45 protein-coding genes (1 of these 45 running past the window's edge) are annotated in these 57,671 nt (G+C 59.5%); 26 read left to right on the top strand and 19 right to left on the bottom strand.

All coding sequences use genetic code 11. From position 1 onward, the window contains the following. Positions 1-596, bottom strand: the 5' portion of a protein-coding gene (locus tag JNN07_28355) for a sigma-70 family RNA polymerase sigma factor (GenBank protein MBL9171675.1). 154 nt of this gene lie to the left of the window's left edge; the window shows 596 of its 750 coding nt (coding positions 1-596); its start codon is at positions 594-596; its stop codon lies beyond the left edge, outside the window. A 123-nt stretch (positions 597-719) separates the two neighbouring features. On the opposite strand from JNN07_28355, the gene JNN07_28350 reads away from it, so the two are divergent. From JNN07_28350 to JNN07_28330, 5 genes are all read left to right on the top strand, one after another. Further along, complete coding sequence (locus JNN07_28350; GenBank protein ID MBL9171674.1) at positions 720-1,715, top strand: SPFH domain-containing protein; 996 nt, start codon at positions 720-722, stop codon at positions 1,713-1,715. Then, complete coding sequence (locus JNN07_28345) at positions 1,712-2,653, top strand: SPFH/Band 7/PHB domain protein (protein ID MBL9171673.1); 942 nt, start codon at positions 1,712-1,714, stop codon at positions 2,651-2,653. Before JNN07_28350 ends, JNN07_28345 begins: the two co-directional genes overlap by 4 nt. 297 nt (positions 2,654-2,950) lie before the next feature. Next, positions 2,951-3,688, top strand: a complete 738-nt coding sequence (locus tag JNN07_28340; GenBank protein ID MBL9171672.1) for a type 1 glutamine amidotransferase — start codon at positions 2,951-2,953, stop codon at positions 3,686-3,688. Then, the gene (locus tag JNN07_28335) at positions 3,685-4,839 is read left to right on the top strand and encodes an iron-containing alcohol dehydrogenase (protein MBL9171671.1); all 1,155 of its coding nucleotides are present in this window, start codon (positions 3,685-3,687) and stop codon (positions 4,837-4,839) included. Before JNN07_28340 ends, JNN07_28335 begins: the two co-directional genes overlap by 4 nt. Beyond that, entirely contained in the window at positions 4,836-6,284 is a 1,449-nt protein-coding gene (locus JNN07_28330; GenBank protein MBL9171670.1) for an amino acid permease, read from the top strand. Before JNN07_28335 ends, JNN07_28330 begins: the two co-directional genes overlap by 4 nt. Positions 6,285-6,638: 354 nt before the next feature. Here the strand turns inward: JNN07_28330 and JNN07_28325 are convergent, their stop codons facing one another. From JNN07_28325 to JNN07_28300, 6 genes are all read right to left on the bottom strand, one after another. Further along, positions 6,639-8,045: an aldehyde dehydrogenase family protein gene (locus JNN07_28325; protein MBL9171669.1), complete on the bottom strand. Its 1,407-nt coding sequence runs from the start codon at positions 8,043-8,045 to the stop codon at positions 6,639-6,641. Continuing rightward, the gene (locus JNN07_28320; GenBank protein MBL9171668.1) at positions 8,029-9,057 is read right to left on the bottom strand and encodes a histone deacetylase; all 1,029 of its coding nucleotides are present in this window, start codon (positions 9,055-9,057) and stop codon (positions 8,029-8,031) included. The genes JNN07_28325 and JNN07_28320 overlap by 17 nt, the downstream gene beginning before the upstream one ends. A gap of 94 nt (positions 9,058-9,151) precedes the next feature. After that, positions 9,152-9,628 (bottom strand): hypothetical protein, encoded by a 477-nt coding sequence (locus tag JNN07_28315; GenBank protein MBL9171667.1) that lies wholly within the window; start codon positions 9,626-9,628, stop codon positions 9,152-9,154. Between the two features lie 512 nt (positions 9,629-10,140). Then, positions 10,141-11,724, bottom strand: a complete 1,584-nt coding sequence (locus JNN07_28310; GenBank protein ID MBL9171666.1) for an AMP-binding protein — start codon at positions 11,722-11,724, stop codon at positions 10,141-10,143. After that, positions 11,681-12,718, bottom strand: coding sequence for a patatin-like phospholipase family protein (locus JNN07_28305; GenBank protein ID MBL9171665.1), 1,038 nt, complete (start codon positions 12,716-12,718; stop codon positions 11,681-11,683). The genes JNN07_28310 and JNN07_28305 overlap by 44 nt, the downstream gene beginning before the upstream one ends. Before the next feature lie 516 nt (positions 12,719-13,234). Next, positions 13,235-13,510: a hypothetical protein gene (locus JNN07_28300; GenBank protein ID MBL9171664.1), complete on the bottom strand. Its 276-nt coding sequence runs from the start codon at positions 13,508-13,510 to the stop codon at positions 13,235-13,237. A 27-nt stretch (positions 13,511-13,537) separates the two neighbouring features. Between JNN07_28300 and JNN07_28295 the strand changes: the two genes are divergently transcribed. From JNN07_28295 to JNN07_28260, 8 genes are all read left to right on the top strand, one after another. Beyond that, positions 13,538-20,893, top strand: coding sequence for a M36 family metallopeptidase (locus tag JNN07_28295; GenBank protein ID MBL9171663.1), 7,356 nt, complete (start codon positions 13,538-13,540; stop codon positions 20,891-20,893). A gap of 33 nt (positions 20,894-20,926) precedes the next feature. Further along, a complete protein-coding gene (gene bamD, locus JNN07_28290; protein MBL9171662.1) occupies positions 20,927-21,907 on the top strand; it encodes an outer membrane protein assembly factor BamD in 981 nt (326 codons plus the stop codon). Beyond that, positions 21,904-22,449, top strand: a complete 546-nt coding sequence (locus tag JNN07_28285) for a hypothetical protein (protein MBL9171661.1) — start codon at positions 21,904-21,906, stop codon at positions 22,447-22,449. The genes bamD and JNN07_28285 overlap by 4 nt, the downstream gene beginning before the upstream one ends. Positions 22,450-22,522: 73 nt before the next feature. After that, the gene (locus JNN07_28280) at positions 22,523-24,679 is read left to right on the top strand and encodes a vanadium-dependent haloperoxidase (protein MBL9171660.1); all 2,157 of its coding nucleotides are present in this window, start codon (positions 22,523-22,525) and stop codon (positions 24,677-24,679) included. Positions 24,680-24,888: 209 nt separating this feature from the next. After that, positions 24,889-26,340 (top strand): trypsin-like peptidase domain-containing protein, encoded by a 1,452-nt coding sequence (locus tag JNN07_28275; protein MBL9171659.1) that lies wholly within the window; start codon positions 24,889-24,891, stop codon positions 26,338-26,340. After that, positions 26,337-27,833, top strand: coding sequence for a hypothetical protein (locus JNN07_28270; GenBank protein MBL9171658.1), 1,497 nt, complete (start codon positions 26,337-26,339; stop codon positions 27,831-27,833). Before JNN07_28275 ends, JNN07_28270 begins: the two co-directional genes overlap by 4 nt. Positions 27,834-27,938: 105 nt before the next feature. Beyond that, complete coding sequence (locus tag JNN07_28265; protein MBL9171657.1) at positions 27,939-29,318, top strand: DUF11 domain-containing protein; 1,380 nt, start codon at positions 27,939-27,941, stop codon at positions 29,316-29,318. 5 nt (positions 29,319-29,323) lie between these two features. Beyond that, positions 29,324-30,388 carry a hypothetical protein gene (locus JNN07_28260; GenBank protein MBL9171656.1) on the top strand — a complete coding sequence of 355 codons (1,065 nt, stop codon included), beginning with the start codon at positions 29,324-29,326 and terminating at the stop codon, positions 30,386-30,388. A 30-nt stretch (positions 30,389-30,418) separates the two neighbouring features. Here JNN07_28260 and JNN07_28255 read toward each other — a convergent pair whose 3' ends face one another. After that, the gene (locus tag JNN07_28255; protein ID MBL9171655.1) at positions 30,419-31,183 is read right to left on the bottom strand and encodes a DUF3299 domain-containing protein; all 765 of its coding nucleotides are present in this window, start codon (positions 31,181-31,183) and stop codon (positions 30,419-30,421) included. 66 nt (positions 31,184-31,249) lie between these two features. Next, complete coding sequence (locus JNN07_28250; GenBank protein MBL9171654.1) at positions 31,250-32,728, bottom strand: AMP-binding protein; 1,479 nt, start codon at positions 32,726-32,728, stop codon at positions 31,250-31,252. 179 nt (positions 32,729-32,907) lie between these two features. Here JNN07_28250 and JNN07_28245 point away from each other — a divergent pair, with 179 nt between their 5' ends. Further along, positions 32,908-33,840 carry a PhnD/SsuA/transferrin family substrate-binding protein gene (locus tag JNN07_28245; GenBank protein MBL9171653.1) on the top strand — a complete coding sequence of 311 codons (933 nt, stop codon included), beginning with the start codon at positions 32,908-32,910 and terminating at the stop codon, positions 33,838-33,840. A 5-nt stretch (positions 33,841-33,845) separates the two neighbouring features. On the opposite strand, the gene JNN07_28240 is transcribed toward JNN07_28245, so the two are convergent. From JNN07_28240 to phoU, 6 genes are all read right to left on the bottom strand, one after another. Beyond that, positions 33,846-34,640, bottom strand: a complete 795-nt coding sequence (locus tag JNN07_28240; protein ID MBL9171652.1) for a phosphate ABC transporter ATP-binding protein — start codon at positions 34,638-34,640, stop codon at positions 33,846-33,848. A gap of 5 nt (positions 34,641-34,645) precedes the next feature. Next, the gene (locus tag JNN07_28235; protein ID MBL9171651.1) at positions 34,646-35,437 is read right to left on the bottom strand and encodes a phosphate ABC transporter ATP-binding protein; all 792 of its coding nucleotides are present in this window, start codon (positions 35,435-35,437) and stop codon (positions 34,646-34,648) included. After that, positions 35,431-36,345 (bottom strand): phosphate ABC transporter permease PstA, encoded by a 915-nt coding sequence (gene pstA / locus JNN07_28230; protein ID MBL9171650.1) that lies wholly within the window; start codon positions 36,343-36,345, stop codon positions 35,431-35,433. Before pstA ends, JNN07_28235 begins: the two co-directional genes overlap by 7 nt. 9 nt (positions 36,346-36,354) lie before the next feature. Then, the gene (gene pstC / locus JNN07_28225; protein ID MBL9171649.1) at positions 36,355-37,176 is read right to left on the bottom strand and encodes a phosphate ABC transporter permease subunit PstC; all 822 of its coding nucleotides are present in this window, start codon (positions 37,174-37,176) and stop codon (positions 36,355-36,357) included. 333 nt (positions 37,177-37,509) lie between these two features. Continuing rightward, positions 37,510-38,436 (bottom strand): phosphate ABC transporter substrate-binding protein, encoded by a 927-nt coding sequence (locus tag JNN07_28220; GenBank protein MBL9171648.1) that lies wholly within the window; start codon positions 38,434-38,436, stop codon positions 37,510-37,512. 22 nt (positions 38,437-38,458) lie between these two features. Next, complete coding sequence (gene phoU, locus JNN07_28215) at positions 38,459-39,559, bottom strand: phosphate signaling complex protein PhoU (GenBank protein ID MBL9171647.1); 1,101 nt, start codon at positions 39,557-39,559, stop codon at positions 38,459-38,461. Positions 39,560-39,918: 359 nt separating this feature from the next. Between phoU and JNN07_28210 the strand changes: the two genes are divergently transcribed. The 6 genes from JNN07_28210 to JNN07_28185 all read left to right on the top strand — a co-directional run bounded on the left by JNN07_28210 (position 39,919) and on the right by JNN07_28185 (position 45,569). Then, a complete protein-coding gene (locus JNN07_28210) occupies positions 39,919-40,554 on the top strand; it encodes a DUF47 family protein (GenBank protein ID MBL9171646.1) in 636 nt (211 codons plus the stop codon). Positions 40,555-40,579: 25 nt separating this feature from the next. After that, positions 40,580-41,206 carry a DUF47 family protein gene (locus JNN07_28205; GenBank protein ID MBL9171645.1) on the top strand — a complete coding sequence of 209 codons (627 nt, stop codon included), beginning with the start codon at positions 40,580-40,582 and terminating at the stop codon, positions 41,204-41,206. A gap of 10 nt (positions 41,207-41,216) precedes the next feature. Then, positions 41,217-42,554 (top strand): inorganic phosphate transporter, encoded by a 1,338-nt coding sequence (locus tag JNN07_28200; protein ID MBL9171644.1) that lies wholly within the window; start codon positions 41,217-41,219, stop codon positions 42,552-42,554. Positions 42,555-42,617: 63 nt separating this feature from the next. After that, a complete protein-coding gene (locus tag JNN07_28195; protein ID MBL9171643.1) occupies positions 42,618-43,097 on the top strand; it encodes a 2-C-methyl-D-erythritol 2,4-cyclodiphosphate synthase in 480 nt (159 codons plus the stop codon). A 29-nt stretch (positions 43,098-43,126) separates the two neighbouring features. Further along, complete coding sequence (locus JNN07_28190; GenBank protein MBL9171642.1) at positions 43,127-43,399, top strand: hypothetical protein; 273 nt, start codon at positions 43,127-43,129, stop codon at positions 43,397-43,399. A gap of 88 nt (positions 43,400-43,487) precedes the next feature. Further along, positions 43,488-45,569, top strand: a complete 2,082-nt coding sequence (locus JNN07_28185) for a DEAD/DEAH box helicase (GenBank protein MBL9171641.1) — start codon at positions 43,488-43,490, stop codon at positions 45,567-45,569. Here the strand turns inward: JNN07_28185 and JNN07_28180 are convergent. The 4 genes from JNN07_28180 to JNN07_28165 form a co-directional block, all read right to left on the bottom strand. Beyond that, complete coding sequence (locus tag JNN07_28180) at positions 45,566-46,555, bottom strand: Gfo/Idh/MocA family oxidoreductase (GenBank protein MBL9171640.1); 990 nt, start codon at positions 46,553-46,555, stop codon at positions 45,566-45,568. The two genes, JNN07_28185 and JNN07_28180, sit on opposite strands and share 4 nt — an antisense overlap. A gap of 86 nt (positions 46,556-46,641) precedes the next feature. Next, positions 46,642-47,097 carry a ribonuclease HI gene (rnhA, locus tag JNN07_28175; protein ID MBL9171639.1) on the bottom strand — a complete coding sequence of 152 codons (456 nt, stop codon included), beginning with the start codon at positions 47,095-47,097 and terminating at the stop codon, positions 46,642-46,644. A 63-nt stretch (positions 47,098-47,160) separates the two neighbouring features. Then, positions 47,161-47,592: a BLUF domain-containing protein gene (locus tag JNN07_28170; GenBank protein ID MBL9171638.1), complete on the bottom strand. Its 432-nt coding sequence runs from the start codon at positions 47,590-47,592 to the stop codon at positions 47,161-47,163. Positions 47,593-48,136: 544 nt separating this feature from the next. Next, entirely contained in the window at positions 48,137-49,432 is a 1,296-nt protein-coding gene (locus JNN07_28165) for a nucleotide sugar dehydrogenase (protein MBL9171637.1), read from the bottom strand. Between the two features lie 303 nt (positions 49,433-49,735). Here JNN07_28165 and JNN07_28160 point away from each other — a divergent pair, with 303 nt between their 5' ends. The 6 genes from JNN07_28160 (at position 49,736) to JNN07_28135 (ending at position 57,270) form a co-directional block, all read left to right on the top strand. After that, positions 49,736-51,691, top strand: a complete 1,956-nt coding sequence (locus tag JNN07_28160; GenBank protein ID MBL9171636.1) for a hypothetical protein — start codon at positions 49,736-49,738, stop codon at positions 51,689-51,691. Between the two features lie 3 nt (positions 51,692-51,694). After that, the gene (locus tag JNN07_28155; protein ID MBL9171635.1) at positions 51,695-52,696 is read left to right on the top strand and encodes a MoxR family ATPase; all 1,002 of its coding nucleotides are present in this window, start codon (positions 51,695-51,697) and stop codon (positions 52,694-52,696) included. Between the two features lie 22 nt (positions 52,697-52,718). Continuing rightward, complete coding sequence (locus tag JNN07_28150) at positions 52,719-53,615, top strand: DUF58 domain-containing protein (GenBank protein ID MBL9171634.1); 897 nt, start codon at positions 52,719-52,721, stop codon at positions 53,613-53,615. Further along, on the top strand, positions 53,612-55,465 hold the full coding sequence (locus JNN07_28145; GenBank protein MBL9171633.1) for a VWA domain-containing protein: 1,854 nt from the start codon (positions 53,612-53,614) through the stop codon (positions 55,463-55,465). The genes JNN07_28150 and JNN07_28145 overlap by 4 nt, the downstream gene beginning before the upstream one ends. A 75-nt stretch (positions 55,466-55,540) precedes the next feature. Next, complete coding sequence (locus tag JNN07_28140) at positions 55,541-55,939, top strand: Dabb family protein (GenBank protein ID MBL9171632.1); 399 nt, start codon at positions 55,541-55,543, stop codon at positions 55,937-55,939. Between the two features lie 2 nt (positions 55,940-55,941). Next, the gene (locus JNN07_28135) at positions 55,942-57,270 is read left to right on the top strand and encodes a nucleoside recognition protein (GenBank protein ID MBL9171631.1); all 1,329 of its coding nucleotides are present in this window, start codon (positions 55,942-55,944) and stop codon (positions 57,268-57,270) included. The last annotated feature ends 401 nt before the right edge of the window (positions 57,271-57,671 follow it).

Here is a 57,671-nt window from a genome sequence, read left to right as displayed (position 1 = left end):
CGCTTCGCAACGTCGGCATAGGAGACCGCCCCCTTCTCTTCGAGCAAAAAGCTTTTCAACTCATCAAACACTTCAGCTCGCCCCGCCCCGTCGAATTCCCCGCGCAGACGAGCAAGCACTTGCTGAAGTACGGCTTCAGCCCACTGCCGTTCGTAAAGATGCTCCGGAGTCTGATCCGATGGTGGATCATAGGCATCCATCCCTTCGGGGGCCAGATCCTCCAACGAGAAGACGGTCTGTCCTCCTCCACGCTTCAGCGCTCGTTCCCGATCCCACTCGTTGGCCAGAAAACGGGTGACGGCGGTGAGCAGAAAGGTGCGGAAACGTCCTTTGTCACGATCCGCCGATTCCAAGTAGTTTTTTTCGAGCAGCTTGGTAAAAAAACCTTGAGTGAGGTCTTCCGCCTCATGGGATCCGAACCCTCGCCTCCGCACAAAGACATAGATCGGATACCAATAGGTCCGGCAAAGCCTCTCCAACGCCTCACGAGATTGGTCAGACCAATGCTCGCGCGCGCGAATCACGACGCTCCAGTGCGTGGTGCGAAAATCTCTCCCCGGATCGGGGGCATGCGACTGTGCTTCATCCTGCGACATCGGCCACCAGGTGGATGCCTGAGGACGGGGGCCGAAGCGAGCCAGAATTGAGGGTGCCCCGGCATGCATTCTCCTTGGCATCGAATGGAAACCAGTCTAGCTACAGGCATGGACCTACCATTCATGCAAGTCGTTGTCGGCTGCTGTATCGGTTTCGTAGCGTGGTTTCTTGTTCAATATCTCGTCGCCGGACTCTACACCGTCAATCAGGGTGAGCGGGCGGTGAAGACGAGCTTCGGCCGGGCCCAGCGCATGGACTCGCTGACGACCCTTGATGACCCTATCGCGGAATCACTGACCGCTGACCAGAAATCCCGCTACTCCTACCCCCAGGTCCGCGTCATTATGCCCGGAGGGCCCTATTTCAAATGGCCCTGGGAACGCGTCTACAAGGTCTCCGTCGCCACCGAGACGGTCAACATGGCCTGGGACCCCGAAGATCCGTCGGCCAACTCGCAGGGCACCATCCTCGAAGCGGTGACCAAGGATCAACTGAACACCGGCCTCACCGGCCAGATCCGGTATCGGGTGTCGGAGAAGAACCTCTATGCCTACCTCTTCGGAGTGAAACGGCCGCTGGCCCACGTCATGGGCTATTTCGTGTCGGTGCTGCGCGAGCGCATCGCCAATTTCGAGGCCCCACCTCATCCCGCGCCAGGCGGAATGGGGACGGCGCAGGCTGAAGCCACGATCGTCACAGGTATCTCGATCAACGACATCCGGAAGAATTTGCGCGACCTCAACGAGCACATGGATAAGGAGTGTCAGTCCTCCGCCGCCCGCTATGGGATGGTACTCGACGCCTCGCTCATCACAGGGATCGATCCGCCGCCCGAAGTGGATTCCGCACTGGCGGCGATCAATACCGCCTATAACCACGTCTCTTCCGACATCAGCCTCGCCCAAGCCAGTGCGGATCAAAAAATCGTGCAATCCAAACGCGCCGTCGAGATCGAGACTCTCAAAGCTCAAGCCGAGGTAGAACCCCTGGTGTGCCTGGCCAAGCAGCTGACCTTCCTCAAGGACTCAGGACCGGGAGCGCTCGATGCCTATACCCGAAACGTCAAATTGGGCCTCTTCGAAAAGGCCGCTCATGTCATTCAGGAGGCAAAACGATGATCCCGCTTTTCGTCGCCGCAGCTGTCACCTTCATCGGCTGCTTCATTTTGATGCCCCTCCTGCTGGCAGCTGCCCGTTTGCTGGGACTTTACGCCATCGTTCCGGAGCGACATTGCTTCGTCTACGTGCTCTTCGGAAAAGTAGTTGCCACCCTGGATGAGCCAGGCCTGCACCTGCTGGTGGCCAAGCTCGGCTGGCGCGCCTTCGTGGTGAACTGGATGGGTACTCGTCATGTTCTCGACATGCGGCTGGATCAGGAGTACCGCCGCAGCCAAGCGGTGAACTCCGAGGAAGGAGCCCCCATCGGCATCGGCATCTGGTACGAAATGTTCATTAGCGATCCGGTGGCTTACCTCTTCAAAAATACCGATCCACGAGGATCCCTGGGAGCCAACGTAAGCAACTCGACCGTCCGCTGCCTGAGCAACATGCCGCTGAGCACCATGCTCGTGAATCGCCATACCATGAGCAACACGGTGCGCGCCGAGGTCTCTCCGAAATCACATGAATGGGGCTACAAGCTCGGGTCGGTCTATATTCGCAAAGTCCACTTCCGCGACTTGGGCATGATCCGTCAAATCGAGAGCAAGGTGGTCAACCGGTTGCGCCAGGTTACCTCAGCCATCAAGCAGGACGGCGCCAATCAGGTCAGCGTCATCACCAGCACCGCGGAGCGCCAGGCAGCCATCGAATTCGCCAAGGCGGCGGCCATCCGGCCTGAAATCGTGGGGCATGCCCTGCAAACCATCTCCCGCGATCCTGATGTCTCGAGGGCGCTGTTCGAAGTCTTGGAGACCCAGCGCATCCTAGCTGGATCGGGACGCGTGACGCTGATGCCGGAGAATAACGGAACCTTAGCGGCACTGGTCGCAGCCCAGCCGTCCGGTGCAGCCCCCTCCCGCCCCGCGCCTCCTCCCGTACCCACGGAAGGGGGATAGCCCGGAGGTGGGCGATTTCGCCCGGGTGGAGATTCCCGACTCCGTCGGGTCCTGAAAAGCGGTAGAGGGCTACCGCACTCCAAAACGCTCCGCGAGGCCGGTGGCGAATATGGAGTGCGGTAGCCCTCTACCGCTTTTCGGCAACCCCGGAGGGGGATCCCACCTATCTTCACCCACATCAAATCACACCCTCAATCACTCCGGTGTGGTTATTTCCGGACTTTTCAAACGGAGGAACCCTGCTACGCTCGCCGCACTCTGGACCTAGCCGCGGACGGCTTGGGGGCTCCAGGGACGATGTCGAGCACGCAGAAACACATTCTTTTGATCGATGCGGTTTTATGGACGGAACAGTATTCCGCCGCCGATCCTCTCCGAAACCCTTCCGCTTGGTTCCGACCGCACGTTGAGTTGTCACCAGGCGTCCAGATGACGACTCTGACGGCCGCCCCCGACAGTGATTCTGCAGATCTAGACCGAGTCTCCGGGGTGATCATCTCCGGATCGCCACGCGACGCCTGGAATGACGACCCGGTCAACGGGGCCCTGTGTCGGACCGTGGAACGCTGCCGATCGCAACGGGTGCCGCTGCTGGGTGTGTGTTACGGACACCAGATCCTGGGTCGCGCACTGGGCGGGGTTGTCGCCCGCCATCCCGCAGGCTGGGAACTAGGCAATGTGCGCATCGATCTGACGGCCTCCGGCCGAGCTTCGGCACTCTTTGCGGATCTGCCCTCCCGCCTCTCAGCGCTACAGAGTCATGCCGATGCCGTTCTAGAGTTACCCCCTGGATGCGAACTGCTCGCCAAGGGGAGCCACACCGAGGTCCAGTCCTTCAGCTACGACAATCGGCTCTTCGGAGTCCAGTTTCATCCCGAAACCAACCCGGAGATCCTCCGCTACCTTTGGAATCCACGCCGCGATAAATGGCGCGACAAAATCGGCTTCGATCTGGACGCTCGGCTGGAATCCTTACAACCTGAACCGATGGCCGCAAAGGTCATTGCGAATTTTATTAACCACATCGTGACATGAGTCTCTCATCCTTCTCTTTTCCTACTCCCACCCTATTCGGAGCCGGCGCCCTGAAAGAACTCCCGGCCCGTCTCGCCAAACTCGGTGTTCATCGCCCCTTGGTAGTCACCGATCCTGGCCTACTCCCCACGGAGGCCTTCGCCGCCTTGGCTCAAGTGCTCGGGGTCGGGGCCCGTGATCAATCCTGGTTCGTTTATTCAGGCGTTCATCCGAACCCGATCGAGAGCGATGTCCGCGAACCAGCTGAGGCCTTCGTGAAGAACCGATGCGACGGCGTTATCGCCATCGGAGGAGGCAGCGCGTTGGATGCCGGCAAAGCCGCCCGACTGCTGGTCAAACGCCCCGGTTACGATTTGGCCAAGTTTTATAACGAAAGCGATTGGAGCGGCCTGGCTCCCTTTGTGGCCATTCCGACCACCGCCGGCACCGGCAGCGAAGTCGGCCGAAGCTCAGTCATTACCTTGGACTCCACGCATCGCAAAGCGGTGCTGTTCCATCCCGAATTGCTGGCCAAGCTGGTGATCCTGGATCCCGAGGTCACTGTCGGATTGCCAGCTAAACTCACCGCCGCGACGGGAGCCGACGCCCTGACCCACTGCATCGAGAGCTTCACCTGCCCGCAATTCCATCCGCTGTGCGACGGCATCGCACTCGAGGGGATCCGACTCATCATTGAGGCCCTGCCCCGCGCCGTCAAAAACGGCAAGGACGTGGAAGCGCGCGGCCATATGCTCGTGGCGGCAGCGATGGGAGCCATCGCATTTCAAAAGGATCTCGGGGTCGTGCACTCCATGGCTCATCCGCTCTCGAGCTTGTTCGGCATGCACCACGGGCTGGCGAACGCTCTCTGCCTGATCGCCGGAATGAAATTCTGCGCCGCGCGCAAGCCCGGCCTGTATCGACGGGTTGGACTGAGCTGCGGACTCGAACTGCAAAAGGTCTCGGACACCGAGGCCGACCAACGCACCATCGAGTTCATCAGCCAGTTTCTATCGGGGCTCGGCATGAGTGGAAAGCTCCGCGACCATGGCGCCAAACCGGAGCAACTCGAGGCTTTGGTCAGCCAAGCTGTCGATGATCCTTGTCACAAGACCAACGCTGTTCCTGTAACCGCCGATGACTTCCGGCGGTTGTATCAGGAGGTGCTGTGAACGAAGACGAGAAGCTCCTGCGCTCATTGGGATATGAGCAGGAGCTCTCGCGTCGGATGAGCGGGTTCTCGAACTTCGCCATCTCCCTCTCCATCATCTGCATTCTGGCGGGAGGGATCACCTCCTTCCATATCGGGCTGTGCAGCGTCGGCGGGGCGAGCATCGGACTTGGCTGGCCGCTGGTGGGGCTCTTCTCGCTGGCCGTGGCGTTGACCATGTCCCAGGTCGCCTCCGCCTTTCCCACCGCGGGAGGCCTGTATCATTGGGGCAGCATTCTCGGGGGACGCACCTGGGGCTGGCTCACCGCCTGGTTCAACCTCGCCGGATTGGTCACGGTGCTCGCGGCCATCAATCGCGGCGCCTACGACTTCACCGCTTCGGTCTTCGCCCTATCTCCGAGCGATGCGCACGCCGACACCATTCGGACGGTCGTGGTAGTCCTCATGACGTTGTCTCAGGCTCTGCTCAACCATTACGGAATCCGTCTGACCACTTGGCTCACCGATTTGAGCGGATGGCTCATTCTCGGCGTCGCGACCGTGCTCACCGTCGCGCTGCTGGCAGCGGTGCCCCATTGGGACTGGTCCCGGCTCTGGACCTTCACCAACTATAGCGGGTTACCGGAATCAGCCCCGGTGTTTCCCAAGCAAGAGAACCTGCTGTGGCTGTTCGCTCTCGGGTTCTTGCTGCCCGCCTACACCATCACCGGGTTCGATGCCTCAGCTCACACCTCGGAGGAGACCGTGGGCGCCGCCGTCAATGTGCCTCGGGGGATCATTCGGGCGGTCATTGTCTCGGGAGCGTTCGGCTGGGCCATGCTGATCGCGCTGTTGCTCGCCATGCCGAGCCTCGAAGAGGGAGTGAGGAAGGGGGCTGATGTGGTTCCGTGGGTCATGCGCTCTGCGCTCTCACCTGCCCTGGCGAATATCCTGCTCGGCGGGATCGTGATCGCCCAATATCTCTGCGGCGTGGCCGCGTTGACCAGCTCGTCTCGCATGACCTACGCGTTTGCTCGCGATGGCGGGTTGCCGGGCTCCCGCTGGCTCAGTCGGGTCAGCCCCAAAACTTGCGGACCCTCCACCGCCGTCTGGGCCACGGCCGGCGCCGGAGTGTTTTTCACGGTCTTCGTCCCCTACGCCACCATCGCGGCGGTCTGCACCATCTTTCTCTACCTCAGCTATGTGCTGCCGGTGGCAGCGGGATTCGTCGCCTACGGCCGACGCTGGAAGCGCATGGGACCTTTCGATCTCGGTGCCTGGTATCGTCCGCTGGCGGCGATCTCCACCATCGGCTGCTGCTTTCTGTTCGTCATCGCCATGCAACCACCCAACGAGCAGGCACTGGGTTGGGTAATCGCCACCATCGCGCTGCTGTTGGTCGTGTGGTTCGGATTCGAACGTCGTCGATTTAAAGGTCCACCACAGATTCCGGGACAAGGATCTTAAGCCTAGAAACGGGAATGGAGTAACCACGGATTTCGCGGATCTCACGGATTGAGAACCTGATTCCTGAAAGAATAGGCGGTGGCGATCCTCACCCGGGAAGTGTCGGAGTTGAACCGCAGAATTCTTTTCCATCTGTGCGATCCGAGAAATCCGTGGTTTCATTCTCCTTTTTAGGCTGATGCGTGGGATCTATGGAATCCGTGGTTCATCAACTGCCCGAGCCAGGTAAAAGGAGAAGTTGTTCTCAGCTCGCACGGTGCAGTCATCCGCGGAAAGGGCAGAAAGCCACTGGGGTCACCCATAGTGCATTGTGTCCCTTGACGCGATGCACTATGGGTGACCCCAAATGCCGGACTACCAACTCCCCTTCGCCAACTGCACTGCCTGTTCATCGGTGACGAACCGAATGAACCCACGTCCCCCGGGGCGACGGTTTCCCGAATCGCCCCAGCCGCCGAACGGAAGCGTGGAGGGTGAAAAGGTAGTCGGGAGATTGGCATACACATTCCCCACCGCCAGTTCATCCGCCAATCGCCAGAAGGTGGAGGCCTGTGAGGTAAAGATCGAACAAGTCAGCCCAAACGGAGCCAGGTTGTGCAACCGCAACGCGTCATCAAGATCATCAAACTCTTCAAACGAGGCGATGGGGCAGAAGGCTTCCTCGGTCAGGAACGGGTGAGGCGGAGTGTCGGAACCGCGCGCTGAGATCTGCACGACGCTTGGAGTGACGTAATACCCCCGTTGCCCGTTGACCTCAGGCCGAACTTCCCCGCGAACCAGCCACTCTCCCGCAAGCGAATCCTGAAGGCGCTGATACCGTTCCACAGCCGAGGCACTGATCAAGGCACCTAGGCGAGTCGTCTCCAACAGTGGGTTATCCGGAACGAAAGCTCGCAACGCCTCACCCAGAGACTCGAGGAAGGCGCCAGCTCGACTCCGTGCCACCAGAATGCGGCTGGTGGCGTTGCAGCGCTGACCGGCGGTCAGGCACATCCCCTCCGCCACAGCTTGAGCAGCCGATACCAGCGGGTCGTCCTCGCAAACAATGACGGCATTCTTCCCTCCCAACTCCAGCGCCAGGTCCTTGCTTAGGTCGGTCGCGAGCGCCGCGGCGAGTTGACGACCCACGGCGGCCGAACCCGTAAAGCAAACCGACCTCACCAACCGGTGCAGGCATAACTCACCGCTGGTCGCCGCCCCTCCTTGCACCGTCTGAAAAACACCCGGTGGCAGTCCAGCCTCCATGGCTCGGCCATACCGTCCCGCCACCGCTGCCGCCAACGGCGAGGGTTTGAACAAAACCGGGTTCCCAGCCAGCAAGTGAGCAAGGGAGGCACCGTGTCCCAGATGCAGGGGAAAGTTGAACGGCCCGACCACCGCTGCCGGACCACGAGCCCGACGCCGCACCCAGGCTGGATGCGGACCGTCCTGAACGGAGTGATCCGGCAGATGCAATTCGGCATCGGCAAAACTCAGCTCGAATTTCGCGAGAACCGCGGTCAACTCGCCCCGGGCCTCGCGAAGTGGCTTGCCGGTCTCGAGGGAGATTCCGCGGGCCAACTCCTCCTGATCGCTCGCCAGCACCGCGTGCACCTGACGGAGCAGTTGCACCCGCTCCGTCAGCGGCCTTCGCGCCCAATCGCGGGAGGCAGCCTGGGCAGCCTGCACTGCAGGCTCGACCGGGCTTCGGTCGATTCTCCCGAGCTCGAGATCCAGGTTTCCGGGCGAGCGATTGTTCCAAGAGTCAGGTTCGTGTGCCATAGACCTCCAATGCAGCCCTAAAGGTGTTCAGATGAATCTCCACCACTTTGCGAAGATCCGAGGTGTATCCCCCGGCGAGCACCCAAGCCAACGGCAGCCGATGCCGCCTCGCAAAACGAAAAATCTCCCGATCTCTCTCCCAGAGATCCTCGATGCCCAGATCGAGGGGTGAGTAGGGATCCTCCCGATACGGGTCGGCTCCGGCCTGGTAGATCACCACGTCGGGACGCCCGCCTTGCATCATCCAATCCAGCCCTCGATGCAGCTGCTCCAGATGTTCGGCTTGCTGGCAGCCCGCCCGTAAGGGCAGCGAGAAATGATTCTCCCCGTCTTCGTGTAAACGGGTGGCGACATCCGCGTAGGCACGGTTCGCGGCGTAGTCGTTTCCGTAAACAGAGAGGGCTCGAATCCAAGGTCGAGTCGCCACCAGCGATGCCGTGCCGTTGCCGTAATGCAAATCAAAGTCGAGAATCGCTGCGCTCCGAATCCGGCTCTCCACCCGCAACCGTTCCAGGGCCACGATCAGCCCGTTAAAGGTGCAGAACCCTTCTCCATGATCCGCGTGTGCATGATGAAATCCACTAGCCACCGCGGCCGCCAATCCGCCATCCAACGCACAGCCAGCAGCCGCGATCACCCCACCGTTGGTCAGACAGACCGAGGGATACAGTTGTGGGCTCCACGGGAACTTCTGCGATTCAGCCAGAACTTGTGGCGTTCCGCTGCGGATGGCCTCGATGTAGGCAAGGGTGTGCACCCGCTGTAAGTCATCCGCGGTGGCCGGAGGCGGGACGGACAATCGAACCCCGCTCATGAGCCTAAGGCCATCCGCCACCCGGGCGAACTTCTCCATCGGCATCACGTGCGCCCCGATGGGGGCCGCGAACCCGGGATCATAAAATGTGGGAATCTGGACCATGCGGGAGCTGGTCGTTGGTCGCTCGGGATCAATCTCGAGCAGGACCACTCCCGATGCAAACTCATTTCGCCACGAGAAAAACGACCGGGACAAGGTGCCAACGCCTTGCCCCGGTCGTTCGTCGATCTGCAGCCTTAGGTCAGAGGTTACCCTTCCTCGCCCCTCGGCTGCTGGGGCAGCTTCGCGATTACTTGGCCTTGTCTTTGTCCTTATCTTTCTCTTTGGCCACGCGAGAGCCTTTTCGCCCACCCTCAGGCTTCGGCTCGGCGTGCTTAGCCAGAGTGAGCTTGGTCAACGCGGAGCGATCGCCTTGCTTGATATAGGCGCCGGAGACCTGCTCCCCAACGACTGCTTCATCCAAGGTAGCCGTTTTGTCATACTTCCTGATCTCAGTATCCGGCGTCACATGGAATACCTTCTCTCCCGTGCTGTAGACCACCGTGATGGTTTTTTCCTTCATGTCGAAGGAACCAAGTTTTCCATGGAAAGGCAGCTTCCGCCCTTCCGCGGAACGATCCGTGTCGGGCTTGCCGCCCTCCACCTCCGTCGATGTCGTTTTGTTTTTGGAATCCTCCTTTTCCGCCGCCACGGCCAGCGGTTGAATAGTGAGGGATACGCTCATGATGAGCCCAGCAATGATGTATTTGATGTGTTGTTTCTTCATTTGGTTTTGCCTCCTTAAGGCGCGTGAGTGTTACCAAATGAAATCAGCGGCAGCCAAGAACTTTTTTGGAAAAAGCGCGAGATACCGGAAACAGACAGACAAATCTGCCCGCGGAACCACGCTACGATTACGGGGTCGACCGTCCTCGGAAGATTCCCCAGCGCCCGGAAAGCAGCGGGCCGAGTGCCTCACAGTAGTCACAAAGCTCTCCAAGCTTTCCGGAGAGGAGGGATATAAATGATGTTGCTGGGGGAGCACGCAGGTCACACGGAGGAACACTCGGCTCTCATCTGCTTAGGGTCGCACGTTGCCTCCTTTGCAGTTCAATAGTCGGTCTTGGATCGTCCGGTGCTCCTCGGTTCTGAACCTTCGGAAGCTTGATGAGCTTCGTGCCTTTGTGTGAGGCATGAGGTCGTCCCCCCACGCACCCGATGAGCCGGCACCACGACTGAAAGTGCGGGGCAAGCTGGCCGACACTAAAATCGGCCGGCGCAGCAGGCGTTTCTCCGGTCTCAATTGCGGGAAAGCATGGCCAGTTCACCGCTCAAGCCGGTGACCGGCTGCGCCCCGAGCAAAGCGGCGGGAACCGCAGCCGCGGGTTTGGCGACCTGCGCAGTCGATTCAGCCGGACGATGATCGACCACCTTCACCTCCTTCAACTGCACCCCCACTCCCTGCAAAGTCCGCATCTCTTCGGCGTCGTGAAAGATAATCCGATTGAGATGGATCTCTGTCTTGGCGGCGAAACGGTTCTGCAAATCCTGCTTCAGCTTCTCACTGTCGAGATTCGAAACCTTGTGCGCATGCAGGATGACCTCATCGACTTCCAAGGGATCGTCATTGCGCTTGCGCAGCTCGAGCTGCCAGGCCCCGATGGCGTCGGCATCGTCGAGCACGTGCTCCAGTTGATTGAAGTCGACCAGAGTCCCTTTGATCTTGTCGAGGCGCAGCTCCCTCACCTCGGTGCTGCGACGAATGCTCCCAACCAGTCTGGGCACGGAACGTCCGCAGCAAGGGCATCGCTCAAAAACCTGCCCCCCATCGATGATATCGCCCGTTCGGTAGCGCAACACCACACTCCCCCGCGAAGAAAGCGGCGTGTAGACCAGTTCCCCCCCGGTTCCGGGCGGAAGCGGCTCACCGGTTTTGGGGTCAACCACTTCAAAGAGTCCGAAGTCCGGATACAGGTGGTAGCCCGTGGAGGCGGCGTCGGGGGCGACCGGGCATTGACCCCATGCCATCTTGGCCTCGGTGAATCCGTAGGTGCCCACAATATCGAAGCTCCGCGCCCCCAGCGCGGCTGCCATCTGGGTGAGCTTGCGTCGAAGCCCCTCCGCCACCCGCTCACCTCCCAGCACCACCCGGCACAGATTCTCGCAGCGCACGCCCTCCTCCACCGCCTGTTGGAAAACATGGTAAATGAAAGTGGGCATGCCGATCAGCACATCAGGCTTAAGCTTGCGCATCATTCTCAGGTGGCCATCGGTCCCCATGCACTTGCCTCCGCCTGTGCTCACCACCAGCGAGCCAAACTCCATGCCGCCATAGTGCGTCTGCCAGAAGGCAAGATGCGGGGCGTGCGGGAACAGATTCATGAGCTTCATTTCGCGCCGAGCACCACAGACCTCGAAGAGCCGCTTGCCCGCGGCAGCCAACACCTCCAGATCAAAGCGGCTGTAGACGAAAGGGACTGGGTCCGCCGACCGGCCGGTGGTCGACGTCATGAAAATCGGCCGATACTCCTGCTCAATCTCATCCTTCACCCGGGCCCGCCCCTGCAGGATCGCCCGTATTATGGTCGAAGGACGACTTCCAATCACCTTCGGATCCGGAATCAGCATGAAGTCTCGAGACCGCTGCGGATGCTCGGGCGAATTCATGAGATCGGCCTTCGAAGTGAAGGGCAGGCGGCGGAGATCAGCCACCGTGCGAATCGAGTCGGCTGTCAGGCCGTGTTGCTCGAAAACCGAGCGGTAGAAGGCCGAGGAAGGCAGCACGACGTTGCGCAGGTAGTCCCTAAGCCGGGCATCCTGCATCCGGCGAACCTCCGGCTCAGACAACCGTGCCCACCGCTCTCCGAGTTGGTTGATGTTCATACGACGGAATCCTTGCGCTGAGAACTGCTTTGATAGCTCCAAGATTTTCCCGGGCGACCCGCCGCCCGAGCTCAATGTATTTTTGAGGATGGTTGAACTCGATCCAGCTGCCCTCGATCGCCAACGGCCGCAGCACCAGGTCGGCCCGGCGGCAGGCCGCCTCCGCCACCCGCACCTGCGATCCGTGAACCGCCCGCATCATGATGTCGAGAATGTTGCCAGGAGCGAAATAGTTCACGTGCCGATTGAGAAAGCCAACCAGGCCTGCCTTCTCACCGCGCAACACCGCCTGCTCGCGCATCTGCTCCTCACAGCATTTCAGAAAGCTAGGGGGCGGGATGGTGTTGACGGCGATCACCCGATCCATGCCGGCCTCTTTGAGCACATCCACCGGCAGGGGATCGGCAATCCCTCCATCAATGTAGGCCCGACCGCCGATCTGCACCGGAACGCAGACACCCGGGATTGCCACACTGGCATGGACCGCCGAGGCGACCTCCCCGCTGGTGAAGACGACTTTTTCCAAGGAGTTCAGTTCGGTGGCGATGACCATGGCCTTGCGCACCATGTCGGAAAACTGGAGTTCGCCAATGGTCCGCTGCAGCCGACGCTTCATCCGCTCTCCGCGAATAAAGCCCTGACGCGGGGGGAACACGGGATCCAGCAGCCGACGCAGCCCAAACCGCCCCTCATACTCCCGGGCCAGGGCCTCCATCTTCTTCCCGTCGTGCCCGAAGCCCCAGATCGCCGCGATGTAAGCTCCCATGCTGGAGCCGGCGATGGCGTCCACTTCAATCCCATTCTCCTCTAAGACCTGGATCACTCCGATGTGGGCCAGTCCTTTGGCGCCGCCACAAGACAGGGCAAGACCAACTCGAGGTTTGCGGAGCAGAGGAACGGGTGGGGGCAACGTCGGCTCGGCAGGAACCGTATCGTCCGGGGTGAACTCCCTGGCTCCCTCATCCAACCGAAGATTGTTCGCTCGTGCGATCATAACCCTTGCTCCCCGAGACAGCGAACCGAACCCCTGGCCTCCTTATCGAGCTGACTGAAAATCCCTTTGTCCGTCCGGTCATCGCGGTCCACTCAACCATCACCCAGATGCCTTTTGTCTCTGAATCGAAAATTCTAATTCAATAGTAAGCCACACAAATAGGTCCGTCAAAAAAACAGGCTCACATTTTCAAAAAAAAAGCACAAAATTTTCGATCTCCTCATCAGTCTGATTGAAAAGGCTTAGAGCACGCGATCGTCCGAGAGAGAATTCGATTCGGAACGGAGCTTCGAGCGGCCTAGCGAACGGCCCAACTGGATCAAACCCGGACTCACGACGCGAATCGGCTTGGCCGAAATGTCATCAATCAGGACAAAACCTCCCCCCAATTGGAGGGTTGACTTCGATTCAAGTTGAAGGACAGGTACTGGGATGCCTCGAAGAACCAACAGTGCCATCCCGGTTCACCGGCCGAGGGGATCATCAACGGATCCGAGACGTTGTCGGACCTCCTGGCTAGGACCTCTGAGAACGGCCACGCTGGTTCTCCTCCTCAGCCTGGCCGGCCGAACCGATGCGTTCTGGAAACCTACGGTCCTGCCGCCCATCGACCGCCGGCTCGAGAGGCAATCCGGCCGCGCATCCGTCCCGGACCCCGCTCAACAAATTGCCGAGCAAGCGCTTCGGGCCAGGATTCCCTCCGTGCGCTTGGAGCTCGATCCACAATGGCAGACGCCGAAACATGTACGCTGCCTCCAAGGATGCCTGACGGGCCCCGGGGGTGCAGGACATGGCGTTTCAATTCAGTCCCTGGAGGCGGTGCCCCCCAGTGATCGGCATCGACCCCTCAAGGTCTTTCTCCAGCAAGAGGCCGGGCTCTATGGACATGGTCATGAGATCCTGGCCAACATCGAACCCACACGTGAGATCACCAGTCGGAAGAGCGGCCTGCGCAGCGTCACGTGGGAGCAGAAACGCGATGGCATTCCCGTGTTCGAGGCCGTGCTCATAGGACACCTCACCGCTGCCGACGAACTCCTGTCGGTTTCCAGCACCTTTGTTCCCAACCTCGAAGCCCTTACCGTCGCCTGCGTGCCGGATTGGAACCAACTCGTCCCGCATCCGCCCCTGGATGTGGTCCAGGCGATAAGCCTGGCGGCGGAGGCGATCGGTGAAACGGTTAGTCCCGAAGAAATCGAGCCCGAGGGGGATGCGTCCGAGGAACCCGACCAACGTGGGCAATTCAGCACCCCTTCCTTACCGGGGACCATATCGGCGCGACTGACTTGGCTACCGCTGAAACGCGATGAAATCACGCTGGCTTGGCGCATCGAACTGACCCGGCGTCAGGGAGCGGAACGGTACCAGGTCCTGATAGATGCCCGCTCGGCCGAGGTGCTCATTCGGCGCTGTCTCACCCTCTATCTTCAGGATGCCACCTACCATGTGTTCACGTCCGACAGCCCCAGCCCTTTCTCGCCGGGCCTGTGCACGCACTCGAACTTCCAGCCTCCCCTGCTACCCCGCCAATGGGTAACCTTGGCGGCCAAATCGACCAACGCCTCGCCCCTGGGCTGGATCTCGGCGGGCGAGAATGAGACGCGAGGGAACAACGTGGATGCTCACCTGGACCTGAATGCGGATGACTTCCCCGATCTACCACGGCCGCAAGGGCGTCCCTTCCGGGTGTTTTCGCCGGACCTAGACCTGTCCCGTCCCGCCGAAGAAAACCGGGAAGCCGGGGTCGTCCAGTTGTTCTACTGGTGCAACTTCATGCACGACTGCCTTTATGAACTGGGTTTTGACGAGGCGGCCGGTAACTACCAAAAGGACAACTTCGGTCGAGGGGGCAAGGGTGGAGACCCCATTCTGGCAGACGCTCAGGATGGATCGGGAGTGAACAACGCGAACTTCACCCCCTCAGCCGACGGTGAACCGGGACGGATTCAGATGTTCGTCTTCGATGGGGCGGAGCCTAGTCGCGATGGGGATCTGGATGCCGAGATCATCCTCCACGAATACACCCATGGCCTGAGTACCCGGTTGGTAGGCGGCGGCGTCGGGATGACCACTCTCCAGGCTGGAGGCCTGGGGGAAGGATGGTCCGATTTTTACGCCTTGGCCCTGTTGAGCGAGAGCTCCGACGACCCGGACGCCTGCTATGCCATGGGCGGTTACGTGACCCAGGGGTTTTTCGGATTGGAAGAAAACTACTACTACGGCATCCGCCGCTACCCATACTCCACCGATCTGACCAAAAACCCGCTCACCTTCCGCGACATCGACCCGACCCAAATCAGCGCCCACGAGGGAATTCCCCGGAATCCCGTCTTTCCCTTTTCCCGGGGACTGGCCAGCGAAGTTCACAATCAAGGCGAGGTCTGGTGCGTGACGTTGTGGGATGCCCGGTCACGACTGATTAAAAAGCATGGCTTCGAAAACGGCAACCGTTTGATCCTGCAACTCGTGACTGATGGCATGAAGCTATCGCCGCCCAATCCCGATTTTTTACAGGCGAGGGACGCCATCCTGCAGGCAGATCTCATCAACAACCGAGGCAGCAATCAACCTGAACTCTGGGCGGCCTTCGCCCGCCGAGGTATGGGCTTTAGCGCGGAATCCCCCGTCAGCACGACAACCACAGGTGTGCAGGAAGCCTTCGACTTGCCGGATTCGCTGGGACTCTCGGGCCCACGGGTCTTGGTGTTCAACGGCCGGCAGTCGGGACCTTTCTTTACCGATTGCCGCACCTTGACGCTCACGAATCAGGGTGAAACCCCGATCCTCTGGGCAGCCGCTGCGGAGCGTCCCGAGTTCCGCATCAGCCCGAGTTCAGGAAGCCTGGCACCACGATCGTTTGTGACCCTGGAAGCCTGCCTTACCGACCAGGCTCTGCTGCTGCCAGTCGGCCGCTATCTGGATCGGATAAGCATTACCAATCTGACCACTGGGGTAGCGCAACGTCGGTCCCTGGACATCCGGATCCTGCAGTTCGCTGAGATCCCGTTCACCGACGACTTCGAGGCCGCGGGGCTAAGCCCGGAATGGCTGGTCTCCAAACCGGACTACGGGCGAGTGGAACTCACCTCCTTGGGAAACCCCCATAGCGGCAATGCGCACCTGCTGATGGACAGCGATAGCGACGGGCTGCCGGCGCGCAACGAGGTCACCCTGGGCCTTAACCTCAGCGGTTGGACCAATGTGGTGATGAAATTTTGGGCCCGGGAGTTTAGCGACGAGCCCAACCCGCCGCCGGTGGGGCCGTTCCGTGATGGCGCGGACTTTGACGGCGTCGCAATCAGCGTGGATGGATCCTGGTGGGTGGAGGTTCAAGGCCTGCGAAGGCTCACCGGCACCAATCAAGAGTTCGTAGTGTCCCTCGACGGACCGATCGCCGAACAAGGATGGCACTACGGAGACCGGTTTCAGATTCGATTCAATCAGTTCGACAACTATCCGGTGCCGCTGGATGGCATCGCCATCGACGATGTGGCTATCAGCGGAACCCCCTACCGACGGTTCAGTCTCGAGCTGCCCGAGTCGATCCGAGAGGGTGCGGGAAGACACGATCTGGGCGCAGTGGTGCTGGGGACCCCGGCCACCGAGGACGTTGTTTTCGCAGTGTTCGCCGACCCCCCCACCGAACTGAGCGTCTCGTTGGCCACCGTCATTCCCAAAGGGGGGACCCGAGGTGAGTTTAGAATCCAGGCTCCGGACAACGGCCGACTGGACGGGACACGAACCGTAACCCTACGCGCGGTGGCGATCGACTATCATGGCCACCCGGCCGGGCTGTCCATCCAGGACGATGAGTCCGCGGTACTGAGCCTGAGTCTGCCGCAGGAGGCGAATGAAGGCGCGGGGCAATTGGCCAAAGCTGGCCAGGTCACCATGAGCCGCCCGGCCGACAACGACCTGAAAGTGACCTTGCAGGCGAGCGACCCCAAAAAGCTTCGTTTGCCCTCAGTCGTCACCATTCCCGCCGGGCAGTCTTCCGCTCGATTCGATATGGTGGTGTTGGATGGGAAAGAAATCGAGGGACCAACGGAAGTGGAGGTCCGGGCCGGAGTGGGCGGGTGGGAGCCAGGGCAGTCGTCACTCCGGATTCTCGACAACGATCGCCCGACGTTAACGCTGGTCCTGCCTGCCGCGATCAGCGAGGGAAATCCGCCCGTACTGGGCAAGGTGGTCCTGGGAGGAACGGTGCGCAGCAACGTGGTGGTGCACATCGCCAGCTCAAGCCCCGGCGAAGCGACCGCACCGGGGGAGGTGGAGGTGGAGGCCGGCGAGTTATCAGCCAACTTCGAGCTGACCGTGGTGGATGATGTCAGGCCCGAAGGCGCACAGCGCGTGTCGGTCCAAGCGGAGGCTGCGTCGTTCTCCCCGACGTCAAACTCGTTCACGCTCCTGGACGATGAAACGCCGCCTGAGATTCATGAACCGTCGCCCCAGGACGGAAGCACCAACCAGCCTCCGCGGCTCGAGCTCCACTGGAAGCCCGGGTTCGGAGAAATTTTGGTAAACGGCGATTTCGAGACCGGGGACTTGCGCGGCTGGCAGACGGCGTCTGAATCGGCGCAGGGGTTTGTGATCAACAATGGCGATGTAAACCCGGACGGCCCCGACACTCCTGCGCCCGCGTATGAAGGTGATTTCAATGCGCTATTGGCACAAGATGCCCCCGGTACACATGTCATGTGGCAGGATGTCTCGATTCCAGCGGATGCCAAATCCGCTCGATTGAGCTGGTTCGACTACATTCACAACCACGGTACGGAGTATTTCGATCCATCCCAGCAATACCGGGTGGAGATTCAGGATCTGGAAGGCCAGATCTTGGAGGTTGCGTTCTCGACCCAGCCGGGAGACCCGCTCAGCACGGAGTGGACCCAGCATGAATACGATCTCACAGCCTTCCGTGGGCGGACAGTGCGATTGATGTTCGCGGAGCGGGACAGCCTGGGTTTCATCAATGTGGGCGTGGACAAGGTGAGCGTGGAACTGGGCAGCACGGGCGTAACCGAATTCGAAGTGTTCGTGGGAACCAACACTCCGTTAAGCACTCTGAACCGCATCGGACGGGTGAACACCAACTCGATCTATCTCACCAATCTTCCTCCCCTCCAGACGTTCTATTGGCAAGTGGCAGCCATTCGAGGCGAGGCCACCACCCTGAGCCCGATCTGGCGGTTTGAAACGCGCAGCGTTGGGCAACTCCATCGCTTCGGATGGGAACCGGTGACCAGCGGACTCCTGAATGGCGACCCCATCCAAGCCCGGCTGACGGCCCAGGATGAGTTCGGACTCACCGTCACCAACTTCGCGGGAGAGGTGGAACTCCGCTGCGCCATAGGGCCTGCGACGTCGGACAGCGTCCTGATTACCGAAATCGATCCGGGCCGAGATGATCAGGCTGAATTCACCAACGTGAGTCCAGGCCCGGTCGATGTCGGGGGCTGGCGGATCACCTTCTTCGACCTGAGCCGTTGGCCCTCTCCCAAGCGAGCCCTGATCATTCCGGCCAACACATTGATCGCTCCCGGGAAGACCTTTTCGATTCGCGAAGGAGGGCGAGCGCCGGGCAGCTTCCCCGATTTCCGGCTGGGAACGAACGTCAACTGGGGCTTCCTGTCCGTAGGACAGCCGGTAGCAGTTCTGGTCCAGGACGCATCCGGAAACTTGGTCGACTTTGCCACGGCGGTGGACGCAGATCCGACGCTCATTCAGCAGCCCGTCCGGATCCCGCCATTGGGGTGGAGTGGCAGTCCCCTTCCCCCGATCACCAGCCAAACCAACACCTGGCAACGGATCGGGAACCGAAATCACCAATCGGCCCAAGATTGGGTTATCGCCCCCAGAACTTTCGGAACTCTCAACCCAGGTCTCCAACTTCCCTTCGAGCCCGGCACCCCTGCGACCATTACTCCTGACCGAGCGACGCACTTCACCAATGGAGTGTGGTCCGGAACCCTCACTCTCAATGGGGTGGGCTCGCCCCTGGTGCTCTGGGCCTTTGATCGTCTAGGACATGCCGGCCGATCAGGAGAATTCTCAGTGGAGGCCCCCAATGATCTAGTCCTGGACCAAACCTCCAAGCCAGCCTCGGCGTTTCTAGACCAAACGTTTGTGGTCAGCTACACCATCACCAACACCGGCCCAACACCGTTCGAACACGTGAATTGGTCAGCCAAGCTGCCGGCCGGTTTGGAGCTGGTTGACCGGAACGCCAGCCAAGGGGACTGGGAAACGACGGCGGAGGGAGTTCAGTGCCGAGTGGGCCGATTGGACGCTGGAGGTGCAGTGCTGCTGAGGATCGGCCTGCGGGGGCTCCAGCCCGGGCATTACCAACTCGCCAGCGCCGTAAGGTCGGCAACCCCCGAAGCGCACCTGGCCAATAACGAGCTGACGACCCGATTCGATGTAAATCCACCCCTACTGGTGATCGGGGATACAACCGTCGCTGAAGGGGACTCGGGAACCAACTTCGCACAGTTCAGAGTTCGTCTCTCCGCTCCGGTAAAACGTTTGGTGACGGTTCACTACCGTAGCGAGGACGATGGCGCCAAAGCCGGGTCGGACTATCTCGCGGCCAGTGGCACTCTGACTTTCCCAGCCGGAACAACCAATCAGACAATCCTCGTGCCGGTCCTCGGCGATACGCTCTACGAGGTGCAGGAACGGTTCCTCGTCCGACTCGACTCCCCGTCCGAAGCACTCCTCGGTGACGCCGAGGGCCGATGCTCCATCGCGGAAGAGGAAACAGAACCCCGACTGGTCGTCGAGGATCTGGCGGTCGGCGAGCGCAACGGCAGCGATGCCGTCACGGCCCGAGTCTCGGTCCAGCTCACCGGACAGCACAGCCAGGATGTGGCAGTCACCTACTTCACCCAGGACGGAACCGCTCGCCGGGTGGGAGACTACCTGGCGCAGCGCGGGCAACTCGTATTCCGGGTGGGGGAGACTCAGCATTGGGTCATGGTTCCCATCGTGGCGGACCAGAGGCCGGAGCCCACCGAAACCTTCAGCATCCTACTGACCAACTCCTTGGGCGTCGCCATCTCCAGACCAGCCGGGTTGGTGACCATCCTCGACGATGATAGTGACCGCCTCAATCTATTGTCCTGGTCGTCCATCGCATCGACCCAAGAGGTGCAGAGGCCGTTCCGGGTCAGCTTAACCGCGCTGGACAGCCTCGGAAACGTCGTCAGAAGCTTCGAAGGACCCGCGCACATCAGGGGCATCGCGTCACGACGGCAGTCTGGCCCCACGGGCGGAAGCAATGCGTGGCAGTTCCCCCTCCGCACCTATTTTCACGATGCGAGGTCGCAATTCATCTACCTTCCGGAGGACTTAGGCGGAGCCGGCACCGTGCGAGCCCTGTCCCTGCCGATCGAGACCACCCCCGGGCAGAAGCTGGAGAATTTCGTCCTGCGAATTAAATCCACTCCGCTTCGCGAGTTCGGCAGCCGGGACTGGGAGGAGGGAAACTGGCAGGTCGTTTTTCATCAAGATCTGTTGGTGACCGACCCTGGGGACCTGAAGCTGCGCTTCGACATCCCGTTCTTCCATGACGGGATGAGCTCCGTCGCCATCGACATCAGTTTTGACAACAGTTCTTACAGCGAGGATGGGCTGTGTCGCTCGGTGGAGACCGCCGGGATCCGAGGGCGGGTGTTTGAATCGGACAGCGCATTTGGGTCCCCCCTAGAGTGGCGAGCCCAAACGCCGCCAGCGGAATTGGTCAGCCAAGTGCCGGAAATCCGGTTTTGGATCGACGAGGAGATTCCGATCCTCCCACCGCTCACCGGCGCGTTTGAACAAGGCGTCTGGACGGGGGAGATCACCGTTCCTGCCAGGGCCGAGGGCCTGATTTTGGAAGCCTCCGTGCGCGAAGGCATCACGGGAATCAGCGACCAGTTTAGTGTCATTCCGAGCACGGTGCCGCCGCAAGGACCCTTGATCACGCGCTTCCAAATCCAAGCCACCGACGTGATCTTGGAATTTTTGGGCGACCCGGACCATCGCTACCAACTCGAGAACACCGATCGGCTGACCCTGCCCATTTGGGAGGCGGTGGGAGCCCAGGTCGAGGGGTCGGCTTCGGGAACGACCGTCGTCGTGACCGGGGGAGCGCAACATGCTCGCCGCTTCTATCGGGTACGCCAGCTCCCTTGACTCCGGTTTTGAGCATCGATACGGTTCCGTCGCATGAATCAGCGCCGTTTTGCGTGGCTGGGTATTCTTTTGGTCTGGTTAGCGTTCCCGTATCGCTCACCAGCCCCTCTGATTTACACCCCGGGTGAGGGTTGGCGGTACGAAAAGGCGGGGGGCGAAGGGAAATGGGTAAGAACCCGCGCCAAGGACCAACTCGAAGTCGCTCAAAAGGCCTTTGACGCCAAAGACTTCTCCACCGCGCGCAAAGCCGCACGCCGCACGGTCGCCTCCTGGCCATTTTCGGACTATGCACCTCAGGCCCAATACCTTGTAGCCAAGAGCGAGGAGGCACTTGGAAACGACGAGAAGGCTTTCAAAGCCTATCAGAAGTTGGTCGAAAAGTACCCACGGATCGACAACTACGACGAGGCTCTCAAGCAACAGTTCGAGATCGCAAATCGCTTCCTGGCCGGGAAATACTTCAAGGTCTTTGGCCTGATCCCCCTCTTTCCTTCGATGGACCGAACCATCAAGTATTACAACCAGATCGTCAAAAGCGGGCCCTACAGCAGCGTGGGACCTCAGGCTCAGATGAATATCGGAGCCGCACATGAGAATAAATGGATTAAAGCTTACCCCGAAGCGGCCCATGCCTATGAGCGGGTGGCGGACCGCTATAGCGATCAACCTATTGCTGGAGAGGCCCTCTTCAAGGCCGGGCAAGCGTACCTGAAACAAGCCAAGACGGCCGAATACGACCAAAGTGTTTCCTCACAGGCCATCGCGACATTCTCGGACTTTAACACGCTGTTCCCTGATCACGAAAAGGCGGCTGAAGCCAAATCGGCCATCAACTCCCTGCGCACCGAGCAGGCCCGCGGCAGTTTCCAGATCGCACGCTACTACGAGAAGCGGGGCCGCTGGGAAGGAGCCCAAATCTACTTCAACGAAGTGCTCATCAAGGATCCGGACTCCAAGCTGGCCGAAGAAGCCCGCCGTCGGATCGAGGAAATCAAGAAGCGGGTTCAGAAATGAACAGTGTCCGCCGACAGGAATCGCGCGGCGTCACCTCTGCCATGGGGGCTTGGGTCCTCGGGTTAGCCCTGCTCTCGACCGGCTGTGCCGGATACCGACTGGGGCCAACGAATGAGCGCCAATCGGGAGCGCGCAGCATTCAGGTCAACCCCTTCGTCAACCAGACTATCGAACCACGCCTCGGCGATGCGTTCGGGCAAGCGCTACGGAAATCCTTGCAGCAGGACGCCACCTACCGACTGGATACCCATAACACCGGAGATATCATCGTTACGGGGGTGATCACGGACTACCAGCGAAGCCATGTCTCTTTCGATCCGCGGGACATTATCACCCCGCGCGACTACCAGTTGGTGGTGAAGGCCAACGTCGTCGCGACCGAACGCGGCACGGGTAAGGTGTTGGTAAATCGAGAGATCTCAGGACACACCACCGTCCGGGTGGGCACGGATCTGAACAGTGCCGAGCATCAATCCGTTCCCCTGCTCGCCGAATCGCTGGCTCGCAAAGCCACCTCCCTGCTAGCCGACGGCGACTGGTAGGAGGGGTCTGCGCCGACAGGCTCATCTCTTCAGTTTACAAAACACGGCTTTTGTGCTGAATATCACTTCAATCATGAAGTGCAACACCCTTGGACGAGTTTTCTCTCCCCGGCCTGATTCGACGCCCGACCAGGCCTCCTCACGAGCAACCAGGCCAAACGGTTTCTCCTGGTGTTCCACAGTCGCAGCCAAAGGCTGGATCGCAGCGGTCAGCACCGCTCTGGCATCGTTGAGTGCGCAGGCGGCCGTGAACCTCCCGGTCAATGTTGCTCGGGACTGGAATCAGGAGATCCTGACCGCCATCCGAATCGATCGCCCTCATCCCCCGGTTCATGCCCGCAACTTGTTCAGCTTGTCGACCGCGATGTACGATGCGTGGGCGGCCTACGATTCCGTATCGGTCGGGTTCATCTATCACCACAAACACACGGCCGAAGACCGCGAAGCGGCCCGGCGCGAAGCCATCAGCTATGCCGCCTACCAGATCCTCCGGGAACGATTCGCACTGTCCGTCAACGCACCCACCAGCCTGGCCGCGCTCGATGCGCGGATGGCGTCGTTAGGCTACGACAAGGATGTCACCACCGTGACACCTTCCACCCCGGCCGGAGTGGGCAACGCGGTAGCCAAGGCGGTCTCCGCCTGGTTCCTGAACGACGGCAGCCGACAGCTGGAGGGGTATCGGGACTTTCCCGCTGCGCAAGGCGGGTATACCTCGGTGAATCCTTTCTTGATGACCGGGATGCGAGGAGCGTTTCCATTCGATGTGAACCGCTGGCAGCCCTTGGCGATCGCCGACGGCTTCGATGACAACGGCCTTCCTAACGGACCCATTCAACAATATGTGGGGTCCCAATGGCCGCGAGTGCGGCCCTTCGCGCTCGACCGCGAGGATGCCTCCAAACCGTGGATCGACCCAGGGCCTCCTCCGTTCTTGGATGGAGAGGGGGATGCCGGATTCCGCAGCAGCGTGGTGGCGATGATTCGCGCCAGCAGCGAATTGAGTCCCGACGACGGCATGACGGTGGATATCTCGCCCGGGGCCATCGGAAACAACAGCCTGGGCGCGCAGGATGGGAGGGGACACAGGATCAACCCGATCACTCGACAACCTTATGCCCCCAACGTCGTCAAGCGAGGCGATTTCGGACGAGTAGTGGCGGAGTATTGGGCGGATGGCCCGAACTCGGAAACACCCCCCGGCCATTGGAATCTTCTGGCCAACGAGGTGGGTAGCCACCCGCTGTTGGTGCGTCGCGTCGGAGGCACCGGACCGATCGTCGACGAACTGGAGTGGCATGTGAAACTCTACTTCGCCTTGAATGCCGCCGTTCACGATGCGGCGTGCGCAGCCTGGGCAGCTAAGCGGTATTACGATGCCTGGCGCCCGATCACCGCCGTCCGCTACATGGGCCAGCTTGGACAATCAAGCGATCCCTTTAGCCCCTCCTATCATCCGAAGGGACTGCCATTACTTCCTGGGCTCATCGAGCTTGTAACGCCGGACTCAGCCCGAGCGGGCGGACGTCATGCCGGCTTGCCCGCTGGCAAAGTGGTCATTCGATCCTGGCCAGGGGGTCCAGCGGATCCGAAGACCCAGTATGGAGGGGTGAAGTGGATCCTGCCGGGCGATTGGCTGCCCTACCAGAAGGCCAGCTTTGTCACTCCTGCCTTCCCGGGATACATCTCCGGTCACAGCACTTTCAGCCGATCGGCGGCCTCGGTGCTCGCGGCGTTCACCGGATCTCCCTTCTTTCCTGGCGGGATGGGTGGCTTCCTCGCAGGTACCAACTATCTCGGGTTCGAGATCGGGCCTTCCGAGCCGGTTCAACTTCAATGGGCAACCTACTTTGACGCTGCCGATCAGGCTGGAATTTCGCGAATCTACGGCGGGATTCATCCTCCGGTGGATGATTTTGCGGGCAGGAAAGTAGGATCCCAATGTGGCAAGGGAGTGTGGACGATTGCTCAAAAATACTTCAATGGCTCAATCCTCCGACCGCAGGTCGTGTTGGAGCTATCCAAGCTCAACGAGCAGGAATGCGCGGTTCGTTACAACACCCAACGCGGATTCTACTACAAACTGCAGTCGTCGTCCGGCATCGATAAGCCCTTTGTCGACGAGGTTTCTGGCGGATTCGGGCTGGCCTATGATGCCTCTGTATCGGTGACCAACGGCTTCGGTCCCGAACGGCGCTTCTTTCGCGTGCTGAGCAGCCCCACGCCCTGAGGCTTGAGGGCCCGGCTCGAACCCGCAAGGTTCACAGACATTGGATAGACGGGGGTGCGAGCACCCCCGGAACCGTCAAAAACTCGGAGCATCGCGCAGCGATGCCACCGGCTTCTGAGGCTTGCGTCACTCCGACTCAAAGAACCCGACCAGGTCCATCGTCCATAATGGCTTGACCCCAGTATGTTCCGACGGTCATTTTGGGCTCTGTGCGAAGGACTCTCATTTTACCACTCCTACTCGCGACGGTCACCGCGTTTGGAGTCAATACCGCCCCTGAGGAATCCGTCATCCAGATCTACAACTTCAGCCAATCCGTCATGTGGGATGCCCCCTGGCGGTTTGAGCCGGTGAGACGCAGCTCGGGAACGGGCTTTGTCATCCAAGGAAAAAAAATCCTTACCAATGCTCATGTGGTGAGCTGGGCGAAACAGATCCTGGTTCGACGTTACCAAAATCCGCGGCCCTACCCCGCCAAGGTCACCTACATCGGCCACGATTGCGACCTGGCCGTACTAGAGGTGGAGGACGAAAGCTTCTTCACCGGGATGGAGCCGCTTACCATTGGCGAGATGCCAAAGGTCCGCTCGACGGTGGTGACCTATGGCTACCCTGCGGGTGGAGAGCAGATCTCCTACACTCGTGGCGTGGTCTCCCGAGTCGAGTTGCAGAATTATGTTCACGCCGGCAATCGCTCCTTGCTGGGGGTTCAAACCGATGCCGCCATCAACCCGGGAAACAGCGGCGGACCGGTGATCCAGGAAGGACTCGTGGTCGGCGTGGCCTTCCAAGGTGCCACTGGTCTCGAAAACACCGGTTTCTTCATCCCTCCCCAAGTCATCGATCACTTTTTGAAGGACATCCAGGATGGCACTTACCATGGGTTCCCCTATGCCGGCATCCGGACGGTGTCGCTGCAGAACCCAGCCCATCGTCGCGCCCTGAAACTATCTCCGGAGGGTCCGGGCGCCCGCATCGATGCACTGCTGCCGGCATCAGCCGCCAAGGGTATCCTGCAGGAGGACGATGTGATCCTCAAGATCGGACGATTTGAGGTCGGCAGCGATGCGACGATCCTCTACGAGGGGAACCGGCTTCACATGACCGCGGCGCTGCAGGGGGCGCAGCATGGCGACAAAGTAGCGATGAAGATCTGGCGTCAGGGCGAGGAGAAAGAGGTCGAGGTGCCCATGAGGATCAACGATCAAGAAAAGATGGTGAGCAATCAATATGACGTGCTCCCCCGCTACTTCGTTTATGGGGGATTGGTCTTCACACCACTGAGCCTGGACTATCTCAAAACCTTCGGACGAAACTGGTCGGACGCTGCCAATGCCGAACTCGTTTACGAGCTTTACTACCGACGCACCGAGCGGCCCGAGATCGTGCGCCCCGAGCCGATCGTCCTGGCGACAACGTTGTCGCATCCCGTCAATGCAAACATGAAGATCCAGGGACGGAGCCTGGTCTCGAAGATCAACGGCAAATCGATCACCAAACTCGAGGATGTGATAGAAGCGTTTGCGCAAGGCACGAAAGCCCAACACTTGATCGAGTTCGCGCCCAACAACTCCATGGAATGCCTCTCCAAATCAGAGGCCGACGAAGCCAATCGCGAAATCCTGAAAACCTATGGGGTTTCCAAGGACCGCCGCCTATGAATTCTGCACGATCTCTCCTCGCCCTGACCTTGACCTGCCTGGCCTTGGTTCTTCCGCAGCCAGGCCTCGCTAAATCCACCAAGGAGGCAGGTGGCGGCGTCTTACAAGACTCACTGGTGGAATTGGAAGTGAACCGCAAGGTCTATGACTTTCAGATGCCCTGGAACAAGAGCAGCGGCAGCGTCCGCAAGAGCGGCTTGATCCTGGGCGGCGCCGAAGTGCTGACCACGGCCGACGGACTCTCCGACCAGACACTGATCCGCGTGCAACGCGGTGGCCGTGGCGCCTGGAGCGAAGCCGAGCTGATTTGGGTGGATTATCACGCCAACCTGGCCGTGGTCGCGGTCAAGGACTTGGCCTTTCTGAAGGGGACCAAGGCGGCGGAGTGGGCCACAAAACTAAGCACCGGCGATGAATATCAAATCCACCGTTGGCGCAGTGGCAATTTAGAGGTTCGCAAAGCGGAGCTGAATCAATTCGTCATCACCGAAGCCAAGCTGAGCTTCATCACACCAGCGCAGATGGAACTCTCGAGCGACATCACCGGTGTCGGCTGGGGAGAACCGGTCATGACGGGAACCAAAGTCGCGGGTCTGGTCACCTCCCAGACCAGAAATCTCGGTCTGGCCACTCCGGCACCCTTTATCCGCTCCATCCTGGAAGCCCGCAAGAAGGGGACTTACCGGGGACTGGGCTATTTCGACTTCGTCTGGCAGCCAACCGAGAATCCCGCAGTCCATCGCTATCTGGGCGTGACCGGCGAACCCAAGGGGGTGGTCGTGATCGAAGGATCCAAGGAACTGGGTCAGACCAATTTGATCAAAGCCAAGGATCTCATCCTCCAGGTGGATGGCTTCGACATCGACACCCAGGGCAACTACATGGATCCGATGTATGGACATCTCCTGCTCGAGAATCTGGCGACCCGCAACCGTTGGGCTGGCGATGAGGTGAAAATTCGAGTTTGGCGGGATGGGAAAGCTCTCGAGATCCAATACCGCCTCCCCCAGGCTGATTTCGAGAAACATCTTCTTCCCGAAAATCTCTTCGACCGCGAGCCTGAATACCTGGTCATGGGTGGGCTGGTATTCCAGCCGCTGACGGGCCAATATCTGAGAAGCTGGGGAGAAGATTGGAAACGACGCGCGCCCTTCCGCCTGGTCTATTACAACAACGAGCCGGCGACCGAGAACCGTCCCGGCTTGGTGGTGCTCTCGAACGTTCTGCCGGACATCTACAATCTGGGGTATCAGGACACCCGGCTGCTGGTCATCGACTCCGTTAACGGCAAGAAGATCAGCCGTCTGGCCGACCTGGCGAAGGCCTTTCAGGAACCCAAAGAGGGCTTTCATCGGATTGAATACATGCAAGGAGACTCCCTGCGCCGAATGGTGCTGGACGCCACCACCGCAGCCCGAGCCACCCGGCGAGTGATGGAGACCTACGGGATCGAGGAAGATCGGGTCATTCACGAGCCCAAAAAGAACCGGTAGAGCGCAGCCAAGCCAAGGTGCCTGAGAATCGTGAGCCTTGATCTGCCATCGCCGACTCACGTCTCCCTGCCGAGGGCTGCGTGGGGTATCCTCAGATTGGGGTGCGTGCTCGGTTGGTTGGGACTGTCGCTCATACCGTCAGTCGGAGCCCTGGTTGACGTGTCGGTCAGCGACTCCCCGGACCCGGTTATCGTTGGTAACCAGCTCACCTACACGATCAACGTGACCAATGTCTCCGGGGTGACCCTCACCAACCTGGTGGTCACCAACCGACTCTCTGGCGCGTTCACCTACGACTCTGCCAACACCAACAACGGACCGGTTGTCCTGACCAACGGAACCTTGCGCTTTCTGGTCAACCGCTTGGCGAACTCCTCGAATGTTGCCCTTACTTTCAACGGTCGACCCGCTCTCCTGGGACAGCTGACCAACTCGGTAAGCATCACCACCACCAACAGCTTTCTGCCGGAAACCAATCTCGTAGCCACCAGCGCCGTCGTAGCCGGGTTCTCCGATTTGTTGGTCAGCATCACAGCGCCGACCGGAAGCTTCATTCAAAACGACCAGCTGACCTATCGGCTGAATATCACCAACCAGGGGCCCAACACCGCCACCAACGTGATCCTGACAGGACAGTTCCCAGCGGGTGCCAGCGTCAGTTCGATAGCTCCGAGTAACGGAACTTTCACCGCGAGTTCCACCAATCTGAGCCTCACCTTAGGCTCCCTGGCCAGCGGCGCGGCGTCGTCGCTGCTTCTCACCCTGGCTCCCAGCGCTGCTGGCAACTTCTCGTTCGCCGCGCAAATCACCGCCGCCACTTTCCACGATTCCAATAGCACGAACAGCAGCGATGAGGTTGACCTCACCATCCAGGCCCCCATTGCGGCGAGCTTAGGTGTCTCTTTTTTGGTGCTCACCCAACAGTTCATTCCTCAGTCAGGGTTGATGATCCAAAGAGTGCGGTTGAGCAACGCCGGGGCGAGCGCCATTCCGGCCGCCAGGGTGCTGGTATCCGGGCTGACCAACCGAAGCACGACGGGAATCGCCGATCGCCTGGTGAATGCCGTGGGGACCAACCAGGGGTTGCCCTTTGTGCTCCATGGAGCGCCCTTGGCGGCAGGAAGCTCGGTGGATCTCACCCTGGAGTACTTCTTTCCCACCCGCACCCCCTACACGAATCTGGTACTCTCGGCGATCGCTGTCGCATCCTCGACCAACACGGTCCTCTCAACATCCCAGCCGATCAGCCTCCGGATCAGCAATGTCGTGGAGGCGGTTTGGATCGAGTTTGCGGCGATCTTGGGTCGGCGCTACTCGGTGCTCTACAGTGACACGCTCAACGCCACAAATTGGAACGTAGCCATGCCCAGCATCGTTGCGCCAGGCAATCGGGTTCAATGGCTCGACGAGGGGCCGCCAAAAACATTGAGCAAACCGCTCTCGGGGGGCAGCAATCGCTTCTATCGGGTCATCGAATCACCCTGAACCGCATGCTACCGTCCTCGTCAACCCAATCTCGATGGTTTTCGGGCGGCCTGGCCGCCCTATGCATCGGCACCCCGCCCGCCATGGCCCAGATTACCGAGGATTGGAGCCGTCACTTCCGACTCGGGGCCCAGGTCGCCTTGAACTTGAAAGCGGACTTCAAGATCGGTGGACAGTTCGGTGTGAGCGGCAGCAACCCCGGCTCCGTCGGCACGCGGGGACAGGAACGGATCTTCGATGATGGCTATGTGCGGGTGGACGATACCGGCAACGCGGGTGGGTATACCACCGAGTGGGGTTACGAGAACCCCGCCCAATACGATGCGGCGAACAATCGCCTGTTGATGCACTCCACCGAGTCGTTCGCCACCCAGGACAACGAGATTACTCGCGATGGAGGACCGCAAGTCGGATTGGATCTGGCCTACGGCACCGAGCTGCTGTTGTGGGGACGAACCCTCATCGGATGGGACTTCGGTTTCAGTTACCTCCCCATCAACATCGAGGACAACCGGCCTTTGCAGGCCACCCTCTCGCGTCGACAGTATTGGTTTTCGACCGACGGCATCACCTTTTTCCCAGACGCGCCCTACCAAGGAGGAACCGGCGGCACGGGCCCGGCGATCGATGACCTGGCCCAGGACGGTGGATTAGAAGCGCCCATCAGTGGGATCATTCGCGGCACGCGTGAACTCGACCTCACTCTCTACAACTTCCGATTAGGCCCAACTTTTTATTGGGATCTGGGAAGACGCTGGTCCCTGCAGTCCAGCCTGGGTGTTGCGATGGGTCTGATCACCGGCGATTACGCCTTTAACGAGCGGGCCACCACGTCGAACGGTGGGACAGCGCTTAATTCCGGCAGTATTGGAACGACCGATGTCGTTTTCGGAGGCTATGCGAACACCACCCTGCTCTGGCATACCAGCCAGCGCGCGGATCTGTTCGTCGGAGCCCAGTTCATGACTCTCGGTGACAGCCAAGTACGTGAGGAGCAAGGCGGGAGGGCGGCGAGGTTGGAGATGGGACGAGGGATTTATCTCTCGGCGGGCGTAAACTGGGCGTTTTGAGCAGAACGAGCGGTCGGACAATCGGCGGGCTCAGTTCTCGGCCGGGCCGTCGATCCGCTCCCCGTCCATCCGGTAAATGCCAACCAGGTAGCCGTTCTCACGCATCTCGCCCACATAGAGCTTTCCATACAGCGTGATGGCCTGATCCATGATCGGACGCACCCCTTCGCCCAGCATCTTGACGCTGACCCACTCGTTGATCTTGGGAACCGCGCCGTAACAGCACATCGACTGGTCGCGCATGATCAGCATCTCCGTCACCTTTCCACCCTCCACCTTCAGCGGCAGCATGAAGCCCTTGAGCGCGATGCGCTTTTGGTCAAAGGACATGACGGTCTGGGGAATCTGTTCAGCGGTTCGGGAAGCAACCTGGGCGGCATTGGTGTTGCTCGATTGTAGAATGTCGTCCGTCACCTCAAAGTTGAAAGCAGACAGGCGGTCGAAGCCAACTCCCAAAAACCCATCCACCAGCTTCGGCGGCTCTGAAGTCGCCGAGATCAGGTTGGTCGGCGAAAGCGTCGCGGAACCGAGCACCGGTCCGGCCGGGGGAATGACCGGGGAGATATTGGTCGAAGCGTTGCTCACAACTGAGGAAGAGCCGATGACCGAAGCCGGGGCCGCAGCGGTCGTGACGGTGGGTTGGATCAGTTCACCTTGAACCGGGGCAGGCGGGGAGGACTTCGCAGACTCAACAGCGGGGCGCGAATCACACCCGGCGAGCAAACCCAATCCCAGGACCATCGCCGTCCAGGAAACCATCTGGCGGACAGGCATGCATTCCAGCGGTTTGTTCATCAGTGTTCTCACAGAAAAGTAACCTATCGTAGGCCAGCCAATCCGGCAAGAGCGCTTCCCGAACTCTCAGAGTGAGGTTTGCCGCAACTCGCCCTTAAGCACTTTGCCAGTGGCGTTGCGGGGCAAAGCTGCCAGGTGAACCACTCTCCGGGGGACCTTATAGTCCGCCAACTTGTCCCGCAAAAATGCCACCACCGCCCTCTCATCAATCGAGGCCCCTTCGTTGGCCACGACGAAAGCAACCGGCATCTCGCCCTTGCGAGGATCCTGGAGCCCCACCACCGCCGCTTCCTTGACGCCCGGATACTGATAGATGACCTCCTCGATCTCACGCGGATAGACATTGATGCCATTCACCAGAAGCATGTCCTTCTTGCGATCAGTGATGTAAAAATAGCCATCGGTGTCACGATGACCAACGTCACCCGTGCGCAGCCACCCTTTCACCAAGGCCTTCGCCGTCTCCTCCGGCTGGTTCCAATAGCCAACCATGACATTGGCGCCGCGAACACAGATCTCCCCCGTGGCACCTGGTCCCAGGATCTGACCGTCCTCGTCCTGAACTGAAACCTCAACATCGGGGATCGGGATTCCAATCGAGCCCGGCTTCCAAGGGCCCCGGATCGGGTTGATGCTGACCACCGGACTCGCCTCGCTAAGCCCGTACCCCTCCAGCAAGGGAATCCCCGCCACCTTCTCGTTGAACTCCCGAAGAATCTCCCCAGGCAAAGGGGCCGCTCCGCTGATGCAGATCCGGACCGGAAATCCGGGCGGCACTCCCGCCACCGCTAAGGTTCGGAAAAATTGCGGGATCGCTGGCAAGATTGTTCCACCCCGAAGCATGATTTCCTGGAGAATATTCTTCGCCGGATGAAGCGACCGCACGAGCAGGATCGACCCTCCCACGAGCAGCGGCAACAACAACCCAACGGTCATCATAAAACTGTGAAAAAGCGGCAGCAGAACAATGAATCGGTCCGAGTCCACCGCCTGCAAAACCTGCCGGCAGCTCTCGACATTGGCCAGCAGGTTGGAATGGGTCAGCATCGCACCCTTGGATTTGCCGGTTGTTCCAGACGTATAAATGATCACCGCCAAGTCCTCAGGGCACCGCGTCACATTGGCACAGCAGTTTCCTCGGGGAAGCACGGCTAGTTCCTCGATGGTCAGCACCTTGAGGCTCGGACGGCGAGGTAGCAACCGGACCCATTGATCTCGAGTCGCCTCCTCGGCCACCAACACATCGATCCCGGCATCATTGAGAATATGAAGCACTTCCTCCGGCTTCAGAAAGTTATTGATCGGCACAAGCACGCCCCCAATCCAGAGGATGCCAAGGGCTACCGCCGCAAACTCGGGACAATTTCGCAGCCAAACTGCAACTCGATCACCCTCCTTGACCTGGAATAGGGTCTGCAAGGCCGATCCGGCAGTGCAAACCCGTTCCTGCATCATTTGATAGGTGAATTCGGTTTCGCCCCAGAAGAGAGCGGGAGATTGACTGTGGCGGCGGGTGCTCTGGTCGAAAGCAATCGCGAGGTTCATGGCGGAGGGTGTGATCAATTCATCGCATTCAAGCGTGACTGCCAGGAATATTCAAGTGCGGAGCGATACCCTTCCCCAGCAGGCCCTGAAGTGGGTCGCCGAAACTGCCGATGGAATCAAGCAGTCGGAGTCGAACGGGCATAGCCCGAAGATTAGGGAGGATGAGCCATACCCACTCAATGATGTTGAACCGGTCCGAAGCCGCCGAACGAGCAGCAGCTTGGCGAGCGTTGAGGCTTTTCACCACCCCAAGTTGCATCCTGCTCACACGCCTGCTGCTGATACTGATCTGCGCGCCCACCACTCAAGCCGCCCCTTACCGACTCGGCCTCGGGGTCTACTCTTCGCAGAAGCCGAAGGACGCCGCTGCGCATTATCTCCCCTTCACCAAAGCCTTGCAGACGGCCCTGTCCCAACGCTTTGAGCAACCTGTAGAGGTCTATCTGTCGGTGATGCGAACCTACGAGGACGGGGAGCGCTTCCTTCAGGAAGGAGATGTCGATTTTTTAGAACTCGGCGCAGCGAACTATGTGCTGGCCAGGAAAAAAAATCCCGACCTGGAGCTGCTCGCGGTCCGGAGTCCAAGCGATGCCAATCTACTCGCGGGGGTGATCTGCGTTCGCAGCAACAGCAACATCGCCACCGTGAAGGATCTGAAGGGTAAATCAATCGCGTTTGGCAATAGCCGGTCAACGACCGGTCATTTTCTATCGCAACAACACCTGGTTGAGTTGGGCATCCTCGCCAAGGACTTCGCCAGACAAACCCATCTCGGAAGCCACCGCGAAGTGGCAGCGGCGGTCGCGTCTGGCCAATACGACGCCGGAGCGCTCAACATGATCGAATTCGAGCAGGCGCTTCGCAATGGGCATCACCTCAGGATTCTCAGCCGCTTCCGCAACTTCGGCCGACCCTGGGTCTGCCGTTCGGCGCTTCCGGTCAAGCTGAAGCAAGCTTTGAAACAGAGTTTGCTCGAGGTGCCACTTGTGCCGTCGATCGGCGCATCGGGAGATACCAACACCACCATCTTGGCGGCGGATGATGGTTACTTCGACGGTCTGCGCGAGGCGATGAAGACAGACGGTGTGTTCAACGGGAGGAGGAGACCTTGAAGGGCTCAGCCGTAACGACCCTCGATATAGTCCGCCGTTTTGGGATTGCGCGGGGTCAGGAATAGGTCCTCGGTGCGGGCGTGCTCAATCACCTCGCCCAAGAGCATAAAGATGCATTCGTCGCTGGTTCGCCTCGCCTGCGCCATGTTGTGAGTCACAATCACGATGGTATAGCGCCCCTTCAGGCCAAACATCAGCTCCTCAATCGCTCGAGTCCCCTCAACATCCAAGGCGCTGCAGGGCTCGTCCATCAAGATGATCTCCGGCTTCAGCGGAAGCAGCCGGGCGATGCAGAGTTTCTGTTGCTGCTCCAACTGCAGCGAGGTGGCACGCTGTTGAAGCCGATCCTTCAAATCCTTCCACAGCCCTACCTCGGTGAGGGCTCGCTCCACCGCTTCATCGAGCGCGCTTTTGGAAGGAGTGTTCTCGTTGTGAATGCGGAGCCCAAACACCACGTTTTCGTAAACGGAAATAGGCAGGGGATTCGGACGCTGGAACACCATCCCAACGCTCTTCCGAAGCTCGATCAGCGAGACGTCGGGGTCATAGATGTTTTTCTCCAGCAGCCGGATTTCTCCGGTTGTCGTCACGTAGCCGTAACGCTCGTTGACCCGGTTAAAGCAACGCAACAAAGTGGTTTTTCCGCAGCCGCTTGGGCCGATGAGCGACGTGATGATCCCTCGCTTGAAGTTCGCAGTGACGTTCTTGAGAGCCTGGAACTTGGCGTACCAGAGGCAGAGATCCTTGGTGGTGATCCCGTAGGAAACCTGGGTCGAGGCGGGGTTGGAATCGAGTGTCATATGGCTCATCCGAAGATCCCGTTGACGTATTCGTAGGTCCGCCGATCCGGCGGATTGGGCCCAAACATCACCTCCGTGCTGCAAAGATCGATGATCTCCCCGTTCCACAAAAACATGGTGCGCGCGGCCAGCCGGCGGGCTTGCTGCACCAGGTTAGTCACCAGGATGATGGTCATCTCCTGCTTCAGTTCCTTGAGCACGTCTTCGATGCGCATGGTGGTGACAGGATCGATGGCGATGCTAAATTCGTCGAGGCACAGGATATCAGGCTGATGCGAGAGAGCGCGCGCGATGGTGAGCCGTTGTTGCTGACCTCCGCTGAGCTTGGTGCCCAGGCTGTCAAGCCGGTCCTTGACCTCATCCCACAGCGCCGCCTGCCGCAGGCACTTCTCAACCAGGGCATCAAGCTCACCCTTGTTGTTCATTCCTGAGGTTCTGGGCGCGAATGCAACATTGTCGTAGATGCTCAACGGAAGCCCCACCGGCAGAGGCGCAACCATGCCGATCTTTCGACGCAGCCCGTAAACGTCACGGGTGTCGGCCACGCTCTCCCCGTCCACTTGGATCGTTCCAGTGAACTTAGCGCCAGCCGTGAAATCGATCGTTCGATTGATGCATCTCAGCAGGGAAGTCTTGCCCGACTGCGCCGGCCCGATGATCCCAAAGATCTCGTTCTCGTAGATATCGAAGGTGATGCCATGGATGACCTCCTTGGGGCCATAGCTCAACCGTAGATCTTTGACCTCGATCTTTTTCACTCCGACGCCGGCCGTTGGTGTAGGGTCGATGTTTACCATTTTTTTCGTGAGCGGAGGTAGACTCGGAAAATGATCGCCGTGGCGTTCACCAAAAGCACCGTGCCGAGGAGCGTCACGGCGATGGCGTACGGAAGCGCTTCCGGGGCGTTGGTGACCTGGGTCGTGACTGTGTAGAGGTGCATCGACAGAGCCATGCACTGGTCCTTGATGCCATAGGCGAAGAGATTCCCCTCAGCGATGTTCCGATAAAATACGGCACCCGTGAACATGATCGGAGCCGTCTCCCCGGCGGTCCGGCTGACCTGCAGAATGACGCCCGTGAGAATGCCGCTGATGCTATTCGGCAACACGATGGTCTTGATGGTCTGCCAGCGGGTGGCTCCCACGTTCCAACAGGCCTCTCGAAAGCTGACCGGAACCGAAGCCAAGGCCTCCCGAGTCGAAGCGATCACCACGGGAAGGGTCATAATGGCCAGGGTGAGCGAAGCGGCCAGAATCGAACGGTCAAGCTTGGCAAACAGCACGAAGGCGCCCAGGCCGAAGAGCGCATGGACGATGCTCGGCACTCCCGCAAGGTTCACGACCGCGAGTTGCACTACCCGGGTGAACCAGTTGTCCTTGGCATACTCATTCAGGTAAACTGCCGCGAGAACACCGATCGGGGCGGAGATGAAGAGTGAGAGCACAACCAGGTAGATCGTCCCGAGCAACGCTGACCAAATCCCTCCTTTTCTCATCCCATTGGTGGGATTGGTGGTCAGGAAATCCCAGGACAAGAGAGGCATAGCCTTGATGACCAGGTAACCCACGATCAGCAGGAGGGGTATGATCATCGCCAAGGCCATCAGGCCAAAGATGTATTTGGCGAGGGTCTCGTTGCGGTGCTTCTTTCGAATAAAGGCCGTTTCGACGAACATGGCCGGGCTGGAAGGAGGAGTGGCGTTCATGAGTATGGGCTACTTTTTTCGGATCCCCTTCACAATCAGGTCAGCCGCCAGGTTGACCACGAACGTAATGCTGAACAGCAGAATCCCGATGAGGAACAGGACCCGGTAGTGGTCAGATCCCTGCGAAGTCTCGCCCAGCTCGGCGGCGATCGTGGCCGTCAGAGTTCGGACCGAATCGAAAATGCTATGGGGGATGTTGACCGAGTGACCAGTGGCCATCAACACCGTCATCGTCTCTCCCACCGCCCGGCCCACTCCCAGCAAAACCGCGGCCAGCAAACCGTTTTTCGCCGCCGGCAACAGCACCCGCCACACCAACTGCCAACGAGTGCATCCCAGGGCGATACCTGCCTCGCGATAGGAATCAGGCACCGCCTTCAAAGCATCTTCGCCGATGCTGACCATGATCGGGACGCTCATTAAGGCCAGAAGGATGGCCGCATTCAGCACGTTCAGGCCTACTTGAACATTGAAGACCTTTTGAATGACCACGTTCATCACCGTGAGGCCGATAAACCCCCAAACCACGCTGGGGATGGCGGCTAGCAGCTCGATGATGATCTTCAAGGTCTCCTTCATCTTCCGTCCGCAAAACTCCGAGATGAAGACCGCCGCCCCCAACCCAAAGGGTACCGCGATCACCATCGCCAGAACGGTGACGCTGAACGTTCCTACAATGAGCGCACCGACACCGTAGCGCGGCTGGTTCAGCGATGTGGGGTACCAGGTGGGAGTGAACAGAAACTTGCCGAGATCGAGTTTCCCGATAATCGGAGCCCCCTCGCGAAACACGAAGAAGAAGATGGCGAATACGAAGAGGATCGCGCTCATGCCGCATAGGCGTATCAGCGTTTCAATGATCCTCTCTCCGAGCATCGAGGTTCGCCCTCGTTCTCTTCGTTTACTCTTGGAATGAGCCATGGGTGCCTGCGGGTTTTTGAATAAGGTCTGTGGGTGCGCGTCCGCACCCTTCATCGAGGGAAGCTCAAGACCTGCGAGCCTCCCGGCCCCAGGTACAGCTGAAGAAGCAGATGGCTCCGGAAGCCGGACCGTGTCTTCTTTCGAAGCTTCCCATTTCATGTATCAGTTAGCTGAACGACTCTTCTCCCCTCGCCCTGGGGAGAAGATGGATCCTTCGCCCCAGGTGTCAGACCGGACGGAGGTTTATTTCTTAGGCAGCGGCACGTACCCGCTCTCTTTCACCACCACCTGACCCGCGTCGCTGATGACCCAGTCCAAATATTTTTGAACATGTGCGGCAGGCTGGCCGGGGGTGTACATGAACATCGGGCGGGCGATGGGATAGCTCTTGTCCCACGTGCTCTCAATGCTCGGCACCACATAGGATCCGCCCTTGGTCTTCGCCACTTTGAGAATCTTAACCTTGTCGGTGCTGTACCCCAGCCCGCTGTAGCCGATCGAGTTCGGAGTGCGCGCCACCAGCTCCACCACATCCTTCGAACCGTTCATGTCGCGGGATCCAAGCTTCATGTCGCTCTTCTTCCCAACCACCATTTCTCGGAAGTAATGGTAGGTTCCAGAATTGTTCTGACGACTAATCCGAATGATCTCCTCCCCGCCCGGCAAGGTGGCACCTAGCTGCGACCATTTTTCAATCTTGCCACCTTCTTTGTAAATCTCGCTCAGCTCCTCAACCGAGATTTCGGTCATGGGATTGCTGGGATGCACATAGATGGCCAAGGCATCGAAACCAACCAAGTATTCCTTCGGCTCGTGCCCATGTTTGGTCTTGGCCTTCTCTACTTCCTCGGGTTCGAGCGCGCGGCTGCAGTTGGCGATATCGCAGGTCCCATTGATCAGGGCGGCAACACCGATGCCCGATCCCCCGCCCGAGACCTCCACGGAGACCGTTGGATCAACGCTATGGTACTTCTCGGCCCATGCCTGGGCGAGGTTGACCATCGTGTCAGAGCCAATGTTCTGAACCGAAGTGACCTTGGCAGCACCCGCGGCTCCTCCGCCAGCGGCCCCCTCTTGCTTCGGCCCACACCCCGTGACTGCGATGCAGCTGACGAGGGCCACCGCCAATACCTGCCTCCGGTTGATAACCATGTCTATGTGTTTGATCATAAGTTGAGCGTTCCTTGTCTTACTAGTCGGTTTCGTCACCCAGCACCGCCTCCACAAGATCCTGGATGTGAGCGTGCAGAAATTGGTACGTTGATTCGTAGGCTGCCTGAACTTCGGCCGGCGTGCCCTGCACCTTGGAAGGATCGGCGACACTCCAATCGAGGCACACCGTTTTGGTGGGGGGCTTCGGAAAGATTTTTTCGGCCTCTTTGGCCAGAGCAATGATGATCTGGTAGTGCTCTAGATTCGGGATCTGGGAAACAGCTTTGCTCGCCAACCGACTCACATCAAGTCCCTTGCCCCGAAGAAAAGTCATGGTCGCAGGATCGACCTCCGTGGGCTCCAATCCTGCACTCGCAAAAATGAATTCGGGCTGCCCGAGGGAGGCGGCAATCGCCTCCGCCATTTGGCTGCGACAGGCGTTCCGCTGGTCCACAAAGAGCATCCGCAAGGCCTCGCCCCCCTTGTGCCGGGAGTACTCGCCTGTGCACATGTAAAGGACCTCCGTGCAAATGTTCTTCGCTTGATCGGAGACACGCTCGAAGTGCCGAGCAATCATCATCAACGAGTTCAGGGACTCGATGGGAATCTTGTTCTCCCGGTTCAGACGCATCAAATCCGCATTCAAACGGCTCTTGAGGGCGTCGACCAACTCCTCCGTCGCCATGGTCGATCGCGCGAGAGCAGCGTCCTGCTCCACAAAGGCGCGCACCGAATCCCGCAACATGGGAATGGATAAGTCAGCGATCTCTCCGAACCGCGCCACCGGGATTTCCACCTCCATCGAAGCAAGTTTAAGCACTTGGCGCGCAATACTCTCCGCGTAGTCTCCAACGCGCTCCAATTCCAAATTGATCCGAATGGTGGCATAGGCCATCCGGAGAGGAAGCGCCACCGGCTGCTGCCGAACAATGAACTCGAGACAAAGTCGATCCACTTCTTTCTCCAACTCGTCGATGCGTTGATCGCGCAGAATGATGGAGTAAGCAATAACGCGATTCTTCTCCTTCAACGCCTTCATGCAATCCAGGAGCGAGCGTTCCCCTAAGGTCGCCATCTCATTGATCTTCGAGCGAATACGCTCGATATCACGCCGCATCGACTCTTCGTAGTGGGTGGCCATATGTTGTGCTTGGGATGAAGTTATAGGACACGGGTTACACCTCAATGTCACATTTGTGACGTTTTGGAAACAAACCCAGCTCGCTGCAGCAAGCACGAACCAACCCGTTCCTCCCCCTTCCCTGTCGCTTCATGTCCTAAAACAGTCATTCAGCCGTGACTATTTCATGTCCTATATATGAGTGTTGATGTCCTTGAATTGAAGTCGATCCTCACGAAAGAAGTTCTAGAACAACGACCAAATGACACGATTTTAAAGGAAAATATCAGATTTTTTCCTTCCAACCGATAGTTCAATCGCTCGGTTCCTACAAAACGGTACGTGACAATTGAGTTACGGACGCTAGACATCGGGGCGTTATGTTTTCCCTGCAAAAGCTTTTTGGTAAGGACGATCGCTTTTTTGGCTTATTGGAAGCCAGTGCCGAAGAAGCTCGTCACAGTGTGCAAGCCCTGACGAAGCTGCTCCAGTCACCGGCCTCGACTCCGAGCCTGGCAGACTTTCATCAGGCCAAGGAGGCTGACAAGCGCATCACCAACCAGATCAACGAAGCCCTGGTTCAAACCTTTGTCTCCCAACTAGAACGAGAGGATATCGAGGTGCTGAGTTCAGCTCTTTATAAGATTCCCAAGACAGTGGAGAAGATCGCCGAGCGCTTTATCATCAGTGCGCACATCGTCCGCGAACTCGACTTCGGGAAGCACATCACCCTGCTGGATGCCGCCACCCAGCATGTCGTTTCCCTGGTCAAACTGCTCCCCAAGGTCGGGGCTGGCCAACTGGAGAGCGTGAAGGAACTCAACTCGCGCCTGCAACAGGTCGAGGGAGATGCCGACAAGCTGATTCTCGAGATCTTGCGCGACCTCTACAGCGGCAAATACGAGGCCACCAAGGTGCTGGCTATGAAAGACCTGTACGAGTTGCTAGAAAAGGTCATCGATCGCTGCCGCGACGCCGGCAACGTGGTTTCACACATCGTCCTCAAGAATTCCTGAACGCTTCTGTCGCCGACTTAGACTTATGATCAGCTTTCAGAGGATTCTCGGTCGAGAACAGGAATTCTTCGACCTCATCCAAGCCAGCGCCGCCGAAGGATGCAAGGCCGTCAAAGCCTTGGCTGAGATGATCCAACCGGGGACAAAACCCACCGTCGAGGCGTTCGCGATTGCCCGGAGAAATGACAAGGAAATCACGAATCGGCTCGAAATGATGCTGATCACCACCTTCGTCACCCCCATGGAGCGCGAGGATATCGAAGCGCTCGCCGACACACTCTATAAAATCCCAAAGACCATCGAGAAGTTCGCCGAGAGATACATCATCGTGGCCGATCAGATCCGCGACGTGGATTTCACGGGGCAGGTGAAACTGATCGAGCAGGCGATCGGGCTGGTCTTCAAGATGACCGAAGCCCTCAAGGATGGCCGGGACCTGACGGGCATCAAAGCCCTGCAGGTCGAACTTCAGAGGATCGAGGCTGAGGCCGACCGAACCCTTCTCAACCTCATGAGCCAGCTCTATCAGCCGGGCTACCCCCCCTTGAAGGCCGTCATGCTCTACGACCTGTTTGCCCTGAACGAAAAGGCGGTCGATCGCTGCCGAGACGCCGGCAATGTTCTTTCCCATGTCCTGCTGAAGAATTCCTGATCTTGATCCTATGGAACTGTTCCTCGTTTTCACCGTCATCTTCGTGGCCTTGGTGTTCACCTACACCAATGGATTCCACGACACGGCAAATGCCATCGCCACGGTGGTAGGGACCAAAGTCCTCACTCCGCGCCAGGCAATACTGCTCGCCGCTGTGACCAATCTGCTTGGGGCCTTCTTTGGCTTGGCCGTGGCCAAAACCATTTCCAGCGGACTGGTGGAGGCCGAATTCATTACTCAACAAGTCCTGATTTGCGCGCTGACCTCGGCCATTGCCTGGAACCTGCTCACGTGGTGGTTCGGACTGCCGTCCAGTTCCAGCCATGCGCTAATCGGCAGCCTGGTGGGCGCAGCCCTCGCTTCGGCCCACGGCAACTTTGAAGCGGTCAAATGGAGCGAGGTAAAGCCCAAGGCCGCCAAGATCCTGGTGGCACCGTCTCCAGAGGTGGCCAGCGTGATTGCCAGCCACCAACTGAAGCCGGGTACCACCTTCTTGCAGGTGGGCACCAACAAAGTCGCCGTCGTAGCCTTTGGCGGGCGAGTCATGATGGTCAAAGAAAAGCCTGGCATTGAGAAATCGGGCATTTGGTATAAGGTGATTATCCCCATGGTGACCTCCCCGATTCTGGGCTTTAGCTGCGGCCTCGTTTTCATGGCCCTGCTCTACGCACTGCTGCGCAATTGGAAACCGAGTTCGGTCAACCGGGTCTTCGGCAAGCTCCAGCTGGCGAGTTCGGCCTACATGGGATTCAGCCATGGAATGAACGACGCCACCAAATGCATGGGCATCATCACCCTGGCCCTGGTCTCCGGAACCAAAGCCGGGTTGTTTGATCAGGTGCCGGCATGGATGAGTTTCCTGCATACTCCCGCGGGCTCCGACCTGCATAAGCTAACCCTGGGGGACACGTTTGAATCGTGGCTGCCAAGCTTCCTCCAATTCGGTTACATGCCCACCGTGGGAGATCCTACCAGCCAGGCGGTGCCCGACTGGGTGGTGGTCCTCTGCGCACTGACCATGGCGATGGGCACAGCCGCCGGCGGATGGCGCATCATCAAGACCCTGGGGCATAAGATGGTTAAGCTTCAGCCGGTGCACGGCTTTGCGGCCGAGACTACCGCGGCAACCGTGCTGGCTGTAACCGGCAGCCTGGGCATGCCGGTGTCGACCACTCACGCGATCACCACCTCTATCATGGGCGTAGGCTGCGCCAAACGTTTCAGCGCACTGAAGCTGAAAGTCATCGAAAAAATTCTCTGGGCGTGGGTCCTGACCATTCCAGCGGCCGCAGGCGTTGCCTATCTCCTGGTTCAACTCGGCCGAGCTGTTGGATTTGTTGGGAAGTAAGGTAAAACACCTCCGTCCGATTTATTCCTTGGTGCGACTGGCGGGGCTTCTATAATCCCCCGTATGCAATTAGTCGGAATCGGTTACGATGTTCATCAGCTGACAGCAGGTCGCAAGCTCATCCTAGGTGGGGTGGAGATTCCTCATTCCAAAGGTTTGGATGGCCATTCCGACGCCGACGCCCTGCTCCATGCCATCACGGATGCGGTGCTGGGAGCGATCGGCGAAAGCGACATCGGGCATTTCTTCCCCAACACCGATCCTCGTTGGAAAGGGGCTCCCAGCCAGGTATTTCTCACAGAGGCAGCCCGACAGGTGAGCCAGCTCAAAGGCCGGATTCTCAACATCGACGCGACCCTCCTGGCGCAGCAACCGAAAATCGCCCCGCACATCCCGCAGATGAAGCAGAACATCGCCAAAGCCCTGGGTTTGCCCATCCAGAGGGTGGGGATCAAGGCGACCACCAACGAGACCATGGGCTTCATCGGACGGGAAGAAGGCATCGCCGCCATGGCCGTGGCCAGCGTCGAACTGCCCGAGTAATTCAAGTCACCAGCAATCCATTCACTTTCATGGGAGCACGAGCAGAGATCAGTTGGAACCGGCGGAACGAGGACGGCGAAAAAGTGCAGGTCTACGCCCACCGAGTCGGAGATCGGTGGGACTTCTTCATCCGCCGCAAACGCTTCGACAACTGGGAACCGTATCCCAATCCGCTGCTGGAAGACTGGCAAGAGCTGCTCGATGGGGTCGAACGGCGCATTCACCGCCGGCTCCAACGTCCGGAGGAACTCGTGCGAATCCGAAAGCTGATCAAGGAGCGTTTTCCTGGCTCTGGATCCTAAACTTCGCTTAACTGCTCTCCTTCAGCCACTTTCGCCACAAGAAAATCATTAGCTACAGAGGACCGCTCTGAGATATGCTCTCCCCTTCATGAGCTCAAAACTCTTTACGGATTTTGGTTTGTCAGCGGAATTGATGAAGGCGATCGCCCGTCTCGGGTTCGAGCAGCCTGCCCCCATCCAAGCCGAAGCCCTGCCTTTGCTGCTGGAGGGCAAGGATGTGGTCGGCCAATCGCAAACCGGTTCCGGAAAGACGGCCGCCTTCGCCATCCCGGCGGTGGAAAGGATGCAACCCGCTGAACGTTACGTCCAGGTTTTGATCCTATGCCCGACCCGCGAACTGGCCGTCCAGGTGAGTGAAGAGGTTCACAAGCTCGCGTACTTTAAACCCGGGGTAAAGCCGCTCCCGATCTACGGAGGTCAAAGTTACGACCGCCAGTTTGCAGGTCTGCGCGCCGGAGCCAACATCGTGATCGGCACGCCGGGCCGCGTGATGGATCACATGAATCGCGGCACGCTCAAGCTGGATCGAATCCGGACGGTCATTCTGGACGAGGCCGATGAGATGCTGAACATGGGCTTCCGCGATGACATCGAGTTCATCCTGAAGACAATGCCGCCCGAGCGCCAAACCGTGCTCTTCTCAGCGACCGTGCCTCGTGCCATCGAGGATTTGATCGCCCGCTACACCCGCAATCCGGTGCGAGTCAAAATCGAAGGCGTGGCCATGACGGTACCTACCGTCGAGCAGGTTTACGTGGAAGTGGATCGACGCTGGAAAATGGAAGCGCTGGAACGGCTGATCGATCTTCATGACATCAACCGGAGCATCGTTTTCTGCAACACGCAGCGCATGGTGGACGAACTTACCGAGCACATGAACGCCGCCGGCTACGGTGCGGATTGCATTCATGGCGGCATGGCCCAGGCCGCCCGCGATCGAGTGATGAAGAAATTCCGGACCGGCGGGGTGGGATTTCTGGTGGCGACCGATGTCGCGGCCCGGGGCATCGACGTTGATGACATCCAAGTGGTGTTCAACTACGACCTTCCCTACGACGGCGAAGACTACGTTCACCGCATTGGGCGGACCGGACGGGCAGGCCGAAGCGGCCTGGCGATTTCGTTCGTGAGCGGCCGCGAGGTGTTTCAAATTCGACAGATCGAAAGATACACCCGGCAAAGGATGCGCCGCGTCGAAGTGCCCACTCATAACGAGATCGAAGCGGCTCGCATGAACCAGCTGGTACAGCGAGTCCGCGAGACATTGAAAGCTGGCGACTTCCGCCACTATGACCACGTGATCGAAGGCTTGCTTGAAGAGGGGCTCGACTCGATGGATCTCATCAATGCCCTGCTCCACCATCTCAATCGAGCCACCGGTCCAGCCGCCAACGAAACCGCCAAGCCTTCGGTGGGCGACCCACGGGCGGCCCGCGGGTCCAAAGCTACCTTCGAAGCCCACAGCGACCGTGCGGCGCAGCCAGCCACCGTGCGCCCTCCCACTCCGACTTCAACTTCCACTCCCGGGGCCAATGCCACTCCGGGTTCAACGGGAGAGCCCCCCGCTCGACCAGCGACCCCGCCGCCCACCAGACCTCCGGCATCCTCCTATACCGTCGCCAAACGCCCACGGCCCACCGAGGACCGACCGGCTCCACGGCCTGCCGCTGATCACTTTCGAGCCAAGCCCGATCGCCGTCCTCCGGAAGGCCCTGGCGGCTATCGCCCCGCACCCAAGAACTACCAGGAAGCGCCTCGAAAGCCGTTCCCCGCGTCCAGGGATCGTGAACGGGACGCGCGGGATCCCAAGAAACGCTTCGCCGCCCCGGCCGAGCGCGGGTTCGAGGCGCGCTGGCCCAGTTCTCCTGATTTCGATCGCAAGCGCCGTGGAGATTCCTTTGATGCTCCCAAGCGCCCCGTCAGCCGCAAGACTCCGGAGCAAATGACCCGCGTCTGGCTGAGTGTAGGTCAGGAGAACGGCATTTCGCCGGGCGACATTAAAGGCTGCATTCTAGGCGAGACCGGCATCGCCACCGAAGCGGTTGGCTTCATCGACCTGCGCGAAAAACACAGCTTCGTTGACGTGGCGAGTGACCAAGTCACCGCCGTCATTCCCAAACTCAATCGAGCGCACCTGGGCGGCCGAAAGCTCAAGGCGAAAGTCGCCTAAGGCTTCTTGCCGGCCCAGCCGTTCTTGGCCAGCACCTCAGCAATGGTGACGGGAGCGCCGGCGCGACGTTTGCTTTCGTCGGCCGCTTCCATGAAGGCGAAGAGTTCGATGGTCTCCTCCAGGGAGACCGGAGCGACTCCCGTCTGGAAGAATTTCACGATCTCCGCCACCAGCGGCGCGTAGTCGCCGCTGCCCTTCTGATCGAGCACCGCCTTGGTGCCGAAGAGGGTGACCCGATGAGGTGTCGATCCCGTGCGCAAGCCGATCAAGGTTCCCGTCCGCCCCTCAGACCAGGTGCCTACCACCACATCCGTATCGGGGGTAGCCACTCGCACCACGGATTGGCATCCCAGCCCCAACACGGTGAACAAGGCCTCGGTCGGATGCACTCCATACCAGAAGAAATCGGGATGGTGGGGCTCCTTCTCCGAGGGGCCATAGGAAACTGCGCTCCGAATCTGGCCGACATCTGCCTTCTTCAGCTCCGTCATGCTCGAGTAAAAGCGGTAGGAGGAGGAGCTGAAACAGGGCACTTTGCTTTCCTTGGCCAGACGGTAGATCTCAATGGCATCCTTCAAAGTCCCCGCCAGGGGCTTATCGATGAATACCGGCTTCCCCGCCTTGAAGACGGGCCGAACCTGATCCAGATGGGGACGACCATCGACACTCTCCAGGAGCACGGCATCCACCTGCGAGCAGAGCTCCTCGATCGTGCCCACGATCTTGACCCGATAATCCTTCTGCAGCTGCGTGGTGTAGGTCTCCACCCGATTCCAACTGCTGGGCAGATCAGGACTACCCCCTTTGAAAGCAACTACGACCCGAGCGCCCGGCACGTGTTTCTTGTTCGCGGGGTTGTTGAGAAGCTCGGTGAACGCGACGGTATGCGAGGTATCAAGCCCGATCATACCGATTCGTAGCTCGCCGCCAGAGGCGGCCACCCAAGTGAGAGCTAGGGCGAGAGGGGCAAGGATGAGTGCTTTCATGATTGGTGAGCCCGACTTAACGCGATCAAAGCGACCCGGGCAACCCCGAAAGCGCCGCGGCTCCAATCAAATAGCGACCGAACCGATCAACCTGCGCGACCCCGGGAATGAGGAATCGCCTCCCGAGCCAGGGAATCACAATGCTCGTTCAACGCGTGACCGACATGCCCCTTCAACCACTTCCACTCGACGTCGTGCTTCTGCGTCAAATCGTCCAATTGTCGCCAAAGATCCTCATTTTTGACGGGTTCCTTCGTCGCTGTCAGCCACCCTTTGCGCTTCCATCCCTTGATCCAGGTCGTGATTCCGTTCTTCACGTATTGAGAGTCCGTGAATAAAACGACCTGACACGGCTGGTTCAGCGCCTTGAGCGCCGAGATCGCCGCTTGAAGTTCCATCCGATTATTGGTGGTTTCGACACTGCCGCCGGAAAGCTCCATTCGTTGGCCGGCATGCTCGAGTACAGCACCCCATCCGCCCGGGCCTGGATTGCCCCGGCATGCGCCATCGGTGTGGATAGTGACAGACTTGAGTCCCGCCATGAATGGCTAAGACCTAAGCAAAAACCGGTGGGGGATTCCAGCAGGTTCTCGGTTGGGGTTCGTTCAGAATGTGAGCTTCTTGAAGGTATTGAGCACCTGCCGGCAACGCTCATGATCTTTGAGAAGCGCCTCCTCCTCCAAGGGAACTCGGAGGAATTCACTAAACCCAGGAAGGGTGCGAACGGCCTCAGAATTGAGATCCGGGAAGCCCATCGACCAGTTTGGGAACTGCCTCTCCTCCTGAAAACCGCTGAGCAGTTTCATCATGCGACGATGTCGAGGATCGGCCTCAATGCGGTTCACCAGCAAGTCCACCGCGTGCTGAGGCCCCTCCAGCGCTTGCATGAAGGTGCCACCTTGATACAAAAGCAATCCGGTGATTCCTCGAGCCGCATTGCCGACGCGAGCCTTGTGGAGCAGTTCAGCTAACTCAGCCGTGGTGAATGGCTTCACGGCCTGGCTGATGTAGACGTGGTAATAGATGGAGTTTTTCACGTTCGATGTAATCTTTGAGATGTCGGCGTTCGACGGAATCCTCCTGACTCTGAACCTGAACACCCTCTCCCCCACATAGAGATACTAGCGGCAGACGGGGGGAAGACTTGAGGCTCAATTTCATGCTTGGGTTGGGCGCGGTTCCTGCCGAAGAGGAAGATTATGCGCTTTCGCCGCCTGTTCTCCTGGCACTCGAGAAGGAACCACCAACCGTTCACCGGCGTCGAAACCGGCCCGGTCGCCGAGCCAAGGCACTTCGACGCAATTCCTCCGCAAACTTCGGAAGTCGCCACCGGGACACCATCCTTGCCGCAACTGCCTGGCTCGACCTTGTTCTTTCGTCTCCGGGCACTCACCACTCATTCGCAACGAATCAGCTATTAGTTCCTAAGCCGGGAATGGCCCAAACACCCGCCTAGCTGCAAGGTCCCGTCGGTAGTGGTAGTCAAAGGAGCTGAAACAGGAACGCCGCCGGAGACCCGGCGGCGTTGTGAAATCAATCCGTGCTGGAGAGCGGGTCGGGCCCATGATGGCCCATGCGGCGTCACGCCTTAACAACCTGCCCAGGCTTGGTCTTGTAAGAGACCATGGCGTTGCGGGAATCGATGATACAGTCCGACCAATCGGCCAACTGCTGATAATTCACGGCCTTGTGGTTGGTGGAAATCAACACCGCATCGAAACCGGAGATGCTGGCCTGATTCCATTCGACCGACTTGGTGCCCGTCCAGTTCGCGTGCTCACGGGTAGGACGAATCACGGGGATGTGCGGGTCATAGTAGGCCACATCTGCGCCGCGTTGTTTCAACAGGTCGAGAAGGAGGAAGGTAGGCGACTCGCGCATGTCATCGACATCCGCCTTGTAAGCCAAACCGAGCAGGAGCACACGGCTCCCATTCACTGACTTCCGGCGTTTGTTGAGCGCCTCAGCAACCCGATCCACCACGAACATGGGCATTGCGGTGTTGATCTCACCCGCAAGCTCAATGAACCGCGTATGTTGGCCGTACTCGCGCGCCTTCCAGGTCAGGTAGAAAGGATCAATCGGGATGCAATGTCCGCCCAGGCCGGGTCCGGGATAGAAAGGCATGAAGCCGAAAGGCTTCGTTTTGGCCGCGTTGATCACTTCCCAGACATCGATCCCCATCGCTCCGTAAACAACCTTCAACTCGTTGACGAGGGCGATGTTGACCCCGCGGAAGATGTTCTCGAGCAGCTTCGTCGCTTCGGCGGCACGGCAGGACGAAACCGGCACCACCGTCTTGATGGCTTGCCCATAGAGGGATTTGGCTCGCTCCAAACAAGCGGGCGTCAGACCGCCCACGACCTTGGGAATCAGGGCGACCTTGCTGTCAGGGTTGCCTGGATCCTCACGCTCAGGGGAAAAAGCCAGATGGAAATCAGTCCCGGCCTTCATGCCGGATCCCTTCTCGAGAACGACCAGCAGGTCCTCATCGGTGGTACCTGGGTAGGTCGTCGATTCCAAGACCACCAGCGTTCCGCGCTGGAGATGGGGGGCGATGGATTCGCCGGTCTTGATGATATAGCTAATGTCTGGCTCGCGGTTCTTGTTCAGCGGGGTCGGCACGCAAATAATCACCGCGGAAACCTCACGCAGTCGTGAAAAATCTCCCGTGGCGGAAAACTTGCCGGCTCTCACCTGGTCCGCGATCATCTCACCGGAGATATGCTTGATATACCCTCGCCCCGCGTTGCAATCGCTAATCTTAGCAGGATCGGAGTCTACGCCCAACACGCTCACGCCTGAACGGGCAAACTGAAGAGAAAGAGGCAAGCCGACATACCCCAAACCAATAACGGCAATCTTTTGATCACTCATAATCTAAATTCGAATGCGAGCCTACCAACCACGCAGACAGTTTTCGTTGAACCTGTTGGCTGTGGGAGGCTCTGGCCATTCCACGCCATACCAAATGTTAGGCCACCCTAGAGGAGCCAGTATTAATTTCAATCGGTAAACCCGCCGCCAGGTTAAGCAAAAAATCGATCTAAAACGAAATTTCCGAAGAGTAACAAACACCGTCAAGGTTGGATTGTCAAAGAACGGGGCAGAGCCGTTGAGTCCATTTAAGCTCGCCAACGTGATCCGGCGATGCAAGGGTTGTCCAAGGGAAGCAAGGTTATGCAGTCGATACAAACCATCGAACAGTTGCTGGACGGGCTGTCCAGGCGCCGGCGCCTCAACCGGGGGCTTCGTTCCGCAGGAGTCGGTCTGCTCTGGGGCAGCGTGACGGCTCTGCTCGCTGTAATCGGCTACAAACTGGCCCCTCTCCCCGCCAGCATCATCTCATGGGCCATCCTCGTGGGCCTCGTTGCAACGGTAGGAGGATTCCTCGTCGGGTTCTGGAAGCGCCCGTCCATGCTCGAAACCGCGCGCTGGGTGGATGAGCTCAAGTGCCTTCAGGAACGGATCAGCACGGCTTGGGAATACCGTGGATCACCCCAAAGCAATGAGTGGCAAACCCTCGTGGTCAATGACGCGGTTCGCGTGTTGGGGACCATCGAACCCCGCAGGCTGCTACCCCTGCGCTTTCCCCTGGAGGCCCGATGGGGAATCAGCCTGGCTCTGATCGCCACCGTGCTGAATTTCGTCCCGGAGTATCGATCCGAGGCGGCTCTCAAATCCGAACAAGAGGCCAAGTCGCTCGCCGATGCTGGCCGGCAGCTCGCTGACCTGTCCAAACAGCAGCTCGAGCAACGACAGCCAGTGCTTCAGCCCACGGAAAAGGCATTGAACGAGGTCATGGAGTTCGGCGAGAAGCTCCAGCAGGTCTCGGCCACCCGGAACGAGGCGCTTCGAGACCTCGCCACCCTGCAGGAAAAACTGGAACGGCAGTTTCAAAATCTCGCAGAAAAGCCCGCCCTTCGGACACTCGAAAAGGCGGCACGCGCCCCATCGAACGGAGCGGGTCCCAGTGATCTCCAGAAACGCATGGACGCCCTCAGGCAGGCGCTAGGAAAAGCAGCCGGTCAAGAGGAGGCCGTGGACCAACTGAAGAGCGGGTTGGAAAAGCTTAAACAGAGCGCCCAAGCTCTCCCCGCAGGCGACTCCGCCGAAGCGAAGGCCGCCCGGGAAAAATTGGCGGACTCCCTGAGCGACCTGGCCCAACAGGCCAAGGACTCGGGCATTCCGATGGCCAGCTTGGATGAGGCGATTGATGCGCTCCGCAACGCCCAAACTGACTTCTTTGTCCGGGACCTCAACACCGCCCTGCAGGAGTTGGAAAAACTTCAGGAACTGGGCAAGAACCTGCAGCAGCTTCAACAAGAAATGGCCAAAGTGGCCAAGGACCTGGCCGAGCAACTCCAATTAGGGCAGGCCAAGGCCGCCCAAGCCACGCTCGAAAAGATGATCCAACAGCTCCGCTCAGGCTCCCTGACGACCGAACAGCTCCAAAAGCTTCTCGAGGAGGTTCAGAACGCCTCCAGCCCCGCGAAAGAATACGGAGAGGTCGCCGAGCACCTCAAGCGTGCCGCCGAAAAAATGGCTCAATCCAAACAATCCGGTGACCGGCCGGAACTGCGCCAAGCGGCCGCCACTGACCTGGCCAAGGCGGCCGAGGAGCTCGACAAGCTGCTCCAGCAATCGGCCGATGCCGAGCAATTGGCCGCTGCGATGGAATCGCTCTCTCGAGCGCAAATGTCACTCAGCACAGGCAAGCAATTCGGTCAATGCCGAGGCACTCGACCCGTCTTTGGAAAGGGCGGCAAGCCCGGCAAGGGGGTCGGGACCTGGGCGGACGAGGAGGGATGGGCGCAGATCCCCGAGCAGACTGAGGGCTGGGACAATTCAGGCATCCAACAGCCAGAACTCGATTCCAAGGGCCTCACGGATCGTGGTGAGGCCGAACACAACCCGGCCCTCACCCCCACCAAAGTCCGAGGGCAGATGTCTCCGGGAGGATCCATGCAAAGCATCACTCTCAAAGGAGTGCACATCAAAGGGCAAAGTCAGGTCAAATTCACCGAGACGGCCGCGGCGGCTCAAGCCGCGGCTCAGAACGCCCTCAATCAGGATCAGGTTCCCAAGGCCTACCAGCAGTCGGTCAGGGACTACTTCGACGACCTGAAAAAATAACGGATGAACACCGAAGAACAAATCAGCGCCTTCCGAACGCTCTGGGTCCGCCTCAAACAGGAGATCGGCCGCGTGATCGTTGGGCACGAAGACATCGTGGACGGAACACTCATCGCCATCCTGGGCGGCGGCCACGTGCTGCTCGAGGGAGTTCCAGGCCTGGGCAAAACCCTGTTGGTCCGCACCCTGAGCGAGGTCCTCGATCTGTCCTTCAACCGGATCCAGTTCACCCCGGACTTGATGCCGGCCGACATTCTCGGCACCAACCTGGTCGTCGAATCGCCGGAAGGTCGACGCTCCTTCGAGTTCCAACGCGGCCCGATCTTCGCCCATTTATTGTTGGCCGATGAAATCAACCGTGCCACGCCCAAGACCCAGTCGGCGATGCTCGAGGCCATGCAGGAGCGCAGCGTGACGGCCGGCGGGGAAATCCGGCGCCTCGCCGATCCCTTCTTCGTACTCGCAACGCAAAACCCAATTGACCAGGAGGGCACCTATCCCCTGCCGGAAGCCCAATTAGACCGGTTCTTTTTCAAGTTGGTTGTGGGCTACCCGACGGGTGCGGAGCTGACTGAAGTGATCAACCGGACGACCGAGGGACAAAAGCCCCAGATTCAGAAAGTCATCGACGGAGCCGCACTCATGGAGTGGCAAAAGCTGGTCCGCCAGGTCCCCGTCGCTTCGCATGTCAAAGACTACGCCGTGCGTCTGGTGCTGGCCACTCATCCCCAGACGAGCACAGCCGCAGCGATCACCAATCAGTATCTGCGCTTCGGAAGCAGCCCACGCGGCGCGCAATGCCTCATCGTGGGCGCCAAGGTCCGCGCGCTGACCCAAGGACGATATAACGTCAGCTTCGACGACATTGTCTCCGTCGCCATCCCGGCGCTGCGACATCGCTTGATCCTGAACTTCGAGGCGGAGGCCGAAGGAATCACCACCGATCACATCCTCGCCCAGATTCTCAAAGAGATCCCGAAGAGCGCCGACCCCATCAAGGCCTGATTGAGACATCGCTAGCCGCTGCATGGAACAACCGCTTCTGGACGCCAAGCTTCTTCGTCGCCTCGAGCAGTTTCAGCTGCTGGCCGCGCGTCGCACCAAGAGCGGCACCAAAGGGGAGCGCCGAAGCCGAGCCCGCGGTCAGTCCGTTGAGTTCGCCGACTTCCGCAACTACGTTCCAGGAGACGATCTTCGCTACCTCGATTGGAACTTGTTCGGTCGCCTCGACCGGCTTTTCCTCAAACTCTATGAGGAGGAACGGGAGCTTCCGATACGAATCTTCTTGGACTCGAGCGAATCCATGTCCTTCGGAGATCCAGCGAAGTTTACACTGGCACGCCAAATTGCAGCCGCCATCGGCTATGTCGCCCTGTGCGGATTCGATCGGGTGAGCGTCGTTCCATTCCCGGAACCGACAGGAAACGCCGCCGCCAGAGGAGCCCTCCGCTCGGTACGTGGACGCAAATCAGGCCTTTCCTATCTAACCCACCTGGCAAGCCTTCAAGCCAAAGGGCCCGCCGCCTTCAACGATGCGTTGCGACGGGGGGCGCTGGAGGCCCGCCAAACTGGAGTGGCGGTGGTTCTGAGCGATTTTCTCGACCCCGCGGGTTATGCGGCCGGGCTCAACGCCCTCGTCGGCCGGGGGTTTCAGATTCATGCGCTCCAGATCCTGTCGCCCGAGGAGTTGGCCCCCACTCAGTTCGGAGACCTCCGCTGGGTCGATTGTGAAACCGGCGGCATTCAGGAGGTGACGTTCGGCAAGTTCCGCCTGAAAGCCTATCAACGCACCGTTCAAAACTATGTCCAAACCCTGAAGGAGTTCTGCCAGTCCCGCGGGATAGCATTCTATAGCATCAGCTCGGCCGCCCCCCTGGAGCAGGTGCTGCTGAAACAACTTCGTGAAACCGCTTTGTGGGGATGAGCTTCCTAGCCCCCATAGCCTTCGCCTTCGCCGCCGCCCTGCCTGTGGTTGTGGTGTTCTATCTGCTCAAGCGACGTCGCCTCACTCGGCTCACGTCCAGCACCGTTCTCTGGCAGCGATTCCTCGCGGAAAACCAGGCCAATGCCCCATTTCAGAAACTGCGTAAAAACTGGCTGCTCGCGCTTCAACTCATCGCCCTGGCTCTGGTAGTCCTGGGCCTGGCACGCCCCTACTTCACCGGCTCCGCCTCCCCTTCCCGCCTTCGCGTGCTGGTGCTGGATGCCTCCGCGTCAATGCAGAGCACCGATGAGACTCCAACGCGCTTCGCCAAGGCAAAACGGGAGGCGCTGTCTTGGATCGATGGCCTTCGCGATGGGGAGCAAGGAATGATTCTGCTAGCCGGGGCCGTCACCGAGGTAAAGCAGTCCCCAACATCCAACAAAACCGCCCTGCGCCGAGCCCTGGAGAGCTGTGAGCCCTCGGACGGCCCCACCCGGCTCGCCGAGGCACTGCAGACCGCCGGCGCCTTTACCTTCGAGAAACGGGGGGAAGAGATGGCGGTCAGCGGGGAGATTCACCTCTTCAGCGACGGCGCCGCGACGGACCTTGGCGAACTCGCCAGCAAGAATTTGCCTCTCATCTACCATCGAATCGGCAACCGCGGCAATAACCTCGGAATCGTGTCCCTGGATGTGCGCGCCAATCCAGAGAACCCCGCCGAGCGAGCGCTGTTCGTTGGAGTCTCCAACCCCACCACCAACATCGTTTCTACCCAGCTCGAGCTTCGATTCAACGATCAGGTGCTGGAGATCAAAGCCATCACGGCTCCGGCCACGAACACGCTGCCGGTGGTATTTATCAGCAAGCAGGAGATAGACGGTCTCTTCACTGTCAAACTGCTCGGCCAGGACGATCTGGCCGCCGACGACCAAGCGTCCGTCTACAGCATCCTTCCGCAGCCGGTAAATATCTTGCTGGTCACCCGGGGGAATCGCTTTCTCGAAAAGGGCCTCCGGGGTGCCGCGCACGCACGCCTGACTGTTCGAGATTCGGTAACCGAAACCGATGACCAGTTTGACCTGGTCGTGTTGGACGACATCCTGCCTCGCGCCTGGCCGAAAGCCAATCTGCTGGCTATCCGCGTGGCGCCCACCAACTGGTTCGAGCAGATGGACTCTGCTAAGGCCCCGGCGATCGTGGATTGGCACCACACCCACCCGCTGATGCGCTATGTCAGCTTCGACAACGTGGATGTCGCTGAATCGCTCCTGCCCAAGCTGCCGCCCTGGGGCCTCTCCGTGGTCCAATCGCAACAGCGCCCCATGATCGTCGCGGGCGAACGCGACCGACACCGAATTGTCTGGCTCGGCTTCGATCCGCTGCAGAGCAACTGGCCCTTGCGAGTCTCCTTCCCGATCTTCCTGGCCAATGCTGTGGAATGGCTCAATCCGTCGCTCTCGCGCTCCTCAGAGCTGATGGTCAGGGCCGGCGAACCGCTCCGCTGGCGATCCCGCCAACCCGTCTCCGAGGCTGTGATCACCCCGCCCAAGGGAAAAGCCATCCACCTATCCCTGGCCCCCAATAGCCAGGAGCTGCTGTACGGAGCCACGCAGCATCAGGGACCCTATCAGATCAGAACGGGCACCAATCTCGTCACGTTCTGTGTCAACCTCCTGGATGCCGAGGAAACCCGCACCATGCCACAGGAGACCCTGCCCATCGGCAAGTATGCCGGAGTCGCTTCGAACGTGACCCAAGTCGCTGGAAAGGAACTCTGGCGCTGGCTGGCAGCTTTCGCCTTGGGGGTGGTTCTGTTCGAATGGTGGTTCTTCCACAAGCGGACCGCCTAGATCCATCTGCCGCATTGACTCCCCAAGACTTCCGTTGTCTTCTGCTCTGCACAAATTCAACTCTCGATGGATGCTATGAAACTAATCTTAATCGGTGTGACCCTGCTGGTGTGTCTTCTGACCCTCCAAACCACTGGAGCGGCCGCCTCCTCCAAGACGGTTCGTAAAGGCAAGCTCGTCCATGTGGTTGCCTTCAAGTTCAAAGCCACCGCCACCCAGGCTGAAATCGATCACCTGGTGAACGAATTCCGGGCGCTGCCGGGAAAGATCAAACAGATCCACACGTTTGAGTGGGGTACCAACGTCAGCCCGGAAAAACATGATAAAGGCTTCACCCATCTCTTCACCCTGACCTTCAAGACAGACCGCGACCGCGACGAGTATCTCGTCCATCCCGACCACCAGGCTTTTGGAAAGATCGTCGGTCCGGTGATTGCTGATGTGTTCGTGATCGATTACTGGGCGGGCAAATAGCGATGCTCAACTACATTTGGCTGGGGCTCCTGCTTCTGGCGGTCGTCCTTGGGGGCATCAACAACCAGCTCAAGGCGGTCACCGAAGCGGCGTTCGAAGGATCCAAGACCGCGGTCATGGGCCTGGCGCTGCCGCTCATCGGAGTGATGGCGCTGTGGCTGGGCCTGATGAAGCTGGCGGATCAATCAGGGCTGGTGCAGGCCTTGGCTCGAGCGCTCCGACCAGTCATGCGATGGCTGTTTCCTGAGGTTCCAGTCGGGCACCCGGCCATGGGCTCCATGCTCCTGAACATCTCGGCAAACATGCTGGGCTTGGCGAACGCGGCGACGCCGCTCGGCCTGAAGGCGATGAAGGATTTGGAACGGCTGAACCCCCATCCGGGAACGGCGACCAATGCGATGTGCACTTTTCTGGCAATCAACACCAGCTCGGTTCAGCTGATTCCTGCCAGCACCATCGCCCTGCTCGCCTCGGCCGGCTCGCAAAACCCCACCGCGATTGTCGGCACGGCGCTGATGGCTACCACGGTGTCCACGGCCGTCGGAATCACGACCGTCAAGCTCCTGCAGGGCTTGCCCGTTTTTCGTCCCCGCCCTACGAAGGCAATGCCTCCGGACAGCGTAGAGCCGATGCCGGATCTCTCACCCTCCATCGAGACCCGGGATCAAACGCCTGGCAATGAAAGTCCAGCCGCCCCCCGGATGCCCATGCTCCTCGTCTTCCTGCTGATGCTCGGCTTCTTCGGATGGCTGTTAGCGCGCCAGCTGGGGGCGCGGGAGGCGGGGATCCCTCCCTTCACGCACTTCATCCAATCGATATCCCTCCTGGCCATCCCCTTCATCATGCTCTTCATTCCCCTGTTCGCGGCACTGCGGAAAGTGCCGGTGTACGAACAGTTCATTGAAGGAGCGAAAGAGGGTTTCGAGACCGGAATCCGCATTATCCCCTACCTGGTCGCCATGCTGGCGGCCATCGGAATGTTTCGGGCTGCCGGTGGAATCGAAATCATCACCCGCGGCCTCGAACCGATACTGCGCTGGACCCAGTTTCCTTCAGAGCTGGTGCCCCTGGCATTGCTGCGCCCGCTCAGCGGGAGCGGCTCCAACGGGATCTTCGCCGAACTCATCAAAACCCATGGTCCGGACCATCTGCTCTCCCGCATGGCCGGCACCCTCATGGGGAGCACCGAAACCACATTCTACGTGATCGCGGTCTATTTTGGCTCCGTGGGAGTCAGGCGAGTCCGCCACGCGCTCGCCGCCGGCCTGCTGGCCGATCTCGCCGGAATCATCGCCGCCGTCGTCGTCTGCCGGATGGTATTCGCGAGCTGATCCCGGTCGGCATCCAAAACTCGGGAACCCGACAATCGCCTTGGGGAACCAGGCGCTATGGATCGCGGTGGCACGACCTCACTCCAGAGCGTCATGCCCCTCGCGAAGCGTATGGAGTGCTGTAGCCCTCTACACCTTTTCCGCACCCCCGGAGGGGGATCCCAGCTCCGCTGGGGAAACCAAAGCGGCAGAGGTCTGCCGCACTCCAGAGCGTCATCCCCCTCGCGAAGCGTATGGAGTGCTGTAGCCCTCTACAGCTTTTCCGACCCCCGGAGGGGGATCCCAGCTGCGCTGGGCAGACCAAAGCGGCAGAGGTCTGCCGCACTCCAGAGCGTCATCCCCCTCGCGAAGCGTATGGAGTGCTGTAGCCCTCTACAGCTTTTCGGCACCCCCGGAGGGGG

The sequence above is a fragment of the Verrucomicrobiales bacterium genome, from assembly GCA_016793885.1.
Lineage (GTDB): Bacteria > Verrucomicrobiota > Verrucomicrobiia > Limisphaerales > UBA11320 > UBA11320.
The sequence above is the reverse complement of the archived record's forward strand: the minus strand, read 5'-3'. Positions and strand labels throughout refer to the sequence as shown.

Coding starts and splice junctions, on each gene's coding strand:
- JNN07_28180 (MBL9171640.1), bottom strand. CDS start 46,555: ATGAAAGCACTCATCCTTGCCCCTCTCGCCCTAGCTCTCACTTGGGTG.
- JNN07_28235 (MBL9171651.1), bottom strand. CDS start 35,437: ATGGTAAACATCGACCCTACACCAACGGCCGGCGTCGGAGTGAAAAAG.
- JNN07_28240 (MBL9171652.1), bottom strand. CDS start 34,640: ATGACACTCGATTCCAACCCCGCCTCGACCCAGGTTTCCTACGGGATC.
- JNN07_28280 (MBL9171660.1), top strand. CDS start 22,523: ATGAAGTGCAACACCCTTGGACGAGTTTTCTCTCCCCGGCCTGATTCG.
- JNN07_28245 (MBL9171653.1), top strand. CDS start 32,908: ATGATGTTGAACCGGTCCGAAGCCGCCGAACGAGCAGCAGCTTGGCGA.
- JNN07_28310 (MBL9171666.1), bottom strand. CDS start 11,724: ATGAACATCAACCAACTCGGAGAGCGGTGGGCACGGTTGTCTGAGCCG.
- JNN07_28205 (MBL9171645.1), top strand. CDS start 40,580: ATGATCAGCTTTCAGAGGATTCTCGGTCGAGAACAGGAATTCTTCGAC.
- JNN07_28300 (MBL9171664.1), bottom strand. CDS start 13,510: ATGTCCTGCACCCCCGGGGCCCGTCAGGCATCCTTGGAGGCAGCGTAC.
- JNN07_28150 (MBL9171634.1), top strand. CDS start 52,719: ATGGAACAACCGCTTCTGGACGCCAAGCTTCTTCGTCGCCTCGAGCAG.
- JNN07_28285 (MBL9171661.1), top strand. CDS start 21,904: ATGAACAGTGTCCGCCGACAGGAATCGCGCGGCGTCACCTCTGCCATG.
- JNN07_28335 (MBL9171671.1), top strand. CDS start 3,685: ATGAGTCTCTCATCCTTCTCTTTTCCTACTCCCACCCTATTCGGAGCC.
- JNN07_28160 (MBL9171636.1), top strand. CDS start 49,736: ATGCAGTCGATACAAACCATCGAACAGTTGCTGGACGGGCTGTCCAGG.
- rnhA (MBL9171639.1), bottom strand. CDS start 47,097: ATGGCGGGACTCAAGTCTGTCACTATCCACACCGATGGCGCATGCCGG.
- JNN07_28165 (MBL9171637.1), bottom strand. CDS start 49,432: ATGAGTGATCAAAAGATTGCCGTTATTGGTTTGGGGTATGTCGGCTTG.
- JNN07_28185 (MBL9171641.1), top strand. CDS start 43,488: ATGAGCTCAAAACTCTTTACGGATTTTGGTTTGTCAGCGGAATTGATG.
- JNN07_28305 (MBL9171665.1), bottom strand. CDS start 12,718: ATGATCGCACGAGCGAACAATCTTCGGTTGGATGAGGGAGCCAGGGAG.
- JNN07_28345 (MBL9171673.1), top strand. CDS start 1,712: ATGATCCCGCTTTTCGTCGCCGCAGCTGTCACCTTCATCGGCTGCTTC.
- JNN07_28140 (MBL9171632.1), top strand. CDS start 55,541: ATGAAACTAATCTTAATCGGTGTGACCCTGCTGGTGTGTCTTCTGACC.
- JNN07_28220 (MBL9171648.1), bottom strand. CDS start 38,436: ATGATCAAACACATAGACATGGTTATCAACCGGAGGCAGGTATTGGCG.
- phoU (MBL9171647.1), bottom strand. CDS start 39,559: ATGGCCACCCACTACGAAGAGTCGATGCGGCGTGATATCGAGCGTATT.
- JNN07_28135 (MBL9171631.1), top strand. CDS start 55,942: ATGCTCAACTACATTTGGCTGGGGCTCCTGCTTCTGGCGGTCGTCCTT.
- JNN07_28210 (MBL9171646.1), top strand. CDS start 39,919: ATGTTTTCCCTGCAAAAGCTTTTTGGTAAGGACGATCGCTTTTTTGGC.
- JNN07_28155 (MBL9171635.1), top strand. CDS start 51,695: ATGAACACCGAAGAACAAATCAGCGCCTTCCGAACGCTCTGGGTCCGC.
- JNN07_28325 (MBL9171669.1), bottom strand. CDS start 8,045: ATGGCACACGAACCTGACTCTTGGAACAATCGCTCGCCCGGAAACCTG.
- bamD (MBL9171662.1), top strand. CDS start 20,927: ATGAATCAGCGCCGTTTTGCGTGGCTGGGTATTCTTTTGGTCTGGTTA.
- JNN07_28195 (MBL9171643.1), top strand. CDS start 42,618: ATGCAATTAGTCGGAATCGGTTACGATGTTCATCAGCTGACAGCAGGT.
- JNN07_28315 (MBL9171667.1), bottom strand. CDS start 9,628: ATGAAGAAACAACACATCAAATACATCATTGCTGGGCTCATCATGAGC.
- JNN07_28260 (MBL9171656.1), top strand. CDS start 29,324: ATGCTACCGTCCTCGTCAACCCAATCTCGATGGTTTTCGGGCGGCCTG.
- JNN07_28200 (MBL9171644.1), top strand. CDS start 41,217: ATGGAACTGTTCCTCGTTTTCACCGTCATCTTCGTGGCCTTGGTGTTC.
- JNN07_28255 (MBL9171655.1), bottom strand. CDS start 31,183: ATGAACAAACCGCTGGAATGCATGCCTGTCCGCCAGATGGTTTCCTGG.
- JNN07_28250 (MBL9171654.1), bottom strand. CDS start 32,728: ATGAACCTCGCGATTGCTTTCGACCAGAGCACCCGCCGCCACAGTCAA.
- JNN07_28340 (MBL9171672.1), top strand. CDS start 2,951: ATGTCGAGCACGCAGAAACACATTCTTTTGATCGATGCGGTTTTATGG.
- JNN07_28190 (MBL9171642.1), top strand. CDS start 43,127: ATGGGAGCACGAGCAGAGATCAGTTGGAACCGGCGGAACGAGGACGGC.
- pstA (MBL9171650.1), bottom strand. CDS start 36,345: ATGAACGCCACTCCTCCTTCCAGCCCGGCCATGTTCGTCGAAACGGCC.
- JNN07_28270 (MBL9171658.1), top strand. CDS start 26,337: ATGAATTCTGCACGATCTCTCCTCGCCCTGACCTTGACCTGCCTGGCC.
- JNN07_28350 (MBL9171674.1), top strand. CDS start 720: ATGCAAGTCGTTGTCGGCTGCTGTATCGGTTTCGTAGCGTGGTTTCTT.
- pstC (MBL9171649.1), bottom strand. CDS start 37,176: ATGAGCGCGATCCTCTTCGTATTCGCCATCTTCTTCTTCGTGTTTCGC.
- JNN07_28145 (MBL9171633.1), top strand. CDS start 53,612: ATGAGCTTCCTAGCCCCCATAGCCTTCGCCTTCGCCGCCGCCCTGCCT.